Origin of the sequence: Paenibacillus cookii, assembly GCF_018333375.1 — a bacterium.
Taxonomy (GTDB): Bacteria; Bacillota; Bacilli; order Paenibacillales; family Paenibacillaceae; genus Paenibacillus_AQ; species Paenibacillus_AQ cookii.
Genome location: NZ_BORW01000038.1, coordinates 1 through 46971 on the forward strand (window position 1 = coordinate 1; position 46971 = coordinate 46971).

The window sequence follows — 46971 nt, forward strand, 5'->3', positions numbered from 1 at the left end:
AGCTGTTCTAAAATTCTGCAAGTCTGCCCTTTTCTTCATCCATATAATACCATTTTCGAAAATTACCCCTTAACGACAGTGAATATGCTATCGCTTCTTCTCTGAAACGGAATTATGCAAAACACTCGTAATTTAATAATCAATCAATATACAGATTTCGCATAAAATTCAATTTGGCGGTGAGTCTGAGGTAAACTAGGCGGGGGGAGTGGAGTTACACATTTTCCAATTCCCTACTTTATAAATACTCGTGTGGGAGCAAATGAAGAATATAATAGAAGAATTATATTACGGTAACTTGAATCCTGGAGAGCAGATTATCCCCGCAGATCCTGAATATCGGCCGGTTAACAGAAAACTAACGGAATTGATCGAGGTTAATCGTTTTTGATTACAAAAGCAGGGAAATAATAATAAATTGAACCAAAATAAAAAAATATGGTAAATAATAGATTAAGATGAAATAAAAAGAAGGAGGGTTACTATGAAAAAAATAAGTTCCATTCTAGCTTCATTTGTTGTTTTTGGTTTTCTTGTGAATAGTGTCTCAGCTGAACCACTTACGGAAACGTTTCAAAATGATACCGTTGCTTCTTTAATCTCCAAAGAGAAAGCAGTTATTCAATACATTGAGCCCTTTATGAAGGATTTAAAAGAACATGGCACTCTTTATTTCGAAAGTAGCCAAAATAGTCAATCTTTAGATAATAGTAAAAAGCTAGTTATCTCTCTACCAAAAGATTCGGTGGCATCAATGACGCTTGCTAATGCCTTAACAAATCTTAGCTCCACCACCTATTCAGATATGTTAGAGGTGAGGGAAGTAGAAGGAAATATATACAGTTCAAATGAATTGCAACAAGCGAATATTGGGCTTTATAATCGATGGAATGAGTTTGTCAAGCTGGGTGCAGAAATTACATCAACTTATACTGATGAAGAAATTGATAAGGTCATTGTTGAGGCTACGAATATTTCTGAGCAAGCGAAAAGTGCTCTTGATGAAGCATATGGAGATATTATCGAATTAAGAGTAAGTCCAGAATATAAAGGTGGAGTTCATACCATATCTAGAACTGGTAATAACTCGATTATCGGTGGTGGTGTAGCCATTAATAATAGTAGTTGCACAGTGGCCGCTACAGCTAAAAAAGGTACAGAAAGATATATTATTACAGCTGAACATTGTTTATCATCAGGCGGCGATGGAAAAACAGCCGTTAACCAAAACACCTCTAAAGTTGGAGTTGAGTGGTCTACTGCCGGAAATGGACAAGATATCGGGCTTATCAAAATTACTGAATCTGGTCGACAAATTAGTAATGGAGTAATCAAATCATCAACAACCAGTTATGATGGGTACTTTAATGGTGATGCTGGTGTCATTCAAGGCCAAAGCGTATGTAAATCTGGTATTGCTACTGGATACACATGTAGCACAGTAACAAGTACAAGCTTTACTCCTACAATCAGTGGAGTAATCAGACCCGACCAGATTAAAATTTCCAACCCTAATTACTCTTTTCAGAATAATGGAGATAGCGGAGCTCCATTATTTAGTCTCAATACGCTTAAATGGGGTTATGTCAGGAAAGTCTAGCGTAACTGGAACAGATGCATGGGCTTCAGCTACAAAAATCTCCACATTTCATACCTATTGGTCAGATTTGACGTTGTTCACGTATGGCACCCCATATTAAAATAATAGTTGTAGCCGGTTATATTTATAACCGGCTGCAGCTAATTTAGGAGGTTTGAATGAGAATAAAGTATTTTATTATGTTTCAGTTATTACTTATTTTTATTTCCGGATGTTCTAATAGTGAATCTGACACAGAAAAAGGTGATTTTATAAATACTACTTTTTCCGGTTATATTGTAAAAAAAGAAATCGGGAGAGTACTAGTCACAAATTATATTGCTGATTCAGAAAATAAAAGTGAAGCTATATGGGTCATAACATCTATGGAATTAGACATTGGGGATAGAATATCAGTCGAATTTGACGGTGGGCTTGAAACTTCAAATCCGGCCCAGGGAAAAGCAAAGAAAATTGGAATTACCCATGACGAACAACAAAATGAAAAATTTAAGAAAGAAGCAATAGTAAAAGCAATCAATGAATGCAAAGACATGGATGTGCCTGTCATAAAAACGATCGATTATAACATAACAGAAAATAAATGGGTCGTTGTACTTTTTGATAGCAAAAAAAACTTCGAAGAAAAGGAAATCACTATTGATTTAAATCATAATTGAGCAATGAATAAAGCGATAACGGAGACCATCCGCATGTACGTAGAGGAACAATGGTGGCATATTCGAGCAAGGGTTTAGGATGGGGGCTATGGTGATGGTGGAGGTGTTTTGGGGGAGGTGAAGGATGTTGGGGAGTAGGTGGTGGTATAGAGCCACTCCGTTCTGAAGTGACTCTCTCCTCTTATAATATGAAAGCTATCGCTTCAATTATCCTAGAAAATACCGCTGTATTTCCAGCCAATTGTTAACTCTAACGTATCCTGTTTCGTTTATATTGTGCGGTGCAGTATACAAAATTCCTTGACCCTTAAATCTTTTAAAGTGTCTTACATTATCATCAATTAGGTAATCCGCATTGATAATACTCTTATCTCCACAAAAAACAAAATTCATCTCATCTAAAAAAGGGAAATGTTCCTTTAACCATTCATATTTCGCAGTGAAGGAAGATGGAAACTCCATCGCCGCTGTGGTGATGAAGATTTCAAACCGTTGGCTTAATTTTTTGATTACTTCCTGGCAATCTTTCATGACATCTAAATCACGGAAAAACGTAGGGTCATTCAAGTAGGCAATAATCTCTTTCTGAAACTGAGGACGCAACTCCCTAAGACGTGTTCCCATCAAGTCATTCAAAGTGAGATTCTCATTGTAATCACGATTGAACACTCGCAAGTGTTTAGGGTTAAAATCAGCTATAACTTCGTCCATATCAATTGCAATTCTTTGCATACAGCCCCTCTCCTCCCATTCGCTTAATCTCTTGCCTGGCTCTATATAAAAACATAATAGCTCTGTTTTATTGACGGACGCAAAGTTAATTAGCAGAAAATATTCCGGCCCAGTAGGCGTTACAGAAAAATAAGAACCCACCCCAAGTTTAGCACCAAAGGTGGGTTCTTTTCCGCACTTTAGAAGGGATCGTCCCATCCAAGCTGCGCTATCGGCCGATCTTTTTCAAGAATTTACGAATTTCCCGTTGCCGCTTTCCGATATTTCTCAACCTCCGGCGTCAACATATCGTGATTTTTCTCGAGTACTTCCAGGAATCCTTTGATCTTTTTCAGGTAAGCGCTCTTGGAAGGGTCCCCTTTTTGAACGGCTGCCTGCAGGGCTGCTTTTCCCTCCGGATCAACCTTTTTGGTGTCATAGTCGAACATCGGCGTGTTGTTGAGGCCGTACATGGAAACGCCCAGGTACAGGTTATACAACGATTTGACTTGCGTCGCCCGGTTGGATGTCGGGTAGGACTTCAGGAACGCCTCATCCGACAAAGCGCGTTTCGTTGCTTCCGTCCAGCCGACCGACAAAGCGGCATCGCGCGCGAACGGGGATTTCGTTTCGGCCGTCATGATGTCGATATAGCTTTTGATGTCGTTGATGACGTAGGCGCGTACTTTTTGAAGGCGTGGGTAATCGAGCACGAGATAGAACATGCCCTCGGCCGTATCGATGCGGTAACCGCTGTCGCGTGCCCCTGCGAACAGGGTCTTCAAGCTTTTATCGTTTGTTTTGCTGATCAGGGAAGTGAGGTCGTCGCCCTGCTTCATCAGCTTCGTGAGCTTTTGCTGCACGTTGTCCCTGTAAAATTTGTCGTTCCAAGCGTCGAGGTTCGCCTTTTCGGCGTTTTCAAGCTTCAGCACCATGATGGTGGCCTGCCAAGGCGTTACTTGATAGATGTTTTTCTCCATGTAAGCGACGGCCTCGGCTTGTTTGGAAGGAGATTTGAGCAATCTCATCATTTGGTTGAACACCGCATTGGCATGCGCCGTTTTGGCGGAAGCGGCAGCAGGTGCCGTTGTCGGCCCGCCTCCAGGGGCGGCTTGTGGCACGGCTTCGGCCGCATGAACGGCTGGGGCGCCGGTTTGCAAACTGATGGCGGCGATTAAAGCAGCGGCCGCGGCTGCGGATTTGGTCCATTTTTTCATGTAAAGCACCTCCAAGGTTTCGTTACACCCATATTACCCGCGTCTTGTTTCATCATCGCGTCCGCTTGTTTCGGACTTGTAAACTTTTTTGGCGGAAAATAAAAAACATCTTTGCCCGAACGCTTCTTACGTTGTTCAGTCCAAAGATGTTTTGGGAATTATTTGGTTTTGCGCAAAAAGATAAACCGCAACCCGAGAAAGCCGATGATGCATAGAACCAGGCTCACCCACGGCGGTACCGTCCACACCGGCAGCACGCCGCGCAGCGAAAATCCGACGACCATCACGACGACCATGATCACCAAATAAATGCCGATCGCCTTCAGGTTGATTCCGGGTTTTTGCGGACCGGTATCCGCCGTTTTGCCGAGGGATTTCATAAAGATCTCCGTCAGGACGATCGCGCCCGCCGCGACCAGAATGATCGCCAGCACGCTGATGCGGTTCAGGCTTTCTCCGCTTTGCCCCGCAAGCTGCGCGCCGAAACCGATGACCACTTCCGCCAGGAACAAAATCGTCAAAGCGGTCCACGCGATCATGAGATAGTAGGCGGGACCTTCGAGCTTTCGGACCTGCGGCAGCGTGTCGACCACCGATTGGGCAAAGGCCTCCGCATCGCCGCCAAACAGCGTGGATGCCGGAATTCCTTTTTGCTGGGCTTCCAGCACTTCCCGGGCCAGTTCCAGCAGCCGCTGCTCGCCCCGTTGACGGTCCGCCCGGCTGTCTCTTACATAAACGACGATATCTTCGTAAAAATCCCTGTTCGCCGGCGTCATTTGCTCCCGCAGCCGGTTGTTTTCTTGTACCATTTCTCTCGTTGTCATGTCCGTTCCTCCGTATACATCAAGTATAGGAACTGGCATTGCCGGATTCAAGTCCGCTCGGAGCATGGGGGCTTCATTCGAGATGAAAAAGCTGCTCGCGATGGACAAACACGTATATGACGGCCGCGATGACGCATACGACCAGCACCCAGGACAGCGGATGCTCGCGAATATGAGCTAGACATTGCTGCCACATAACGACACGTCCCTTTCTGCATTCGGTTTTGACCCTAGTTTCTGTCATGCTGCCCGGTTCCATACCACGCCGGCTTCCATAAAAACGATCTATTTGACACAGCCGAACGAGCGGTGCTAATATGGTTGTATCTAAAACTCATTAAACTTATCGGAATTATAAGTTAAGGAATAGAAAGACCACATATCTTCGGTTTTCAGTCTTGGGTCGATCGGAATTAAAGGGGGAGTGACGCGATGGAAAGACAAATCGGCATACGTTACGGGCAGGAAGAGCTGACCGCAAGCTTGCATTATCCGGCGGCGCAGCCGGAAGGGAAAAACGGACCTAAAGGGGAGCGGGTTCCGCTCGTCGTCATATGCCACGGCTTCGTCGGCAGCCGGATCGGGGTAGACCGTTTGTTCGTGAAAACCGCGCGCGAGTTGGCGGGTGCCGGGTATATGGTGCTGCGCTTCGATTTTGCGGGATGCGGGGAAAGCACCGGCTCGTACGGCAAAGAGGGGCTCGAATCGATGATCGCCCAGACGCGGACGGTGCTCGATTACGCGCTGGAATGCGGGAACGTCGATCCGTCGCAAGTCACTTTGATCGGGCACAGCCTCGGCGGGGCGGTGGCGATCCTGACGGCGGTGCGCGACCGCAGGGTCAAAAATTTGGTGCTGTGGTCGGCGGTCGGTTACCCGCTGAGCGACATCGTGAAAATCACCGGCCGGGACGTATATGACCAAGCGGTAAAGGAAGGCAGCGCGGATTATCTCGGCTTCGGGCTGACGCCGGCCTTTTTCGACTCGCTGGGCATGTTCCAGCCTTTCCAGGAAGCGGTCAAATTCAGCGGCAACGTGCTGGTCGTGCACGGAACGTCGGATGATACGATCCCGGTGGATTACGCGTTTTTGTATCAAAAAGTGTTTTGGATGCGGTCCGAGGGGCGCTGCGACAAGGAAATCATTTTTCAGGGCAACCATACGTATTCGTCGGGGCCGCACTGCAACCAGCTGATTCACCGGACCAAAGAATGGCTGAACGAGCAAATCTCCCAGCAGCAGGACTGGCAGCATTGGTCGATCTAAAGCTTCGGAAAAAAAGCGCTTGGGCGCACCCGCGGCATGTTCGGATCGGCGCGGCGGCAGAGGGTGGAAAAGACACGGTGTACAGAAGTTGGAATTATCCTGATCTACGCGGTAAAATATAAGTAGCAACTTATACTGGCGTGTGGAGGTTGACATCGATGACAATACCATCTCTATTTGTAGCGCACGGTTCACCCATGCTCGCCCTGGAGGATAACGGCTACACGCGTTTTTTGGAAAATCTCGGACGGGAGCTGCCCGTGCCGGAAGCCATCGCCGTCTTTTCCGCGCATTGGGATGAAGCCGACCAGTCGGTAAGCGTGGACGAGACCAACGGGACGATGCATGACTTTTACGGTTTCCCCGACGCGATGTACGAGCTGCGTTATCCGGCTCCGGGTTCCCCGGCGCTTGCCGGACGGATCCGGGAGCTGTTCGAGGCAGGCAACCTGCCGCATCAGACCGTTTCCGGCCGGGGGCTCGACCATGGCGCATGGGTCATTTTGCAGAAAATGTATCCGGATGCCGGCATTCCCGTTGTCGAGCTGTCAGTCGACTCCAAACGTTCTCCATCGGAACAATACGCGATCGGCGCGATGCTGAAGGAGCTTCGCCAGGAAAACGTGCTGATCATCGGCAGCGGCGGCCTCGTGCACAATTTGCGGATGCTGGGGCAGACGGAGACGCCGGACGAGTGGGCGGTGGAGTTCGATGATTGGGTTGCGGAAAAGCTTGAAGGCTGGAAGCTTGGCGAGCTTTTCGAATACGACAAAAAAGCCCCCCATGTCCGCCAGGCGGTGCCGTCTTACGGCGTGGAGCATTTTATCCCGCTGTTTTACGCCATGGGCGCGGCGGACGACGACCGCCGGGCCAAGCGGCTGTTCCAGGACTATCAGTACGGCAATTTGAGCCTGAACTGCTGGATGTTCGGTTCCTAATGACACGTGACAAAAATAAAATCAAGAGCCGGGCTGAAGATTCAGTCCGGCTCTTTTGGGTTCTCCCGCGGGGGAGGGATCGCTTGTTTGCCGTTTTAGGCGGCGCCTTTCGTTTTCGTCATCCCGCCTTGCGGGAATGGCGTGTTGCCTTCGCCGTTCCGGCGGAAGAGGTTCCGCAGGTAAGGGATCACCCAGCGGTCCAGCCCGATGCGTCCGGCATTGGCGGCGGCCACGACGACGAACATTTCAAGCAGCAGCATTTGGGCGTTGGTGCTTACGGTGCCCGAGAAGAGGAAGGCGAAGTTCATCACCATGCCCATCAGGGCGGCGAAGGTGGTGAAGGTGCCCAGGATCAGGCCCAGTCCGACCAGCGTTTCCCCGACGGGGATCAGGAAGTTGAACAGCTTCACGCCGGGCAATGCGCCATGTTCCAGGAAGGCGGCCCACCAGCCCTGCACGGCGGGATGATCGCCGCCCGCTTTGGCGATGGCTCCTTTGAGGAACCCTCCGGCATCGAATCCGCCGGTTAATTTTCCGATCCCGCCCATGAACCACGTATATCCCAGGTAAATCCGGACGACCGTCAGCAGCCACATCGCCGCTTTGTTGTTTCTCAGCCAATTGTTGAACATATTGAACCACTCCTTTTTCGGGTTTCGTATTTTTTGGAAGAAGCGTTTGGTCTGCTTGAGCCTTGGTGTTTCGCTTCTTTGTTTTGTTGGAGGATGATCATCTCTTTCATGTCTTTATTATATGTGATAATTTTCACAATATATGTGATAAAAATCACAATATAAATAAAATTTAAAATTATTTTTTCGGGAATCCCTCTCTCCGGCAGGCAGCCATGCGAAAACGGAGCCGAACGGAAATCCGGCCCGGCTCCGTACGAGAAATTCATGCAGGTTTGAATAGGCTTAGCTGTTGCAGACGTTATATGCTTTCGTGCGGCGTTGAGGCGGAGGGCGTTGGCTTTTTGGAGAACAAAGTGCGCAGATAAGGCATGATCCAATAATCCAGCCCGATGCGTCCGGCATTGGCGGCAGCGGCTACGAGGATCATCTCGAGCAGGATCATTTGAGGGTTGACGCTAACGCTGTCCGAGAAGAGGAAAGCAAAGTTCATGACCATGCCCATCAAGGCGGCCAGAGTGGCGAAGGTGCCCAGCAGAAGTCCCAAGCCGACGAGCGTTTCGCCGAGCGGGATCAGAACGTTGAACAGTTTGACGCCAGGGAGCGCCCCGTGTTTCAGAAAAGCCGCCCACCAGTGCTGCACCGCAGGATGTTCGCCCGACGCTTTGGCGATTGCGCCTTTCAGGAACCCTCCGGCATCGAAACCTCCGGTCAACTTTTTGATCCCGCCCTTTAACCAGGTGTACCCCAAATAAATCCGGACGACCGTCAGCAAACACATGGCGATTTGATTTTTTCTCAGCCAATTGTTGAACAATTTTCCCACTCCTTCATTTTTATATGGCAGGGTGCTTTCTTTGTCATTCCTTTACCGCTTCAAATTTTAGTATTTAATGGAATAACATCCTTAAATTATAAGTTACAGTCCTTCACCGGCAAGTAGCGTAATCAACGATTTATAATACAATCGCCATATTTCCCCCAAGCAGTCGAAAGCGAAGGCCAAAAAATTTCGGTTTTTCAAAGACAAAGCCTGCCGTTTGTGATTAAATGGTGAAAAAAGGAAGCACGGAGAGAGGAAAAGGAGGATCCATTCATCGATGAAGAAGCAGGGCCATGGGGAAACGCGCAGATGGTACAAGCTGGGGAGCGGACTGCTCTGCCTGATGATGCTCGGGACGGCGCTTGGCGCATGCGGGCAGCCGAAGGCGGAAGCGCCCCAGGCGCCGGTTGTGGAAGAAGCGACGCCGCCGGAGGAGCCGGCACCGGCCCAGAACGAACCAGTCGTTCCGGAGGAACCGGCGAAGATCGCCTACACCGCGCCGCTGACGGGGCTGCCCGTGGACAAGCCCGCTTCGGCACGCCCGCTTGCGGTCATGATCAACAACGCGCCGGCCGCGCGTCCGCAGTCGGGGCTGTCCCAGGCCGATATCGTATACGAGGTGCTGGCCGAAGGCGGCATCACGCGGCTCATCGGCATTTTCCAAAGCCGGGGCACGAACGAAAAAATCGGCCCGATCCGCAGCATCCGCCCGTATTTGATCGATATCGGGGAAAGCTACGGCGGCGTGCTGGTGCATGCCGGAGGCAGCAACGACGCGTACGCCATTTTGCAGAAGCAGCATAAGGAAGACCTCGATGAAATCGGCAACGCAGGGGCATACTTTTGGAGAGACAAGTCGCGCAAAGCTCCGCATAACCTGTATTCGGACGCAGACACGCTCCGGAAGGGCGCAGACAAGCGCGGTTACAAAAAGGAAGCGGATATCCCGGCGTACGCGTTCCGGGCCGAGGAGGACCTTCCAGAGGGCGAGGACGCATCAGGGGCGGAGGTAACCTTCCTGCTGAAAAGCTACAAGGTCGAATACCGGTACGAAGAAGCGAGCAAGCTGTACAAGCGATCCATCAACGGCAAACCGCATATCGACCTGAACACGGGAGAGCAGCTGACCGCGGCCAACGTCATCATTCTCGGCGCCAGCCACAAGACCCTCGACGACGTCGGCCGTTTGGCCGTGGATACCGTCTCCGGCGGGGAAGCCGTGCTGCTGCAGCGGGGCAAAGTGCTCCAAGGGCGCTGGGCGCGCGCCAAGGGGGATGCGATCCGGTTCGTCAAGGACGGCAAGGAAGTGCCGCTGTACCCGGGAACGACGTATTTCAACATCGTGCCGAACGCGCCGTCCTTCGCGAGCCATGTCGAAATTTTACGTTCAAAGTGAGCTCCGGTTTAAAGCATAAAGGGACGAACTTCGACGTCATTATGTAAATACTGGCAGGGGTAATATCCAGCGCTTGGATAATTTTACGGGAGATTGGGTATTTTGAAGGTAAGACAACCGGCAAACCCTTGCGATTACGCGAAAATTGAAAGCCGTTATCTTTACAAAATACGCCGTGGATTGATAAGATAACTAGGGTTGTCTTTTTTCCGTTTTCGCGCGTTCTTTATAAATTGGACGAAAGCAAAGGAGCATCGTTTCATTAAATCGGCAGGACCGGGATATGGAAGATTAAACTTTTGTTCAATTTATACAAGCAATTTTAAGTAAAGGGGTTATCGTATGAAATTGAAGAAAAAGGACATATTCTTCCAGACGTTGGAAAATATGGCCGATACGATTGTGCAGGCTGCCGATTATTTCGCACAGCATGTGGCCAATCTTCAAGATGTGGTTCTTTTTGCCAACGAAATGAAAAAGTTTGAGTCGCAGTGTGACGAATTTACACACACCATTATTACCGAGCTCAACAAAACGTTTATAACGCCAATCGAACGCGACGACATCATGGATCTGACAACCAGCATGGATGATGTAATGGACGGACTGGAGGCCTGCGCTTCCCGCTTCGATATGTATCATCTGCCAGACCCTGACGAGTATATCATTCAGTTTGCGGAAATTTTGCGGCAGTCGGCCTATGAGATTCAAAAGGCGGTTCATTTGCTGTCCCAGAAAAAGCTCCTTGCCATCCGCGAATATACGATTCGTCTGAACGATCTGGAAAACCAAGCGGACGAGCTGCTTCGCATTTCCATCAAAGCCCTGTTCGCCAAAGTATCCGATCCGATCGAGCTGATCAAACGCAAGGAAATTTACGAACGTCTCGAAACGACCACGGATACGTGCGAAGATGTGGCCAATATGTTGGAATCGATTATTATGAGCAACTCGTAAGGGGTTTACAAACACATGGAGACACCAATCATTGTATTAGGCATTGTCATCTTCCTGGCGCTGGCGTTTGATTTCATCAACGGTTTCCATGATACGGCGAATGCCATCGCAACCTCGGTATCGACCCGGGCGCTCAAGCCGCGTACGGCGATCATTCTGGCGGCCATCATGAACTTCGTCGGGGCCATCATGTTTACGGGCGTCGCGAAAAAAATCGGCGGAAGCGTCGCGGATCCATCCACGCTCGATAACGGGATCGAAGTGGTCATTGCCACGCTGCTGGCCGCGATTATCTGGAACCTTCTCACCTGGTGGCTGGGGATTCCGTCCTCCTCCTCGCACGCGCTGATCGGCGCTTTGGCCGGAGCGGTATTTGTCGGAGCCGGCTCGAACCATGTCAAATGGAGCGGATTCATCGAAATCGTCGAGGGACTTTTGCTTTCCCCGTTGATCGCGTTTGTGGTCGGTTACATCATCATGACGATCCTGAAATGGATTTTTGCGAAAAAAAGCCCGCATACCGTGAACAAAGGCTTCCGGATGATGCAGATCGTCACGGCAGCCGCACAGTCTTTCACGCACGGCACGAACGACGCGCAGAAGGCGATGGGGATCATCACGTTCGCGCTGGTGGCGTCCGGCCGTCTGGATCATCTCGAAGTTCCGCTTTGGGTAAAAATCGCTGCCGCCACATCGATGGCGCTCGGTACTTCCGTCGGCGGTTGGAAGATCATCAAGACGATGGGGACGAAAATATTCAAAATCGAGCCGATCAACGGCTTTGCCGCGGACTTTACTTCGGCTTCGGTTATCTTCGGCGCAACGCTGCTGCATTTGCCGGTCAGTACGACCCATGCGGTTACCTCCGCGATTCTCGGGGTAGGCAGCGCCAAGCGTTTTTCCGAAGTGAAATGGTCGCTGGCCGGACGGATCGTGGTCACGTGGTTCATTACCATCCCGATCTCCGCGATTCTGGCAGGCATTATTTATAAGATTTTATTCTAGACAAATCACATATGGATATGAAGTGGGGGCCAATCGATGAGGTTGGCTTTTTTGTATGCCCGAAATCGGCCGGCCCGGCGTTTGGGTGAGGAGTACGGCGCGTCGTTCAAAAGGCTGACGTTGGCGCTTGTCCCCGTGCCCGGGAAACGGTCCCCCTCCCGAATTTCGCGTACGGCTGTCTTTGCTGTACAATAAAAGGAATAACACAAGGGACGGATTTGGGCTTGTGCATCCCGCTCTCGAAAGGAGTCTGTCGATAACCGATGATACGCACGCTGGCTGTGACGCATACGCATGAGGTGGTGACGAATTTTCCGCTGGAGGACACCCGTCCGGGGGATTACGCCTGGATGTGGGTGGACTTTAACGCGCCGACCGAAGAGGAATCGGCCTTGCTGACGACTTATTTCCATTTTCACCCGCTTGCGGTGGAGGACTGCCTCCATGTGCTGCAGCGCCCGAAGCTGGACAATTACGACGAACTGCAATTTTACGTGCTTCATGCCATCGATCCCGATACGCTCCATGTGGAAGAGGTGGATCTGTTTCTCGGGCAGGATTTGCTCGTATCGTTCCACGAAAAAGAGCTGGAGGAAGTGGACGAAGCGTGGAAGGAAATCATCCAGCATGCCCATGACCGGAAAATCTGGTCCCGCGGGCCGGTGTCCTGCGCCTACAACGTGATGGACAAGCTGGTGGACAAATATTTTCCGTGCGTGTTCACGATCGAAGACGAGCTGGCGGAGCTTGAAACGCGGGGCAGCAGGGAATCGGTCGAGGAGCTGATGAAGCAGGTGTTCGAGCTGCGGGGGCGGCTGCTGAAGCTGCGGCGCACGATCGTGCCGATGCGCGACTTGCTGTACCGGGTCGTGAACTCCCAGCATGTCCAAAGCAGCAGCGAGCATAAGGTGTATTTCGGCGACATTTACGACCATTTGCTGAAGCTGACCGACATGATCGAAGCGGACCGGGAAATGACGGCCGATCTGCGGGACAGCTACATCTCGCTCAACTCCAACCGGATGAACTCGATCATGAAGACGCTGACGGTCATCACGACCGTGTTCATGCCTTTGACGCTGATTGCCGGTATTTATGGGATGAACTTTACGAACATGCCGGAGCTCGGCTGGAAATACGGTTACCCTGCGGTGATGGTGCTTATGTTCGCTCTGGCGGCGGGCATGGTGCTGTGGTTTCAGCGGCGGGGCTGGTTTAAGTAAATATGCTGCGGGAAGCCGCGTGAGGGCGGCTTTTTTGGGAGCGCGAACCACGGGGAAGAGGGGACCTTCCGGTCCCCTGGATGTAAATTTAAGCATCTTTGTATCGTCCTGCGGGCTGGCGGGCGCGATGGCGGCATGAAACGGCCCGGGATCGGATGGGTTCGGGGGACCGATGTCCGGGCTGGGAAGGATGGGAGATTGTATGCTCCTATGTGTCTGGTCAGCGCCGCTTTTTGCGGGAGGATTTCGAGGATTTGCCGGGGCGATAGGCGTTGTTCGAACGTTTGCGGGAAGAGGATTTTTTGCGCGTGTTTCTTCTGCGGCGGGGCCGGTATTCGGCCGGCTCCTCGGCGGCGTTCGTTTTGCCTTTTCCGAACAGCAGTTTGAACATCGGCGCCACCTGCTGCACGCCGGTCATCACCTTTTGCACCTTCCCGATGGAATTGACGATGCCGTCAATCCCGCCCATCCGGTCGATCAATCCTTTCAGCTCCCCGATATTGGCCAGGGAAAATCCCGATTTGGCGGCAGCAGCCGCAGGCGCGGCTGCAGCTGCCACGGAGGTCGCTTCGGCGGCTCCCGTCAGCACTTCGGCGCTTGGCAGCACTTCGCCCCCCGGCATCGGAACAAGGCCCGTGCCCGGACCGGCGCCAAAATCGTTATAAGGGATACCCGGATAGGGTGAATAGGATGGGTAAGGAGAGAAAGGACCGCCGTTCAGCGAGCGATGATCGTTGCGGGGCTTGCGGTGATAGTAATGCTCAGGCATGGATATCACTTTCCTTTTTGGAATGTTTTATTATACTGTATGTCATGGGCGAACATAAGGTATGGACGAATGCCCGGTAGACAGGGATAGGTGCGGAATCGGGCGAATACCCAGAAGCGGCGTCCGGCAAGCGGGTTTGGGGTGTCCTTCCAGAGTGTGGGGCTGCGGCAGCGTAGAAATTGCAGGTCTGGGAGGATTATCATCAGGAAAAAAATTCACGGGCCAAGGAAGGACTTTCGAGTCCGGAGTGAACGGGCACGACACCAACAGCGACGGGCCATGCCGCCATATAGGGCGGTTTTTCTTTTGCCCAAAATCCGCGTTCAAGGAACGCAGAGCCCTCATCCTAAAAGATTCAGCAGCGCCCCGGTTGGTGCAGGTACGGAGATGGATAAAGAGCCGAATAACCGGAATTGGAAATGATCCACCAAAACATCATGTACAAGCCCGCATGGATGATGTATAATTTAAGCGCTTTCAAGTGGAAGGTGGTGTTTGATGCATTTTAACCATGGAAAGGCATCGGGGGACCGGGCGGCTGATCCATGTCGCTTTATTCAGCCTGCTGCCATGCAACTCTTCAGTGCGTGAATTCGTTAACGCTTGAAAATTTTATACCGGCTCGGTACAATGAGAGTACATAGAGGACTATCATTTGAATATGGATTGACCGATATTATAATGTGGAAAGACCCTGTGACGGGAGCACAATCCTGAATAGGCAATAGTAATAGTAGGGGATGATGATTCAGTGCAACTGAAGAAACTTAATGATAAAAGTATTGACCAATTATTTGAAGCCATTTTAACGCTGGAAAATATTGAAGAATGTTACGTGTTCTTCGATGACCTGTGCACTGTGAACGAAATCCAGTCCCTGTCCCAGCGTCTGGAAGTGGCGCGCATGCTCGGCAAAGGCTGCACGTACAACCAGATCGAGGCTGAAACGGGAGCGAGCACCGCGACCATTTCCCGCGTGAAACGGTGTTTGAATTACGGCAACGAAGGGTATAAAATGACGTTAGACCGTCTTGGACGATAAGATGCGCAAACGGGGCGTACTAATCATCAGCCACGGCTCAAGGGAACAGGCTTGGGTCGATCTGGTCGATGAAGCCATTCATCAGCTGCCGCTGCGGGGAGACCTCCCTGTGGCGGCTTCGTTCTTGGAACTCGTGGAAGGACGGCTCATTCAGGATGGCATCGACCGGCTTGAAGGCCAGGGAGTCACGGACATTCTGGTCATTCCGCTGTTCGTTTCTTCCGGGAGCACGCATGTGAACGAAATTGCATACGCGCTCGGCGTGCTGGATGCTCCTTCTTTCGACAGCGACCTGGAGCCGTTTCGTGTCGGCGCGACCATTCACTACGGCTCGCCGATCGAGCATGGGCCTTACGTGGCGGAAATGTTGTGGGATAAAATACGGCCGGTATCCCGGGAACCGGAGCGGGAAGTCCTTGTCCTGATCGGACATGGAAGCAGTTATGAAAGTTTTCGCAAACGCTGGGAGGAAGGCCTCCGGCGGCTGGCGGACCAGGTGCGGGAGATCGGCGGCTTCGCATGCAGCGATGTTGCGCTGCTGCGGCCGGACAACGTTCGCGAGAAAGTGGCATATTGGCAAAAGGACCGGGGAATGCAGGTCATTGCGGCTCCGCTTTTTTTGAGTGAGGGTTATTTTATCCGCGAAGTGATTCCGAAACGTCTGGAAGGCTTGAGCTACCTGTATCCGGGCAAGGCGCTGCTGCCGCATCCGCTGCTGACCGCGTGGATTGACCAGCAGGTTCAAGACTGGTTAAAAGTGGAATAATGGGCTATATTCTTCTAAGGGGCGTATGGCCTTAAGGTTGCGTGCTTTTGGCGACACCGACATGCGACATCCCTTAGAGCAATCATAACGGTGTGAATTCCTAAAATGGGTGGCGTTTGGTAATGAAAAGAGCAAGATTGATTTATAATCCCACTTCCGGCCGGGAGGAAATGAGGCGGCGTCTGCCTGACGTGCTGCAGCGGCTTGATCTGGGCGGCATCGAAACCTCCTGCCATGCGACGACCGGCGAAGGCGACGCGACGGCCGCGGCTGCGGATGCCGTGGAACGCGGATATGACATGATCATCGCCGCGGGCGGCGACGGCACGCTGAACGAGGTCATCAACGGCATGGCCGGCAAGGACAATGTGCCTCCGCTCGGCATTTTTCCGGTGGGAACGACGAATGATTTTGCGCGCGGGCTGGGCATCCCGAGAAGCTGGGAGGACTACTGCGATCTCGTGATCCGGCAGCAGACCCGTCCGATCGACGTCGGGAAAGCCAATGACCGGTATTTTATCAACATCGCGGGCGGAGGGACATTGACGGAACTGACTTATGACGTGCCCAGCCGCCTCAAGACGATGATCGGGCAGCTCGCGTATTACATTAAAGGGGTCGAAAAAATGGTCAGCCTGTCGCCGCAGGAGCTGATCATCGAAGCCGAAGGGCAGGAGACGATCCACGACGAATTCATGATTTTCCTCATCACCAACACGAACTCGGTCGGCGGCTTCGAGAAGCTCGCGCCCGGCGCGCGGATCGACGACGGCCTGCTCGACGTGATCGCCCTCAAAAAATGCAACCTGGCCGAATTCGTCCGGGTCGTCACGTTGGCGCTGCGCGGCGAGCATTTTAACGACAAAAAGGTCGTGTATTTCCGCACCCGCTCGATGGAGGTCACTTCCCCGGGCAAGGTGCTGCTCAACCTCGACGGCGAGCTGGGCGGAACGCTTCCGGGCCAGTTTTCGGTGCTGCATCAGCATTTGAGGATTTTTGCGTAAGGAATGGTTTTTTTAGCAAGACCAGCGTTGCGGTTTGCAAGACGGCCCAAGCGGCCGTAAACCGATACATACCGGCAGTTCACGCAGGTTAAGATGTCCAGTCGCTGCCCATCGCACCGGGAAGGGGAGCGGGACATCTTGATCTTTTTTGCGTTGGGGAGATGTTTGGTATAATAGGATGGATGTCATGCAGGGAAGTTCATTGCCTTTTTAAAAATAAAGACGTTAGGCGAATGCATACGGAAAATGGTGTCTGCAATAGGCCTCCATTTTACGATTGAATATATAAGGAAAGAAGTGACGTAAGCAGCATGAACAAGCGACAAAGCCGCCGGAACGCCGGCCGCCGCAGCACGCCTGCACCCACCACCGGACTGCCGGTGGCCAAAAACGACGAGGTCGTCATCGACATCATCGGAATGAACCATGACGGTGAAGGCGTGGGCCGGGCCGAAGGATATACGTTATTCGTCGCGGGCGCTTTGCCCGGCGAAAAAGTGCGCGTGAAAGTGCTGAAGACCAAAAAGCAGTACGGCTACGCCAAACTGCTCGAGCTGGTCGAAGCCAGCCCGGACCGCATCGCCGCGCCCTGCCCGATCTTCGACAAATGCGGCGGCTGCCAGCTGCAGCATATGGATTATTCCGCGCAGCTGGCCTGGAAACGTCAGCTTGTCGTGGACAACCTGACGCGGATCGGGAAGCTGCAGGTGCTCGGGGAGCCGGAGCTGCGGCGCGGGGGCCCGGGAGAGCCTGTTGAGGCGGCACCTTCGGAAGCAGGGAACTCCCGGGGGATCCAGGTTCATGCCACGCTTGGCATGGACGAACCATGGCGCTACCGCAACAAGGCCCAGGTGCCGATCGGCGTCACCGAAGGCGGCCTGGTGGGCGGCTTTTACGCCCGCGGCAGCCACCGCATCATCGACATGGAAGCCTGCCTCATCCAGCACGAAAGCAACGACGAGGTCGTTGCCCGCGTGAAGGCAATCGGCCGCAAGCTCGGCATCTCCGCGTACGATGAAGAAACCGGCCAAGGTCTGCTTCGTCACGTTGTGGTGAAGGTCGCCTTCCGTACCGGCGAGATGATGATCGTTCTGGTCACCAACGGGGACAAGATCCCGCACGCGGACGAATGGATCGGTGCGATTCGCGAACAGCTGCCATCGGTGGTCAGCATCTGTCAGAACGTGAACACGAAGCAGACGAACGTGATTTTCGGGGACGTCACCCGCGTCCTGTGGGGCCGCGAAGTGATTCATGACTATATCGGCGACGTGAAGTTCGCCATCTCGGCGCGGTCGTTCTATCAGGTAAACCCGGCGCAGACCGAAGTGCTGTACGGCAAAACGGTGGAATACGCCCGGTTGACCGGAAAAGAGACGGTCATTGACGCGTACTGCGGCATCGGAACGATTTCGCTGTTCTTGGCGCAGCATGCCGGCAAGGTGTACGGCGTCGAGATCGTGCCGGAAGCCATCGAAGATGCGCGCCGCAATGCGGAGCTAAACGGAATGAGCAACGTTACGTTTGAGGTTGGCGCGTCCGAGGATGTCATTCCTGCCTGGAAAGAGCAGGGGATCGAAGCGGACGTTATCGTCGTCGACCCGCCGCGCAAGGGCTGCGATCCGAAGCTGCTGGAGACGATTTTGGAGATGAAACCGGAGCGGGTGGTCTATGTAAGCTGTAATCCTTCTACGCTGGCGCGGGATTTGCGCGTATTGGAGGATGGCGGGTATCGCACGGTGGAAGTGACGCCGGTGGATATGTTCCCGCATACAACACATATTGAAAATGTGGCTCTGATAATAAGGGATTGATACAGAGATCTAATTCCTTATGAATCAATGCTTTTTAGATTGTTACAGTTATTTGATTAAGACTATAACAGAGATGGAATATCGAATTTGATGTGAATTTGATGTGAAAAATTCAGATGAACACCAGTAAATGGTGATAATTCGACATAAAAAAAGACACTTTTAGCATTTGGTCAAGACCCCATTTAGTGGACATTGAAAAAACACCTAAGCTTGAAACTGGCGCCGGTACTCTACCGGCGTCAGTTTGTTTAATTTACGCTGTGGTCGTCTTCGGTTGTAAAAACTTATGTATTTCTCGATTCGTCTTTGTGCCTCTGCCAGATTTCGTATATCATAGGGATAGAGTCCTTCCGTTTTGAGATGCGAGAAGAAACTCTCCATGGAGGCGTTGTCTAGGCAATTGCCCCGGCGAGACATGCTGATTTGGGCGCCAACCTTTGGCAGCATGTCGTGGTAAGCATGAGACGTGTACTGGAACCCTTGGTCGCTGTGAACGACCAATCCGGTCACGTCTTTTTGCTTGGCAAATGCCTTGGCGAAGGTCTGGAGGACCAGCTCATTGTTGTTGCGTTCGCTAAGTTGGTAGGCCACAATCTCGTTATTGAATAGGTCTTTCACTGCCGAGAGATACAACCAGCGCTCGCCTATCCGGTATTGAGTCACATCCCTCACCCATTTCTGGCTTGGTTTTTCGGCTGTGAAATTTCGCTTAAGCAGATTATCAGCTACACGCTCGGCAGCCTGGTATGTCATATTAAATCGACGTTTCCGGCGAATGCTGGCTTGAAGACCGAGCTTTTGCATAAGGCGAAGCACCTTCTTGTGGTTCATCCACACACCTTCATCCTGCCACAAGAACAACTGGATCTGCCGGTAGCCATACCTTCCTTCGTAGCGTTTATACACCGTGTGGATGAGTCGTTTAGCCTCGGCGTCTCGATCGTTGTTCTTCCGCTTCAAATATGCGTAGTAACCACTTCTAGAGACGCCAAGGAGTTGGCAATATTCAGCTATTTGCCCGAAGTTCGCTGCTTGTTCAATGAGCTTGAAACGCTGTTCTTTCCCTCCCGCATCCAGATTTCTAAACACTTTTTTAGCATCGCATTCTCCCTTTTCAACTGCTGAACATATCGCTCCTGATCTAAATATTCCTTCCGCCTTCCTCGTTGATCCAGTAGACCAAATTCACCCTGCTCACGGTATTTACGCATCCATCGCTTCATTCGATCCTTATCTTGTATTCCTAAGTGTTCGTTGATTTGCCGATATGTCCATTTTTCCTCTACGTGCAGGCGGACGGCCTCTATTTTGATTTCCTCAGAATATGTCTTAAACTTTTGACCTTTAGTCGCCATAAAAAAATACACCCCCTAGAAATTCATCGGTTAAACCAAGGGGTTTTTCCAATGTCTGTTCTAAGGGGTGCACTTCATATAGCCAGTAGGGCCTTTTTATCTTATTTTAAATTATCTATGGCGTTTTGCATCTTCCTTAGTAAATTTTTCTCCGTATTCTGAAATCAATTGATCGTAAATAGCCGAATTCGACATATTCATAGACTCTGCATATTGCTCGGCCTTTTCTATGGATTTTCTTTCCAACCCCATTTAATCTGGATCCCTAAGTTCCGATATGATCTTCACGTGGACTCCCGGTTAATCAAAATTGTAGCCGAGGTATGCCGCATTGAACTTGATACAGCAACTTTCCGGATGGATTTTTTTGTTTTGGGTTACTACTTTACGATTCTACCTCCTTTTAAGGCGTGTATCACACTTTATGAGACTTCAATAACTCAGTTGTCCCAATCAAAGAGATTCTAATCAGGAGCTTCTCTTGTGTTATAATCAGATTAAAAGCCAATACTGGTGTAACAGGATGGTGAGCCGAATGAATCAATTCAAAGATCTCCAGAAGTTGATTAAACTAACGGGTGATCGAGCGAAGTTGGATGCCAAGGCCAATGAAACGTACATTGTATACAAGACGGCTGAAGGCCAAATAGTAAAAGAATACAGTGACGGAAATATTATTCCAATAACCGAACGTGATAGCAGTCATGCATGAATCAATGCCAATCATGTATGTTTTCGCCGGGAACAATGGCAGTGGAAAAAGCACGATCCGTAATCTAATTGTTGACCGGCTTGGGATCAGTATAAACATTGACCCCGATGCTTTGGCTCGAGGACTGGATTCTGATCATCCAGAGAGACGAAGGGTATCTGCTGGGAAAGAGGCCATAAAATTAGCAAGAGATTGCATTCATAATAGCCGCGACTTTTCAATCGAAACAACATTGGCCGGAAGTAACGCCATACGTCTTATGCAGGGTGCCAAAGCAAGCGGATTCGAAGTAACCATGTTTTACGTTGGCCTAGGAGATTATTGCTTGAATATTGAGAGGGTAGCAGTGCGTGTTAAAAATGGTGGACATCACATTCCAGCTGAGGATATTGTTAGACGACATGATACCTCAATGCAAAATTTAATTTCACATCTTCATTTGCTTGACCACCTTATTGTTGTTGATAATAGCCGATCTGAAGGTGAAACTGCTCTTGTCATACGAAATGGTTTGATTACACATCGTGCGGAGTCGCTTCCACACTGGGTTGAAATTATTGAACAGCAATATTTAACGTAAAAAGAACAGCCAAGGATCTGGGTTGTTCTTCTTTTCATTTATGATGGAATGCGATCTGAGTAATTTCCTTTTTTTTACAATATTACCGCGGTATCGCGTTGCATAATTTGGAGATAAAAATAGTTGTTGAGGACTTTCTTGACATCCTGAAGATGAACTGTGCATATCTTGCTGGCAGCTTTAATCAATGCTTGTGGTAGATGGATAATCACTGCTCCACTCCTGTTTTTCCATCATGACATTTCAGATTCAAATCAAGTCGTGATACAATATGTGGGGTCGAACATTGAGTAAATGACTGTTTTGCAAGTTTATATATTGAGGCAACGGTGGAATGCAGGGTTCAGCGTTGTTTCAAAACGATTTTATTAAGGAGTGAACACCATGCAAACAATCCAAGGCAAAGTGGCGTTAATTACAGGAGCAGGGCGCGGAATTGGACGTGCAACAGCAATAGCTTTTGCCAAAGAAGGTATTCACGTAGGTCTTGTCGGACGCACGCTTGAAAATTTGCAACGCGTAGCAGAGGAACTTAAACAGTATGATGTGAAGGTGGCCATCGCCGCGGCAAACGTAGCGGATCTAGACTCGATCACTGCAGCGGTTGAATCCATTCGCGGTGAGCTTGGCGCGATCGACATTTTGGTCAACAATGCCGGCATCTCCAAATTCGGCAACTTCATGGACTTAACGCCTGAGGAATGGACCAATATTATCGATGTCAACGTAAAAGGCGTGTACTACACAACTCGTGCGGTACTCCCGGAAATGATTGAGCGCAAAACAGGCGACATCATTAATATCTCCTCGACGGCCGGCCAAAAAGGCGCACCGGTTACAAGCGCATACTCGGCTTCAAAAGCTGCGGTGATCGGATTAAGCGAGTCATTAATGCTTGAAGTGCGTAAGCACAATATCCGTGTGACCACGTTAACGCCAAGTACGGTGGCAACAGATATGGCTGTTGAACTCAACTTAACAGACGGCAATCCGGATAAAGTGATGCAGGCGGAGGATTTAGCAGACTTGATGGTTGCACAGCTAAAACTTCATCCGCGTGTTTTACTAAAACATGCCGGACTCTGGTCAACCAACCCTTAATGATAGTTGAAATATCAAGACGCTGCCCTATGTATGTGGGGTGGCGTCTTCCTTTTTATATCATAAAAAGCTCCAATATGGGTGTAAGCCATTAGGGGCACGGCATCAATCTGTCCAAACGATCTACTCAACATAATTAGCATCTGCGTTCACCCAAAGTCTAAGAAGTCTGACTAAAGGACAAAAAGTTTGCATGAGAGCCGTCCGAGAGGGTATCTACTCCCGTTTCTCCTCGGTTTTTGTGTCTTCTAAAAAAGGATTGTATGATTTCCGGCCGCACCGAAAATTTCTGTTGGGGAATTGGTTCTTTTTTCTTAAAGGCTGACAAGATAAAAAATTCTTTTAATTTGATATATAATATTGTCAGTAAGCACTAAGCAGTTGCTTGGTTGGATCTCCAAGAGTACTATTGTTTAATCATTAAGTGATTAAGCATGATATAAGCGGATAAGAAGAACATTAGGCGTAATATGTTGGGACAACGTTTGAAACTGCATCATAACGAAAGGATTTGAGTTTGAAGTGAACAACAATTTTTGGCTTGATTTACCCCGGCCTTTTTTTGTGCTTGCACCGATGGAAGATGTGACGCACGTTGTTTTTCGTCATGTCGTGAGTAAAGCGGGAAGACCGGATGTGTTTTTTACGGAGTTTACGAATACGGAGAGCTATTGTCACCCGGAAGGCAATCATAGCGTGCGCGGCCGGCTGCTCTTTACCGAGGATGAACAACCCATGGTCGCGCATATATGGGGCGATAAGCCGGAGTATTTTGAAAAAATGAGTATCGATATGGCGAAGATGGGATTTAAAGGGATCGATATCAATATGGGTTGTCCTGTCCATAATGTGGCATGCAACGGGAAGGGAAGCGGCCTCATTCTCCGGCCAGAGGTTGCGGCTGACATCATTCAAGCGGCCAAGGCAGGAGGATTGCCTGTAAGCGTGAAGACCAGACTTGGTTTCACAAGAGTGGATGAATGGCAGGACTGGTTGACCCATATTTTGAAGCAAGATATCGCTAATCTTTCGATCCACTTGAGGACGAGAGAGGAAATGAGCCAAGTCGATGCGCATTGGGAGCTGATTCCTGAGATCAAGGAGCTTCGGGATCGTGTGGCGCCGCATACGCTGCTGACGATTAACGGAGACATTCCTGATCGTCAAACGGGCTTGAAGCTGGCTGAACAATATGGCGTGGATGGGATCATGATCGGGCGCGGTATTTTTAAAAATCCATTTGCTTTTGAAAAAGAGCCGAGGGAGCATAGTAGCAGCGAATACCTTGATCTTTTAAGATTGCAGCTGGATCTCCATGATCAGTACTCCCAAAAATTAGAGGCCCGTCCATTCAAAGCTCTTCACCGTTTTTTCAAGATTTATGTCAAAGGGTTCCGGGGGGCAAGCGAACTAAGAAATCAATTGATGAGCACGACGTCTACCGATGAAGTGCGCGCGCTTCTGGACGAATTTACGCAACATATGGATGAGGGCGCAGAAAGTTAAATAAGGTATGCGGAGCAACTCCGTCCCTTAGGGGATGGAGTTTTTTTGCGTTGACCTCTTGTATGGAAGGGCAGATTATGAGCATTCAGCAGTCCGTTTCAACCAGCGTTTTAGAATTCCAACCAGTGATTAAGTTCTAAAATTACGCCTCGATATCATCAAGATACAGATCGGATATAATCAATTTATAAATTTAGGGAGGTGTGGTAAACCATGGTACAGGATGCGAATCGTTTTGGTGAAAGAATCAGTCAGCTGCGTCATAGCAAAAGCATGACCCAAGAAAAATTAGGGCTGCTTCTTAATGTTTCGGCACAAGCCGTTTCCAAATGGGAAAAAGGGGACTCCTTGCCCGATATTTCTCTTTTAACGGAGTTGGCAAACGTTTTTGACTGCACTACAGACTACCTGCTCGGAAGAGGCAGCCATTTGCAAGCCATGTTACCTCAAATCAGAATGGAACTCCGGAAGACGACGCAAGAGGAACAGATTAATTTTTTGGGCGAGGTGATTGCTGCTACATCTCATCATGTGCAGACACCGGCATCACACCCATCACTAACTCAAATCCATCTAGGTCCAACTGGATTAGGTTTGTGGGCTAAAGACAGATTGGTTTGTATCGCAACATCGCTTTTCTTAAACGAAGCTACAGATGCAATGCATGAATCCGTAGAATTTCCAATGAACGTTTTACCTGCCGATATGATTACGGTTCTGTATGAGTTATTGGTTAACAATGAGAACCTGCAGCCAGACTTCACTCCAGTAGAAGAATCGATCCTTCGCTCCCGGCTGCCCTCGGACATGAATTTTGACAAGGTAATCGTGGATTGCATTGAACTGGGCTTCGTGGATAGGGTCCGAGGTGGGTATAGACTTAATGTTAAAGGTGATCTTGCAACCCGTTTATTTTCAATCGTTCATAGGGTTGTAAGTAAACCAAGCTCGTTTTCCTTTGATTATTCGTTAAAATAATGGTTCCTGCCCCGTGGTTTAGATACGCAACCTGTTGCTACGCTGACAGGATGACAGCAGTCAAGTAATTGGCTGCTGTTTTTTGTTATACGAAAGGGCAGATCATTATAATTGTACTTTACCTATATTTTAACGGTAACTCCATGCTATGCTTTTCATACACGTTGTATATGCAGGAAAAAGACGAAGATAAAAAGGATGAAATAGATGGCGGCGTATAATAAACCAACAGTGGAAATTTCCGAAGTGCGAGCTGTATTGCGCAAGCATTTTCGATCAGATGTAACCGCAATAACGCCATTGGAAGGCGGGAATATAAGCGCGGTATTCTCCTTCGCATGTTTGGATCAGGAATACATCATTAAATTTTGCGATTTAACCGGGAGTTTTGAAACGGAAAAATTGATTTCAAACCTTTTATCCTCGCAGGGAGTTCCGTTTGCCCGCTGCATGGAGCTAGGAAAATTTAAATCAATGAACTACCTGATTTCGGAAAAGATCGCGGGACGGATTCTGAACGACTTCTCTTATGAGCAGCAACAGCGAATGCTTCCGGAGGTCGTTCAAATTTTAACGCAAATGAACCAGGTAAAGCCAGAAACAACCAAAGGATATGGGACGATAAATGCTAGTGGTGATGGTACTTATAGTTCCTGGAGGGAGCATATTATTGCGACCTTCGCTGAGGAACAAGCGGATAGCTTATGGGAAGGCTGGCACAGCTTGTTCGAAACATCCTGTCTGGAGAAAGACGTGTTTGATGAATGTTACAGCAGATTGTTAGCCTATGCTACGTACAATGAACCGCATCGATTTTTTATTCACGGCGATTTTCACCAGTACAACATTTTATCTGACGGGCAACGAATAACCGGGATCATTGATAGCAACGGCAAATATGGAGATTTTCTGATCGACCTTGCCACATTGGACTGGCACATCAAAACACACTTGAAGCTCGATGTGGTCCAAATATACCAAGATTATCAGCAAGAAATAGGCATGGACATACCGAATTTTAAAGAGAGGTTCATGGGTGCAACCTATTATAATGGATTGATCGGATTACGCTTTTATGCAAAGATGGGATGGAATGATGCTTATTACGAACTCCGTGATGAGCTATTGAGTTTAAGATGATCCTTACATCGTAACTCATGATTAAAAAATAGTATTTCTGAGGACATCGGCATCGTGCTGTTGACCGAAATGGGAGATGAGCTGTTGAAGCGGCTGGATCTAACCCGATTTACCGTTGTACGCGGCACGAACTATTCCCCTATGGCGGGTGCTAAACCTGCAGCCACGACCACCAACACTTCTCGCGCCATGTCTTCCGCCGATTTAGATTCCGGATGTCTGCTCCACTCGACGGCTGATCCAAATATCCCCCAGCTTGCAATCCGGGCTGCAGCCTCCACCGTCTCTTGCGAAACGGATGGTTCCGATTGTTCGCTTAACCAGGTAAATAACAGGGCATATAGCTCCTTTTGCATTGCGACCTCAAATAACGATTCATACTGACGATCAGCTAAAGTCATATACGGACGAGTACAGTACAGGAAATCGAAAACGATTAAAATAAGCGTTCGCAGGCTCCCTATATCGGATAAAGCAGCATTAGGCAGCTCATTCTTCAGCTTCTCCAAAAATTTTTCCCTCATCCAGCTCTCAAGAAATGCGAATTTGTCTTCAAAATGCGCATAGAACGTGGAGCGATTTACGGTCGCGTAAGACGTAATATCTTGTACGGTAATAGAAGAGACATTCTTCTTCTGCTCAAGCAATTCCATAAAAGCGTGCATCAATAGTTGACGCGTCCGTTTCACGCGAGGATCGTTTGTGTTAGTGAGCATCTGCTTCTCCCTCTTTCTCAGGATCTATTGGTTATCATGCGTTTTGGAAAGCCAAAGGACAACAAATAAGCACCTCTGTTGTTTAAGCCACAAATACGGTTTTTTACTGGTTGTACAGCCCAAACCTCTTGGATAAGATTAGCACAAACAGTTTAGTTTTTACTACATTGTTGGGTCAATCGTTGGTACAACTGAGACCGTTTGTTTAGCAAGATGATACCGGATAAACCAAGGGAGGAAGATGAAGATGGGGAACAATGCAGGAAGTAAATACGCAGGCAAGAAAGTGGTGATTACGGGAGGCAGCAGCGGGATCGGCCTCGCAACAGCAAAGCTGCTGGCGGATGAAGGAGCACGCGTCCTTATTACCGGTCGTACCCAGGCCAAGCTTGACTCAGCCCGTGAAAAAATTGGCAACGACGCAGTCGCAGTGCTGAGCGACGCAGCAATGTTAACAGATATCGACGAGTTGGCCGAACGGATAAAGGCCGAGTTCGGAACGATCGATGCCCTGTTCGTAAACGCCGGCATCACGCGCTTTATCCCCTTCGAGTCGATGACCGAGGAAGTGTACGACGAGCTGCTTACCATCAATACCAAAGGTCCGTACTTTACCGTGCAGAGACTGACACCGTTGCTAAACACAGGAAGCAGCGTGGTATTCACCACGTCGATCGCGAACGCAGTGGGTATCCCGATGCTCAATGCGTATGCGGCCAGTAAAGGAGCGCTGCGCTCCATGACTCGCAGTCTGGCCCGTGAGCTGTTGCCGCGGAAGATTCGCGTCAACGCGGTCAGCCCCGGCCCCATCGACACCGGCATCATGGACAAGTCGATGCCGAAGGAAGCTGCAGAACAGACCAAAGCGGAGATGAGTCAGCAGATCCCCATGCTGCGTTTCGGTGACCCCCTCGAGGTTGCCAAAGCAGCCGCGTTCCTTGCGTTCGACGCGACTTACACAACCGGAGCCGAGTTCCCCGTGGATGGAGGAGGCTCTCAGATCTAAGTTCGTGCCCGGGCTCGTAGTTGGCTATAAGCCGTTTGCGAGGAGTTTTTTTACCCGGCATTTGAATAGGAACACTGACTCTAGTTTTCGGATTGAACGGAGGAAGGACGGAACCACATGACAACACCATGGACAGAAGACCACATGCCGGATCAGACCGGACGGGTGGCGATTGTGACTGGATCAAACAGCGGGATTGGTTGGGAGGCGGCGCGGGCGTTAGCCAACAAGGGAGCGACGGTCATTATGGCCTGCCGCAGTATCGCCAAAGCCAACCCTGCCGCTAACCGGATTAGAGCACTTAAGCCGTCGGGCAAGGTCGTAGTCATGGCGCTCGATCTGGGTGATCTGGAGAGCGTCCGCGCTTTTGCGACGGCCTTCCGTCAGAACTACCATCGGCTTGATCTCCTGATCAACAACGCCGGCGTGGCGAAGCCGCCTTACAGGAAAACAGCGCAGGGTTTCGAGCAGCAATTCGGGGTCATTCACCTGGGGCACTTCGCGCTGACCGGTTTGCTGCTGGATAGGCTCGGCGCAACGCCGGGCGCTCGGATTGTGACCGTAAGCAGTTTGTCGCATCGGTCGGGAATCATTCACTTTGATGACCTGAACCTGGAGCGGAATTACAAGCCAGCGCGCGGCTATGCTCAGAGCAAGCTGGCGAATCTGCTGTTCACCTATGAGTTGCAGCGCCGGCTTGTTGCGGCAGGCCAATCCACGCTGGCAGCAGCTGCGCATCCGGGCTGGTCAGCGACCAATGCGCTGCGGCATTCCAGCATGATGCGACGCCTGAATCCCCTTTTCGCGCAGCCCTCGAAAATGGGTGTATTGCCGACCCTTTATGCAGCCACTGCGCCAAACGTCCAAGGCGGAGATTACTTTGGGCCAACACGTCTCGAATTGCGCGGATATCCTAAAAAGGTAGATTCAAATACGCGCTCGCATGACGAAGCAGCCGCGCGGCGGTTGTGGACGGTTTCCGAGGAGCTGACACAAGTGAAGTATGCGTTTCGCTGATCTCGGGCATAGGAGAGGGGATGTTTGCTAAAACAAACCTCAAATTGGAGAATTTAGATACGTCTAACAAAGAGGTGAACAATCAGACATATCCAGTCCTGCTACTATGCGGACGATCCGCTTCCACCGATACGGCGAACCAGCAAGTTGTCCTGCGCATGGAATAGGTCAAGATCCCTTCCCCATGCCCAGAACGCATTTGATTAATGGTGCGAGCTTAGCTTGACGATAGTTGAATAAACGAAAAGGAAGAGCTGCCGGTGCTGACCGGCAGTTCTATTACGCTAACGGGCAATTTATTTGATTTGTTATACTTGGTCTATATAGTTAGGAGGCGAAAAGGAATGGGAATAAGATTAGCAACTAAAAATGAACTCCAATGGGTAAATGAACAGTATCAGAAAATAGGCTTTTTGCCGAGTAATTTAGAAAGTGAAAAAATTGCAATAGTTACACATCAGGATGAATTTGCAGGGGTTGGAAGGATTGTTTATCTGAATGCAGAAGAGGCTGAAATTGGCGGTATATATATATTGGATGAGTTCAGAGGACTATCGCTTGCAAATGAGTTGGTTGATTACTTGGTAAAGGAAGCTAAAAAAAATAATTTAAAAGAAGTGTATTGTCTGCCATTTGAAGAGTTAAAACATTTTTATGAAAAATTTGGTTTTAAAGAATTTGACTATGAGGGCAAACCAATTAATAATCAGATACTAAAGAAGTTTCAATGGTGTTTAGACAACTATGAAAAAAAGGTTTTATTGCTTAAGTTATAAGACTTCTTCAAGAATTGACCGCAAATTCCGGTTGCGTGGTGGATGGGCAATCGATGTTTTAGCCGGGAAGATTACCCGTCCACATGACGATATAGACTTGATAACATGGATACGGAACAGAGAGCAGTTAGAATTCGCTCTTGCTGAAGCTGGTTATGAGCAAAGTCAGAACCAGTGAGCCGTTCTGAAGATACTGACACGATTCCACAGCGCAAAGCGATCTTGAACCCGTACAAGGAAGATTTATCTCACCGCCAGAACGAATTGGCCAAAGCGCTCGACGCCGTCAATAACAAACTAACCAGAAGAAGCAATGGTCCACGGGCTCCGTGAACTTGATACACAAGCTATTTTGCTTCATCGGCGGCTCTGGTTTATTCATGAAATGGCTTCTTATTATTGCGGTATTCATTAATAAACCTGAAATGTACAATGCTGGAATGCCATTTTCCCTATTGACGGGTGGTTTTCTTCCCTATATCCATAGTCTTTCCCCAGTACATCGTGATTCGACCACATACGTTTAAAATCAGGGCTAACCGCTTGCAGCTTCTCAGCCAATTCCTCGAATAACGAATCCCCTGCATACCTATCATATGTCCTTTGAAATTGAGCCAAGGATTTGTGAGCAATTTCCTCCCAATTCTCAATTCGTTTCTGCATTTCCGGAAGTTTAAAAAATCTCCATAGGCAATTGCGTTCTTCCGGCGGCATAGAATCAAATTCTCCGGGAAGGGCGGAAGCCGCTTCATTCCAAACTAAAATCATTCATTTATCATCATGTCCGCACAATACAAAATGTTGTCTCATTAGTTCAAAGAATAATATGGTTTGGGCGTTTATCATATCAGATAACACGATCTAACTTCATGTTCTCGTCGGTAGATATTCACGACATATGATGACTAAGAAAGGCGTGATGATAGAGATGAAAAAAATCTATGTGGTAAACAAAACTCATTTGGACATTGGTTTTACCGATTTGGCAGAAAATGTCTTGCACAAGTATTGCCATGAATACATTCAAAACGCAATCACTTTAGCGGAAGACTTAAGAAAAGAGGGCAAAGAATTTGTTTGGACAACAGGCAGCTTTATCATTGAATATTACTTCAAAAACATGGATGAAGAAGCCTGTAAAAAGCTAGATGATGCCATAAAGAAAGGTTACATACGCTGGCACGCGATCCCATGTACGTTTCACTCTGAAGCGATGACATCTCAAACGTTACATTACATCATTTCCAACTCCAAGAAGTTAGATGCTCGGTATGGATACACAACAACAAGCGCAAAGATGACGGACGTCCCAGGACATACGATTGGGATTGTCGATGAGTTATATCGTCAAGGAATTAAATTCCTGCACATCGGTGTAAATGGCTCAAGCTCCATTCCGGAAGTTCCAGATACATTTCTATGGAAGCATGGCGAAAGCGAGATCATTGTCTCTTATTCAGACGACTATGGCGGCGTCATCGGAGTGGATTGCATGGATAACAAGCTGGCGTTTATGCATACGCATGATAATAGTGGTCCAGGAACAAAGGAGAAAATTAACGCGTATTTGTCAAAAATGGCCAATGAGTATCCAGACTATGAGCTTGAAATGACTTCCATGGATCAGTTTGCCAATGAACTTTGGGAAGTACGCGACCAACTGCCAGTGATTACAGAGGAGATTGGGGACACATGGATTCACGGAACGATGTCTGATCCGAAAATCATTCGGGATTACCGGATTTTAACGAATTACATGTTGGATCACCAAATCAAAAATGATGATGCTAATTTCTATGCGATGTTAGTTCCAGAGCACACTTGGGGAATGGATATCAAACGCTATTTCAGTGACTATACGAATTATGAAAAGAAAGATTTCCAGCGGGCGCGCAGTTTAGACCAAATTACGGATGCTGATTTAACCTACGCTTATGGCATTGTTAAAGATGCAACGGTTGGCGAAATGAAATTCACTTATAATGAGTGGACGGACCGTTCGTACAAATTTTATGAGTCTTCCTGGAAAGAACAACGCAAGAACGTTGATCGTGCAATCGCTTGTTTGGAGCCTGAAGATCAACATAACATTAAAAAAATGATCGAAGTCCCCTATCATATCTTTGATAACCAAGGGACTGAATGTGGTTTGGAAGAATTGATTTCGATCAACGGGTATCAAGTGATGTTTGCTAGCGATGGTTCTATTAACCACTTAGAGAAGGATGGGGTCCTTTACTTTGATCAGGACAACAAACTCGGGGTGCTGAGCTATACCATTGCCGGGCAAAATGACTATGATAACCTGCGTTACAACTATTTGCGTGAGCTGCAGCATAATTGGTGGGCCATTGACTTCTTAAAGCCAGGAATGGAGATTCAAAAACGCATTCAATGGAATGAAAATTTCACACCACATGTTATTAAACTAGTTAAGGAAAATGATTCGATGATTGCAACGTTAAAATATAGCCAAAGAGCTGTGGAGGAGTATGGTGCTCCAAGAGTGGTCAAGGTTAAATATCAATTTGGAGATAAAGTTGAAATTGCACTTTTATTACAGGATAAAGATGCCATTCGTTATCCGGAAATTTATTCTTTTGACATGACACCACGTCTGAATTCGCCATACTTAACGAAGATTCGAAAAATGGATACCGTGATTTCACCTTTTGCAGTGGTAGGTCACGGAAATAAGCTGCAGCACATGATTGAAGAGTTGATTTACGATGGCAGCGATAAAAAAATCAATATTAAACCTATTGATGCCCCCCTGTTGGGAATCGGAACTAATAACAATCTAAGCTATAATAACAAATACCATCCAGACAACCATAAATTTACGTTTACACTATTGAACACCACATGGGGAACGAACTTCACGATGTGGTATGAAGAAGATATTTTCGCTCGGTTTGAGTTAGTACTGGGATAAAAAGTCCAAAAGAAAAGAAGACAACAGGGTCCTCCTGTGTGTCTTCTTTTTGGTTCAGAAGCAGAAATCAGGCACCCAGGAACATGTTCATGTCATCTTCCACATTGGTAATGCCGCCGATCCCGAAGTTATCCACGAGGACTTTGGTCACGTTAGGCGACAGGAATGCAGGAAGCGTAGGGCCCAGGTGGATATTTTTGACGCCAAGATACAGCAGGGCAAGCAGCACGATCACCGCTTTTTGCTCGTACCAGGCAATGTTGTAGGAAATCGGCAGATCGTTGATATCCTCAAGGCCGAATACTTCCTTCAGCTTCATTGCAATGACGACCAGGGAGTAGGAATCATTGCATTGCCCGGCATCCAGAACCCGCGGGATTCCGCCGATTTCGCCTAAGTCCAGTTTATTGTATTTGTATTTGGCGCAGCCTGCGGTCAGGATGACCGTGTCCTGGGGAAGTGCAGCCGCAAAATCGGTGTAATAATTCCGGGATTTCATCCGTCCATCGCAGCCGGCCATGACGAAGAAACGGCGGATCGCGCCGGATTTCACGGCATCGACGATTTGATCGGCCACGTTCATCACAGCGGCATGGGCGAAGCCGCCGATGATTTCGCCGGTTTCAAGCTCCGTTGGGGCCGGGCAGCTTTTCGCTTGCTCGATCAGGGCGGAGAAGTCTTTGGCAGCACCGTCCGTTGCTTCAGGGATATGGCGGACGCCCGGAAAGCCGGTGTTGCCCGTCGTATAAATACGGTCCTTATAGCTGTCCTTCGGCGGAATGATGCAGTTGGTGGTCATCAGAATCGGCCCGTTAAAGGCTGCAAATTCGCTGTTCTGCTTCCACCAGGCATTGCCGTAATTGCCTACAAAATGCTCATATTTCTTGAAAGCCGGATAATAGTGGGCCGGCAGCATTTCACTGTGCGTGTATACGTCCACGCCGGTTCCTTCCGTCTGCTTCAGCAGTTCCTCCAAATCCTTCAGGTCGTGGCCGCTGATGAGAATGCCGGGCCGGTTTCGAACCCCGATACTGACCTTCGTCATTTCCGGATTTCCGTAAACGGATGTGTTCGCTTCGTCAAGCATCGCCATAGCGTTTACGCCGTATTTGCCGGCTTCCATCGCCAAAGCGACCAGATCCTGCACTTCAAGGCTGTCGTCCAGCGTAGCCGCAAGCGCACGGCGCATGAACCGGTTCAATTCGCCGTCACTTCTCTCCAGATGAAGTGCGTGGTACGTATAAGCAGCCATCCCCTTCAAGCCGTACGTAATCAGTTCGCGCAGCGAGCGGATGTCTTCGCTCTGGGTCGAGAGGACACCAACCGTACGGGCTTTTTCATCCATTGCGGGTTCATGATCCGCTTCCCAGACGGCAGCATCCGGGAGATGAGCCGTTCTTTCCGGATGTTGTTCGTTATAATAGGCACGCACTTCGCCGCGGAGCACAATCGCTTTCCGGATTCTCCCCACAAAAACCTCGCGGTCAAAGTTGGCGTTCGTAATGGTTGCAAACAAGGAGTCCATGATAAACATCGATACGCGCTGTTCAAGACCTTCCGGCAGCCGGACATCCAGACTGAGAAAAGAGATGCCTTTCAGCAGATAAATCAGCAAATCCTGCAGGTTCGCCACGTCATGCGGTTTGCCGCATACGCCGACAAGGGTGCAGCCTGTTCCTTTGGACGCTTCCTGGCATTGAAAGTAGAACATGGACGGCCGTTGACTCAAGGACGGCTCTGCCGCGTTGTTGTTCATGATATCTCCTCCCCGGTTTCGTAGTTATTTGTTGCCTAAGGTCAATCTACCTCCGCGTTGTCGTTGGACTGTCAGCAACAGTATACTCCGCTGCGACAGCTGGAAAAGTGATAAAAATCACCAAGGGACAACCGCGCAAGACGTACGATCCGGGGGCGAACGGACCCTGATGGAGTCCCTGAACTATCCTCCAGGGGATCATCCAAAGCATGAAAAGGTGAAGGTTAATCCGGATACAGAAAAGTGGATTTACGTCGGAACCGGGACCGCACCGGTCCGGGACAACCAGTAGTCTTCCGGAACAATCGCGGATCCCAAGACCATACCCAAAACATGTTTTTGATACAGAAAATCCGGTTATTCCTTGACGTAGGAAAAACCGGATCTGTGGTAAAAAATGTACTTTGGTTTGCTCGACAGCCTGAGAAGAACAGCCCGAATGGATGGGCTGTTCTTTTTTTGTGAGTGCATGCATCTTGTCAAATGTGCAGAACGTAGGAGCCGCCCCCGGTTACTCGATAGGCGTCCTGGATTACATGCTGCTTCATAGTTATCTTTCCTCTGCTCTTCCTGGAGGCGGTGCTGTGGATTCCCGGACCAGCAGCTGCGTCGGCAGCAAAATTTCCGTATAAGGCTGATCCGGATTCTCCAAGCGGGAGAAAAGCTGCTTAATGGCATATGTCGCAAATAACCTGCGATTCACATCCAGCGTTGTGGTCGGGGGCGTACAAACCTGCGACAGATACCCGTTGTCGAAGCTGACCACAGAAGCCTCTTGGGGCACCTTCACGCCCAGATGCTGCAAAGCGGACGTAATCATAAAGCCGAAGCCGTCGTTGACGCAGAACCAGGCGGTCGGGCGTTCCTGCATTTGTGCAATGGCACCGTGTACATAGCTGCTGTCTTCGACGGCGTCTTGAATAAGCCAGTCTTCGCGAAGCCGGATGCCGGCTTCGAAGGCGGCGAGACGCATGCCTTCAAGCCGCTCGTAATGGCTGGGAGAATAGTCGATATCGCCCATGAAACCGATGTCCTTATGGCCTAATTCGATCAGATGTCGCACCCCCTCGTACGCGCTGAAACGGTTGTTCGTAAGGATGCTGTCGGCTTGCAGCGAGGGATGGTGGTGGTCAATCAGGACGGCAGGAATGCCTGTATCCAGCACGGCTTGTACATAGGGCGTCGTAATGTGGCTCAGGATCAAAATGCCGTCTACCGACCGGTTTTCAACAAAAGCGGGCAGGCGAAGCGCTTCTGCGTCCTCCGGGCTGATGGACTGAATGACAAGTTCATAGCCGTACTTTTTCAATTCTTTATCTACACTTAAATAAATGTCTCCAAAAAACGATTTTCTGGAGAAAGCATAATCCGAAGCAATGAGGGCGATGGTGCCGCCGTCTTGAAGGACCGCAGAAGGATCGATGGAAGCAGGGGGAGCGGCAGCTTCGCTTTGCCGGCCGCGGCGGCTTTTCCTATAGACGTAGCCCAGCCGTTCAGCGGTTTCCTTCACCAGGGCGCGCGTCGCTTCGCTGACCCCGTCCTTCCCCGTCAGAGCCTGGGAGACGGAATTTTTGGATATCTGAAGATGGTCTGCGATGTCCTGCATGGTAACTTTATTTTTCAAAATGAATTCAACCTCCGTCGAGCAACAACCGGAAGGGCATTAAACCGGTCTTGCATTCGATTTCATTTTTTCAGTTCCGGAGACGACTGTCAAGCATTCGAGGGTCTGAATCCGTACCTTATCCAAGCTTAGTTATATGATAAGATTGTAACGTTACAAAATAGAAAAGTAAACTGATTTTTCGTTGTGTACAATAGAGTGTAATCATTATTATGAGTTGACAAGCATCCGAATCAAGGTAATAATAAGGTGCATAAGCGCTTACATGGGATAAAAAATAATGTTTTGTAATGTTATTTTGCGGATTTTGGTTTGACTTTGAAATTACATTCTATTGGAGGTCATGTTCGAATGATGAGAAAATCACTTGGTGCACTACTGCTGGCCGCCGTAGCTTCCACGATGTTGTCCGCATGCTCCACCGGTCAAGGCTCGACGGAAAGCAGTGGGAATGGAGGGGCTTCGGGCGGAGTGACAACCATCGAATTCTGGGCAGCTCCTAACCCGACGCAGCAGGCCTACTGGCAGGAAATGGCCAAAGCCTATGAATCGGAACACTCCAACGTCAAAATTAATGTCAGTGCCATCAAAGAATCGCCGACATCCGAAGCGAGCATTCAATCCGCGATTGCGGCGAAGAGCGCTCCGACCATGTCCGAGAACATTAACCGGGGCTTCGGCGCACAGCTGGCGGACAGCAAAGCGCTGGTTCCGCTCGATACGCTGGACGGATTCCAAGATATCGTCAAGGAACGCAACATGAACAGCACCATCGAACCTTGGAAATTCGCGGATGGACACCAATACGTGCTGCCGATCTATTCCAACGCCATGCTGTTCGGCTGGAGACTGGATGTCCTGAAAGAGCTTGGCTATAACGAACCGCCGCAAACCTACAGCGAAATCGTGGAGCTGACCAAGAAGCTGAAAGACAAATACGGCGACCAAAAATATCTGTGGGCGAAAGCCGACTTGGCCGATCCTACGGCCTGGAAACGCTGGTTTGACTTCTACATGCTGTATAATGCGGCGTCCGGCGGCAACAAGTTCATTGAAGGCAGCCGGTTTACCGGCGATCGGAAAGCCGGCGAAGAAGTCCTTGCTTTCATGGATGATTTGCGGAAGGCCAACGGACTCCTGGCCCGCCAGGTGACGGATCCGTTTGAAAATGGCGTCGGCGTCTTTACGGACGTAGGTCCGTGGACGTTCACAACTTGGAAAGAGAAATATCCGAATCTGAAATACGGCGACAACTTTGCGCTGACCATGCCTCCGGTGCCGGACGGGATGGATCCTAAAGACAGCAAAACCTTTGCGGATACCAAAGGGCTGGTCATTTATGCCTCCGCTACGAAAGAGCAGCAGGCAGCCGCGATTGACTTCATAAAATGGGTATATTCCGATGCGGCTAACGACGCGAAGTGGTTTGAGCAGACCAATCTGCCGCCAGCGAGAGACGATTTGAAAACCAACGATTCCTTCAAAGCTATTTTGGATAAACAGCCGGAACTGAAGCCTTATGCGGAGAATGTTCCCAATGCCATTCCGCCGATGGATAACGCAAAATACAACGATTTGCAAACCATCATCGGAACCGAAGCTTTTAATAAAGTTGTCAAAGGGCAAATTTCTCCGGCCGAAGGTTGGGCTAACATGCAGAAAGCGATTGAAGGCGCCCTTCAATAAGGGAGGATGACCGATGATGGACCATAGAAACAATAAAATGGGCTGGTTATTTACCAGCCCCTACCTTCTCTATTCGCTTATTTTCTTTTTCGGACCGCTGATCTGGTCGTTTTTCCTGTCCGTCACGGATTGGAATCTGATCGCTCCGACTTTCAATCTGGTCGGGATCGAGAACTTTGCGAATGCCCTAAAATCGCCAAGCGTACATTCGGCCTTCTGGGTGACTTATAAGTTCATGATTATTTTCGTACCGATTGTAACGGTGCTGGCGACGGCCGTCGCCGTGCTGGTGCACGGGCTGCCGCGCTTTAAAAGCCTGTTCCTGATCGGTTTTTTTCTGCCCTACCTGTCCTCGGGCGTTGTTTCATCGCTTATCGCCAAGGGCCTTCTTTCTTACACCAGCCCGATGAACGTATTTTTGCGAAAAATGGGGCTCGATATCGACTGGCTGGGCACGCCGTTATCTGCGCTAGGTATTGTCGGCCTGATTCTGGCCTGGAAATTCACCGGCTATTATGCGCTGATCCTGACCTCGGGTCTGGAAAGCATCGACAAGGAAGTGTACGAGGCAGCCGCCATCGACGGCGTTACCGACCGTCAGCGTTTCTGGCGCATTACGCTGCCGCTGCTGTATCCGTCGCTCTATACAACGCTGATTCTGGCATTCGGCGTCACGTTCGGCATTTTCACCGAGGTGTATCAGTTGACGGGCGGCGGCCCCAACAATGCGACCAACACCTGGCAGATGGAAATCTTCAAACAGGCATTTACGAACCTGCAGGCCGGTTATGCGTCGGCCGTAGCCTTGCTCGCTTCGGTCGCCACCTTTATTTCGATCTTTATCATTCGCAAATTTTTGGAGATATGGGGGAAGAGAAATGGTTGGGTCTAATCGAAATCGCGGCATCAGACGCACGGTCCGGTATGCGCTCGCCATGATCCTGCTCCTCGTGATGGTTTATCCGTACCTGTATATGGTGCTGAACTCTTTTGCCGACTGGGCGCACATCGATAAGCAGCTGCTCCCGACGAAATACAGCCTGAAATCGTACGAATGGCTGTTTACCGGCGGGGAAACGGGGATCCCCCGTCCTTGGCTGCATGCTTTTCTGAACAGCGTCATGGTTTCGCTTGCTTCCACGGTACTGATGATGATCTTCGGCGTGATGGTTGCTTACGCGCTGTCCAAGCTGAATTTCTTCGGACGGAACGCCATCAACAATTTCGTTTTGTTCCATATGTTTTTCCCGGCGATTATTCTATTGATTCCGACGTTCCTGATCATTCAGAGAGTAGGTCTATATGACAGTTATTTGGGATTGATTCTGCCTAAAGCCGTCAGTTTATGGGCGATTTTTATGTATACCAATTTCTTTAAAGCCGTACCGACCGTCTTTATCGAAGCCGCCCGCCTGGACGGGGCCTCGGACCTTAAGATCATGTATAAGATCATGCTGCCGATGTCCAAGTCGATCACCACCGTCATTTTCCTGTTCCTCCTGATGGAGCGGTGGACGGAGCTGCTGTGGGATATGATCATCGTCAAAAGCGATCGGATGCTCACGCTGAACGTGCTCATTTCGCAAATGTTCGGCCCTTACGGATCCTATCCGGGTCCGCTTTATGCGGCATCCGCGCTGCTGACGCTGCCGATTATCATCATGTTTATTATTTTCGGCAAGAAGTTTCAGGAGGGCATGCAGTTCAGTTTGAAGTAAGTAGATAGAAGAAGTTATTGGAAACCGGATTTGGAGGAAGAAACCATGAGTATACCAAGAGAAGCATTGACCTGCTCGGCCCTGTTGGCCTCTTATAACAGCAAGCAGGCGAGAGCTGAACAGGCCGAAAGGCTAGTGTTTGACGGGATAGGAAACAAGGATGTCTACAATATTGCGGCCCCTTTTGAGGATGATGGGGAACTGGTGCTTCCCGGACGCGTGGAACCGCGGGACAGCGAGCATTCCCAGGTGATGTTTTTTGTGGAGCGGGACGGAAAATGGCTGCCGCGCGCCGGCGCGCCGGTATTCGATCTGCAGGATCCGTTTCATACCCGGATCGGCGGAAAGCTGATCGTCGGCGGCGTGCAGATTTATCCGCATCCCGAGAAAGAAAATGCGCTGATGTGGCGCACCGTATTTTACCAAGGGAGCTCCGTTAACGGGCTGAAGGAATTTTTCAAAGGACCGGACGGCATGAAGGATCTCCGCCTGGTGGAGCTGAAGGACGGCAGCATCGGCATTTTTACAAGACCGCAGGGCAAGAAGGGCGGACGCGGTAAAATCGGGTTTGCCAAGGTTCCATCCCTGGAAAAGCTGACCCTTCAGGTCATTAACGATGCTCCGCTGCTGGAAGGGCAATTTACCGACGAAGAATGGGGAGGAGCGAATGAGGCCCATCTTCTCAAAGACGGACGGATAGGCGTGCTTGGGCATGCGGCTTGCTACGATCCAAGCGGTGACCGTCATTATTACCCGATGGCATTTGTGTTCAGCCCGAGCGACTTGACCTTTACGGACATGGAGCTCATCGCGGTACGCGACCGTTTTCTGCCTGGACCGTCCAAACGCCCGGATCTGCAGGACGTTGTGTTTAGCGGCGGGCTTATCCGCAAGGAGGACGGAACTGCCGTGCTTTACGCGGGGATCGGCGACGCCGACGCGCAGCGTATCGTGATTGACGATCCTTTTGCCAAATTCGAATAAGGCCGGAATGAACCCCCGGACTTTATTTCATGAACTAAAGTGACTATAAGGAGCTAAATGCCATGAATATATACCGTTATGAACAGAATCCGCTGATTACGCCGGCTGACGTCCATCCCCATCGTGAAGGTTTTGAAGTGATCGGTACGTTTAACGCCGGGGTGGCCGAATATAATGGCGAAACGATCCTGCTGCTCCGCGTTGCGGAGCGCCCGGTCAGCCCTGACCCGAGCATTGTGCTGGCACCGGTTTACAACCCGGAGACACAGGATCTGGATCTCATGGAAATCCGTCTGGATGATGAAAGCTATGATTTTTCCGACCCCCGGGTCATCGTGAAGAAAGCCAACGCTCCGGCGTTTGAATACCTCACGTCCTTGTCTTATTTGCGGATCGCTCGCAGCAAGGACGGACATCATTTCACTATTGAGGATAAGCCATTCATCTACCCTTCCAACCCGCTGGAGGTGTTCGGTATCGAAGACCCGCGGATTACGCAAATCGGGGACACTTATTACATTTATTTCTCGGCCGTATCGCCGGTAGGCATCGGGGAAGCGATGGTATCAACGAAGGATTTTCGGACCTGGACCCATCATGGCCTTATCTTTGGACCGGACAATAAGGACGTGATCATTTTTCCCGAGCAAATCAACGGCAAGTATTACGCACTGCACCGTCCGACAACCAAAAGCGTAGGCCGCCCCGAAATCTGGATCGCCGAATCGGACAATTTATTGTATTGGGGCAACCACAAACATCTGATCGGCCTGCGTCAAGGCATGTGGGACAGCGGCCGTATCGGCGGCGGAGCCGTTCCGATCAAAACCGAACAGGGCTGGCTGGAACTGTACCACGGAGCGACGCGGGATCACCGGTACTGCATGGGGGCCGTCCTGCTGGACCTGAATGATCCGTCCAAAGTCATCGCCCGTTCCGGCAAGCCGGTGATGGAGCCCGAAGCGGATTATGAAACCAATGGATTCTTTGGCGAGGTGGTGTTCTCCTGCGGCGCGACTGTTCACGGGGACGTCGTCCGGATGTATTACGGAGTGGCCGACACGTCCATGGCGTGCGCCGAGCTGAGCCTTAGCGAAATATTGGGGAGTCTTGAACCCGTAGGGGAATGACCGGCATAAGTGCAAGGAAGGAGGACTTCGGATAGGATCCGGAGGCCTCCTTTTTAACGTCTCCTAGAAAAACCACTACCATTTAGCTTCACAGGAAGCTTGTAGATGTAATTAAAAATCAGACCGCAAGCTAAGCCAGTCCCGCGATTTGGCTGCCGCTATCCGTTGACTGCACTCGGACCGGCTCCTAAAAAACATGAAACGTAAAGCGTCCAGGTTAGGGTTCTGATTTCACATTTTTAGCCTGATGTTTCGTTATGCCCAAGTCGTAATGGTTTCAACTGGCAGGCGGTAAGACGGATAGCCTTCTTTGGCTGCTTTTCCGATCGAGATCAACATGACCGGTTGGAACCTGTCTTTATGAAGACCAAAAACTTCAGCAATTCGTTCCTTATCATATCCGGCCATCGGGTTCGTGTCATATCCATGGGCGCGTGCAACAAGCATGAGTTGCATGGATACGATGCCCGAGTCGATCAAGTTCATGTCTCGCAGGTCAGACGAGGATATATTCGCATAGTAGGATTTCGCTTGCTGCAAATTCAATTCCATGATGTCCTGCGGCATGTATCCAAGTTCTACAGCTTTACCATAAATCTCGTCCATATATTCCATGTTGTTGGCATCGTAAAATACCGCGATGACAGCCGATGAAGTCAGAACTTGCGACTGGTTGAAGGATGCCAGAGGTGCAAGTTTTTCTTTGCCTTCAGCGCTATCTATCACAAGGAAACGCCATGGCTGCATGTTAATCGCAGAAGGGGCGCGGGTAGCTTCCGTTAAAATCTCAGTCATTTCCTCCCGGCTAATTTTCACTTCGGGATCGTACACTTTTACCGAACGGCGTCCCAAGACAATTTCATTGAAATTGTTAGTGGCATGGAATTTTCCGGTCATCGTGCTCATGTATTATTCTCTCCTTCATCTATATTTGTTGTGAGATTCGGGCCGCCTCACCTCACTATGAGGATTCTAAACTATGAAGTATACTTTATAGCAAGAGAAGGAATCGGGGTGATTCATATGAAGATTAGTGAAGTCGCCAAAATGGCAGACCTTCCCATATCAACGATCCGATACTATGAGAAAATAGGTATTATCACGAGTGATTACGTTCGGAGAGAACAGAATAATTACCGGGATTATGCTTCAGATATCATTCCTTATCTAGAGGTTGTTAAAAAATGTTTAGCTGTGGGATTTTCAATTAACGATATAAAAGCGATGATCTCGAAAAATGGAATGTCCCATGAGGATCAATCCCAACTTATTTTGGAGAAAATATCCGAAATCGAACATGCTCAAAAAAAGTTGGAGGAATCCAAAAAAGAGCTTTACGACATTCTTGAAACGGATATTATATGCGAGAAAGGGTTCGGAAAATATTGACGCATTCGGAACTGGCCTCGTGAATCCGAGCGTATGGATTACCGTATGGCATAACCAGAAAAAAGGGCTCCTATTTCACATAAGAGCCTTAATAAAATCTACTCAATTTTTAGTTGTTATGGATGCTATTTTCTCAACGTTATTCCATTCAACAGTAGCACCAATGGATTCAGCAACAACACGCGTATTAACATAAAACTTGTTTTCTGTTTCATCTAAAAAAGGAGCTTGGGTTAGTTGGACCTCCCTTTTGTTAATAATCGCCTTTAATATCCCATTTGTCAGTTTTATTTCAAGATCATCCTTAGAAGCTGTTACTGTTTTGGTTTTTTGATCCCAATTAACAGACATACCCAAAGCTTCAAAAAAATTACGGAATGGTATCATTGTATTCCCGTTAATGACAGTAGCTTTGTCATCTAAAGCTTTACCGTTTAATACCACTGTACCCGTAACGCGTTTTTGCTCAGCATGAGCCAATGAGAGCGGAACTAAACTTGTTGCAAACAATGTAAATATCACAGCCATACGCAGAACCCAAAAGCTTTTTTTCATTTACTCCGCCTCCATTCGGTGTTTTGTGTTTTACATATTATTAGACGTGTTTAACCGAAGAATTGTTGCTTTTCCCTGCCGGCCGGAGCCTGGTATGATCTTGGCGAATGGTTAGACATCCTTGAACTAACGGAAAGCAACTAGTCAATTCTCTATACAGAATATGACGAGTTGTTGTAAAACGAAAAGATAGAAGCCGCATAGCACCGTTAAGGGTTGAAAAACTCTACGTATTTTATAAATTAGAGTACGGTGATTTTTATATTCTTAAGAATTTCTCTCCCATTTAAATGATAAGGGATATGGGACCAGACGATCTTGAATTATATGACAAGTTTGAAGAGATTCATAAAGTGGCTAAGGTAAGAGCAATCTCGATATGTAAAGGACGTTAATCCGATATTTCCGGCCCAAAAGGATATTGCGGATTTCAAACGCTATCTGACAACAACGGAGGAGGCGCGGTGGCCAACCGACCAAACCAGGTACGCTGCAGCTAACATTTGTCCAATGCAACATTCCGTTTTTATGCCGTTCTCCCTCGTACTGAAAGATGTGTGCCACAAAAACGACAATAGTAACGACAGTGCAAACTTTGTGGGTTGTTTTTTGGCAGAGGGTTATTCATACTGAACAAGACGGCGCAGAATAATACCGTGCCTTCTTAAGAGCATCATTTTTTAAAAAAAAGAAAGCCTGACAACCGCACATACGGATCGGCAGGGTTTGAGCATATAGGAGGCACCATGTCCTGGAGTAAATTGAAGCAGCAGCTGGAGAGTTTTCTCTGTCCTGCGTTAAACGGAAGGGTTGAATACCGAGCAACGGGTTATCGTTATTTGCCTGACAAAGCAGGGCTTTGTTATATTTCGGTAGATAAAAAGGACGTCCTCCGAATGAATGACAAAACGAGTTCAATCAGATGGTACCAGACAGAGCTGGAAATTAAAAATGACCCGGATATCCAAATACCGATCAGCGATGAAGAAATGGAAGCGGTCAGAAAGGATACCAAAGGAAACGTTCCGGAGGATCGTCTGAAAGTCATTGCCAGAAACCGAAAAATATCAGGATATGCCAAGGAGCTTTTGGCGGCGCAGGCTTCATTAAGCAAATCCAATTTTGTCGCTGTCGCTACTCAATTTTTATCGACTTCTATCGAAGAAAGCATCGAGAGCAAGGATATTTTATTGAATGTTCTGGCTTTGGTGGACAGACGGGTCGGGAAAAAGCGGATTTTGAACATGTCCGAGAAGATGAAGTTAAAGCATCCCGTTGTGCAGTATTTTTATGAATTGCGGCGCAGTACATGTTGAGGAAAATAGTTTTCGTTGCGGCAGTGCAGATCGCTATAAAATAGAGAAAAGAAGCAAGACGCGTAACCCTTCTAGCGGAGGGTTTTTGTATCGTTTATACTATATAGATTGAATGAAAGTAAGTCACATCTTTGAAACGGATATTCCCTGTGGATCAAGGAATGACAAGAAAAAACATAAATTCATTCTATATGGTAAAGCCAATTTACTTTCTAGGAGTTGTCTGACGAACCATGAACAAGAAAGAAGTCGCGCACATACGCAAGCAGTTTAAGCTGGACAATCATTTGATGCAAATTTACGATATTCTGAACGTGTACATTATGAAGGAAACGAACGAAATTTATCACTGGGAGCGGAGTCCTTTTGGGTTAGTGGACCGGGAGAAGCAGGAGCTGTACATGGGCAATTTCAAAAAGCTGCTGACCGGCGAATTGGATCATAAGCTGTTCGAGCTTAAGTTTACGGAGGAGACGGAAGACCAGAAAGACCCTTCGCGGGTGCTGCTTCACCAAGCGATCCAGACGGGCGATCCGGAGGAGTGGCAGGATCTGATGCTGCTGCTCGTAGAGAAAATGATGGCGGACACGACCTATGAACGGGATACGGTCATTACGTTCGTGCGCGGTCAATACTACCGGCCGACCAAGGCGCGGAATGATGAAGCCGAAGAGACAGGAAATGATGAGGTGTTCGGGCATCCGTTCATTCTATGCAGCGTGAACTCTACGGAGAAGCAGCGGAAGGCGCTCTTGTTCGACTATGTGGAGAAAGAATTTAAGTACAATGTCATTGTAGATCCGATCATCAAGCTCAGCACGCCGGAGGAAGGGTTCTTCTATCCCAGCGTGACGGACAATTATTCCGACGTGAACCGGATTCTCTATTGTACGGGGAAATCGAATGATCCGAACGAACGTTTCATCTCCGAGGTACTGAATGCGGAACGGTCCGTGACGGCGCTGGAAGAGCGGGCGATCTTCGAAGACATCGTGAAGGAAGTGGCGGGCGAACAGCTGGACTCGGCCACGATCGCACATGTGTACGAGGAAATTCATCATGTGATCGAATCCCACCAGGACGAGGAAGAACCTCCGAAGCTGGATTATACCGATGTCGAACGCGTGCTGACCGCAAGCGGCGTAGAAAACGTGACCAAGGAAGCCGTGGAACGGGCGTTTGAAACCATCGTGGACGATAAAAACTATGAACTGAAGGCGAAAAGCGTCATCCCGAAATTCACGTCCAAATCGATCAAGATCGATACCAAGGTAGCCACGATTACGATCAGCCCACAGGATTTAAGGTACATTAAACAGGTGAGCTTTCAAGGCAAACGCTGCATTATGATTGAGGTTGATGAGGATGCTGTTATTGAGGGCTTCACGCTAACCACGGAGACGTTGTTGGAGAAGGCGGAGTGAAGGGATAGCAGATTTTGGATTGCATTTTGAATACGTAACGCCAGAAGATTAATGAATGCTTCCCTTACGTGGACAGGTTTTATGATTTTGCCTGTACTGTAAGGGGAGTATTTTTTATGTTTGCTATATTTCGGGTGAATGTGGCCATCGGTTGGTGACGAAGGGGGCACTGTTGGGTCGGGAAGTAGACCATCAGCGACGCGCTGAGTGGATACGATGGAAGGAGTGGCTCCAAGACACTAATTGATAAGTTGCTGACGTACCACTTACCGTGATTTTATAGGGGGAGGGATATATGAATTATGACTGGGAAGGTGTGATGCTAGACTAAATAGTGGACACCGAGAATCGAGAATGCGACAATAAACCTAGCAAAATCGAGGTGTCCGAAGATGAGTCAGAAATATGACAAAGAGTTTAAAATCCAAACCGTAAAAATGATTCAGGAACAGGGGAAGCCGGTGGCGCAGGTCGCCCGAGAATTGGGCGTATCCGACAATACTCTGTACCGCTGGATCAACGAATTCAAACAGGATCCGGTCAATGCGTTTCGCGGCAGCGGCAACCTGAAAATCGAGGAAAAAACCCTTCTCGAAATGCAGAAACGAATCCGCCAACTCGAGATGGAGAACGAAATTTTAAAAAAGGCGATGCACATCTTCGCAAAAGACCGGAACTGATCTTTGCGTTTATCCACAAACACCGCTCCAAGTATCCGGTATCGGAGATGTGCAAGGTTTTGAACGTATCCCGGAGTGGTTATTATCAATGGACCAGGCGCCAGGAAAGCAAGCAAAAGAAACGTCGCCGAGAACTGGAACAACAGATTAGCCGTATCTTTGTGGACTCGCGTCGCCTGTACGGCAGCCCGAAGATCGCTCAAGTCTTGCGCCAGCAAGGTGTTCGGGTATCCGAAAA

General features: G+C 49.0%; 50 protein-coding genes. 34 read left to right on the plus strand and 16 right to left on the minus strand.

Annotated features, from left to right (window positions below):
- Positions 1-262 precede the first annotated feature (262 nt).
- The 3 genes from KI367_RS27675 (at position 263) to KI367_RS23070 (ending at position 2259) form a co-directional block, all read left to right on the plus strand.
- Positions 263-391: a DUF6809 family protein gene (locus tag KI367_RS27675; protein ID WP_341000119.1), complete on the plus strand. Its 129-nt coding sequence runs from the start codon at positions 263-265 to the stop codon at positions 389-391.
- Between the two features lie 93 nt (positions 392-484).
- Positions 485-1600, plus strand: coding sequence for a S1 family peptidase (locus tag KI367_RS23065; protein WP_212952314.1), 1116 nt, complete (start codon positions 485-487; stop codon positions 1598-1600).
- Between the two features lie 158 nt (positions 1601-1758).
- Positions 1759-2259 carry a DUF3221 domain-containing protein gene (locus tag KI367_RS23070; RefSeq protein ID WP_212952315.1) on the plus strand — a complete coding sequence of 167 codons (501 nt, stop codon included), beginning with the start codon at positions 1759-1761 and terminating at the stop codon, positions 2257-2259.
- A gap of 207 nt (positions 2260-2466) precedes the next feature.
- Here the strand turns inward: KI367_RS23070 and KI367_RS23075 are convergent, their stop codons facing one another.
- From KI367_RS23075 to KI367_RS23090, 4 genes are all read right to left on the minus strand, one after another.
- The gene (locus tag KI367_RS23075) at positions 2467-2991 is read right to left on the minus strand and encodes a 5' nucleotidase, NT5C type (RefSeq protein WP_212952316.1); all 525 of its coding nucleotides are present in this window, start codon (positions 2989-2991) and stop codon (positions 2467-2469) included.
- 233 nt (positions 2992-3224) lie between these two features.
- On the minus strand, positions 3225-4187 hold the full coding sequence (locus tag KI367_RS23080) for a hypothetical protein (protein WP_212952317.1): 963 nt from the start codon (positions 4185-4187) through the stop codon (positions 3225-3227).
- A gap of 158 nt (positions 4188-4345) precedes the next feature.
- Positions 4346-5011 carry a DUF1129 family protein gene (locus KI367_RS23085; protein WP_212952318.1) on the minus strand — a complete coding sequence of 222 codons (666 nt, stop codon included), beginning with the start codon at positions 5009-5011 and terminating at the stop codon, positions 4346-4348.
- 73 nt (positions 5012-5084) lie between these two features.
- Complete coding sequence (locus tag KI367_RS23090; protein ID WP_212952319.1) at positions 5085-5255, minus strand: hypothetical protein; 171 nt, start codon at positions 5253-5255, stop codon at positions 5085-5087.
- 188 nt (positions 5256-5443) lie between these two features.
- Between KI367_RS23090 and KI367_RS23095 the strand changes: the two genes are divergently transcribed.
- Positions 5444-6277: an alpha/beta hydrolase family protein gene (locus KI367_RS23095; RefSeq protein ID WP_212952320.1), complete on the plus strand. Its 834-nt coding sequence runs from the start codon at positions 5444-5446 to the stop codon at positions 6275-6277.
- A 158-nt stretch (positions 6278-6435) separates the two neighbouring features.
- On the plus strand, positions 6436-7215 hold the full coding sequence (locus tag KI367_RS23100; RefSeq protein WP_212952321.1) for a DODA-type extradiol aromatic ring-opening family dioxygenase: 780 nt from the start codon (positions 6436-6438) through the stop codon (positions 7213-7215).
- Positions 7216-7310: 95 nt separating this feature from the next.
- Here KI367_RS23100 and KI367_RS23105 read toward each other — a convergent pair whose 3' ends face one another.
- Both KI367_RS23105 and KI367_RS23110 read right to left on the minus strand, forming a co-directional pair.
- On the minus strand, positions 7311-7847 hold the full coding sequence (locus KI367_RS23105; RefSeq protein WP_212952322.1) for a DoxX family protein: 537 nt from the start codon (positions 7845-7847) through the stop codon (positions 7311-7313).
- 301 nt (positions 7848-8148) lie between these two features.
- The gene (locus KI367_RS23110) at positions 8149-8664 is read right to left on the minus strand and encodes a DoxX family membrane protein (RefSeq protein WP_212952323.1); all 516 of its coding nucleotides are present in this window, start codon (positions 8662-8664) and stop codon (positions 8149-8151) included.
- Between the two features lie 283 nt (positions 8665-8947).
- Here KI367_RS23110 and KI367_RS23115 point away from each other — a divergent pair, with 283 nt between their 5' ends.
- The 4 genes from KI367_RS23115 to corA all read left to right on the plus strand — a co-directional run bounded on the left by KI367_RS23115 (position 8948) and on the right by corA (position 13251).
- Positions 8948-10066: a DUF3048 domain-containing protein gene (locus KI367_RS23115; protein ID WP_212952324.1), complete on the plus strand. Its 1119-nt coding sequence runs from the start codon at positions 8948-8950 to the stop codon at positions 10064-10066.
- A 342-nt stretch (positions 10067-10408) separates the two neighbouring features.
- Positions 10409-11023, plus strand: coding sequence for a DUF47 domain-containing protein (locus tag KI367_RS23120; RefSeq protein ID WP_036714980.1), 615 nt, complete (start codon positions 10409-10411; stop codon positions 11021-11023).
- A 15-nt stretch (positions 11024-11038) separates the two neighbouring features.
- Entirely contained in the window at positions 11039-12028 is a 990-nt protein-coding gene (locus KI367_RS23125; RefSeq protein WP_212952325.1) for an inorganic phosphate transporter, read from the plus strand.
- 263 nt (positions 12029-12291) lie between these two features.
- The gene (gene corA, locus KI367_RS23130) at positions 12292-13251 is read left to right on the plus strand and encodes a magnesium/cobalt transporter CorA (protein ID WP_212952326.1); all 960 of its coding nucleotides are present in this window, start codon (positions 12292-12294) and stop codon (positions 13249-13251) included.
- 220 nt (positions 13252-13471) lie between these two features.
- Here corA and KI367_RS23135 read toward each other — a convergent pair whose 3' ends face one another.
- Complete coding sequence (locus KI367_RS23135; RefSeq protein ID WP_212952327.1) at positions 13472-14020, minus strand: hypothetical protein; 549 nt, start codon at positions 14018-14020, stop codon at positions 13472-13474.
- Between the two features lie 751 nt (positions 14021-14771).
- Between KI367_RS23135 and KI367_RS23140 the strand changes: the two genes are divergently transcribed.
- The 4 genes from KI367_RS23140 (at position 14772) to rlmD (ending at position 18646) form a co-directional block, all read left to right on the plus strand.
- Complete coding sequence (locus KI367_RS23140) at positions 14772-15062, plus strand: YerC/YecD family TrpR-related protein (RefSeq protein WP_036714986.1); 291 nt, start codon at positions 14772-14774, stop codon at positions 15060-15062.
- Between the two features lies 1 nt (position 15063).
- Complete coding sequence (locus tag KI367_RS23145; protein ID WP_212952352.1) at positions 15064-15828, plus strand: sirohydrochlorin chelatase; 765 nt, start codon at positions 15064-15066, stop codon at positions 15826-15828.
- A gap of 122 nt (positions 15829-15950) precedes the next feature.
- Positions 15951-16832, plus strand: coding sequence for a diacylglycerol kinase (locus KI367_RS23150; protein ID WP_036714990.1), 882 nt, complete (start codon positions 15951-15953; stop codon positions 16830-16832).
- Between the two features lie 311 nt (positions 16833-17143).
- The gene (gene rlmD / locus KI367_RS23155) at positions 17144-18646 is read left to right on the plus strand and encodes a 23S rRNA (uracil(1939)-C(5))-methyltransferase RlmD (RefSeq protein ID WP_212952328.1); all 1503 of its coding nucleotides are present in this window, start codon (positions 17144-17146) and stop codon (positions 18644-18646) included.
- Between the two features lie 207 nt (positions 18647-18853).
- Here the strand turns inward: rlmD and KI367_RS23160 are convergent, their stop codons facing one another.
- The 3 genes from KI367_RS23160 to KI367_RS27680 all read right to left on the minus strand — a co-directional run bounded on the left by KI367_RS23160 (position 18854) and on the right by KI367_RS27680 (position 20256).
- Complete coding sequence (locus tag KI367_RS23160) at positions 18854-19738, minus strand: IS3 family transposase (RefSeq protein ID WP_212952329.1); 885 nt, start codon at positions 19736-19738, stop codon at positions 18854-18856.
- Positions 19660-20004, minus strand: a complete 345-nt coding sequence (locus KI367_RS23165; RefSeq protein ID WP_246537219.1) for a helix-turn-helix domain-containing protein — start codon at positions 20002-20004, stop codon at positions 19660-19662. The genes KI367_RS23160 and KI367_RS23165 overlap by 79 nt, the downstream gene beginning before the upstream one ends.
- A 111-nt stretch (positions 20005-20115) precedes the next feature.
- Positions 20116-20256 (minus strand): Ltp family lipoprotein, encoded by a 141-nt coding sequence (locus KI367_RS27680; protein WP_212952330.1) that lies wholly within the window; start codon positions 20254-20256, stop codon positions 20116-20118.
- A 283-nt stretch (positions 20257-20539) separates the two neighbouring features.
- Here KI367_RS27680 and KI367_RS23175 point away from each other — a divergent pair, with 283 nt between their 5' ends.
- The 6 genes from KI367_RS23175 to KI367_RS23200 all read left to right on the plus strand — a co-directional run bounded on the left by KI367_RS23175 (position 20540) and on the right by KI367_RS23200 (position 26021).
- Positions 20540-20716: a hypothetical protein gene (locus KI367_RS23175; RefSeq protein ID WP_212952331.1), complete on the plus strand. Its 177-nt coding sequence runs from the start codon at positions 20540-20542 to the stop codon at positions 20714-20716.
- Positions 20709-21296: an ATPase gene (locus tag KI367_RS23180; protein ID WP_212952332.1), complete on the plus strand. Its 588-nt coding sequence runs from the start codon at positions 20709-20711 to the stop codon at positions 21294-21296. The genes KI367_RS23175 and KI367_RS23180 overlap by 8 nt, the downstream gene beginning before the upstream one ends.
- A gap of 384 nt (positions 21297-21680) precedes the next feature.
- Positions 21681-22397: a 3-ketoacyl-ACP reductase gene (locus KI367_RS23185; protein ID WP_212952333.1), complete on the plus strand. Its 717-nt coding sequence runs from the start codon at positions 21681-21683 to the stop codon at positions 22395-22397.
- A 522-nt stretch (positions 22398-22919) separates the two neighbouring features.
- On the plus strand, positions 22920-23903 hold the full coding sequence (locus KI367_RS23190; protein ID WP_212952334.1) for a tRNA dihydrouridine synthase: 984 nt from the start codon (positions 22920-22922) through the stop codon (positions 23901-23903).
- A gap of 213 nt (positions 23904-24116) precedes the next feature.
- A complete protein-coding gene (locus tag KI367_RS23195; protein ID WP_036715744.1) occupies positions 24117-24881 on the plus strand; it encodes a helix-turn-helix domain-containing protein in 765 nt (254 codons plus the stop codon).
- A gap of 207 nt (positions 24882-25088) precedes the next feature.
- Entirely contained in the window at positions 25089-26021 is a 933-nt protein-coding gene (locus KI367_RS23200; RefSeq protein WP_212952335.1) for a phosphotransferase family protein, read from the plus strand.
- Positions 26022-26152: 131 nt separating this feature from the next.
- Here the strand turns inward: KI367_RS23200 and KI367_RS23205 are convergent, their stop codons facing one another.
- Positions 26153-26737: a TetR/AcrR family transcriptional regulator gene (locus tag KI367_RS23205; RefSeq protein ID WP_212952336.1), complete on the minus strand. Its 585-nt coding sequence runs from the start codon at positions 26735-26737 to the stop codon at positions 26153-26155.
- A 247-nt stretch (positions 26738-26984) separates the two neighbouring features.
- Between KI367_RS23205 and KI367_RS23210 the strand changes: the two genes are divergently transcribed.
- The 4 genes from KI367_RS23210 (at position 26985) to KI367_RS23225 (ending at position 29714) form a co-directional block, all read left to right on the plus strand.
- Positions 26985-27743 (plus strand): SDR family oxidoreductase, encoded by a 759-nt coding sequence (locus tag KI367_RS23210; RefSeq protein ID WP_212952337.1) that lies wholly within the window; start codon positions 26985-26987, stop codon positions 27741-27743.
- A gap of 117 nt (positions 27744-27860) precedes the next feature.
- Complete coding sequence (locus KI367_RS23215) at positions 27861-28760, plus strand: oxidoreductase (RefSeq protein WP_212952338.1); 900 nt, start codon at positions 27861-27863, stop codon at positions 28758-28760.
- A 344-nt stretch (positions 28761-29104) separates the two neighbouring features.
- Complete coding sequence (locus tag KI367_RS23220) at positions 29105-29536, plus strand: GNAT family N-acetyltransferase (RefSeq protein WP_212952339.1); 432 nt, start codon at positions 29105-29107, stop codon at positions 29534-29536.
- Entirely contained in the window at positions 29505-29714 is a 210-nt protein-coding gene (locus KI367_RS23225; RefSeq protein WP_212952340.1) for a nucleotidyltransferase domain-containing protein, read from the plus strand. The genes KI367_RS23220 and KI367_RS23225 overlap by 32 nt, the downstream gene beginning before the upstream one ends.
- Before the next feature lie 233 nt (positions 29715-29947).
- On the opposite strand, the gene KI367_RS23230 is transcribed toward KI367_RS23225, so the two are convergent.
- A complete protein-coding gene (locus tag KI367_RS23230) occupies positions 29948-30304 on the minus strand; it encodes an MmyB family transcriptional regulator (protein ID WP_212952341.1) in 357 nt (118 codons plus the stop codon).
- A 160-nt stretch (positions 30305-30464) separates the two neighbouring features.
- Here KI367_RS23230 and KI367_RS23235 point away from each other — a divergent pair, with 160 nt between their 5' ends.
- Positions 30465-32471, plus strand: a complete 2007-nt coding sequence (locus tag KI367_RS23235; protein WP_212952342.1) for a DUF5054 domain-containing protein — start codon at positions 30465-30467, stop codon at positions 32469-32471.
- 67 nt (positions 32472-32538) lie between these two features.
- Here the strand turns inward: KI367_RS23235 and hcp are convergent, their stop codons facing one another.
- Complete coding sequence (gene hcp / locus KI367_RS23240) at positions 32539-34227, minus strand: hydroxylamine reductase (RefSeq protein WP_212952343.1); 1689 nt, start codon at positions 34225-34227, stop codon at positions 32539-32541.
- A 550-nt stretch (positions 34228-34777) separates the two neighbouring features.
- A complete protein-coding gene (locus KI367_RS23245) occupies positions 34778-35851 on the minus strand; it encodes a LacI family DNA-binding transcriptional regulator (protein ID WP_036715323.1) in 1074 nt (357 codons plus the stop codon).
- Between the two features lie 354 nt (positions 35852-36205).
- Between KI367_RS23245 and KI367_RS23250 the strand changes: the two genes are divergently transcribed.
- The 5 genes from KI367_RS23250 (at position 36206) to KI367_RS23270 (ending at position 41369) form a co-directional block, all read left to right on the plus strand.
- Positions 36206-37537, plus strand: coding sequence for an extracellular solute-binding protein (locus KI367_RS23250; RefSeq protein WP_212952353.1), 1332 nt, complete (start codon positions 36206-36208; stop codon positions 37535-37537).
- A gap of 16 nt (positions 37538-37553) precedes the next feature.
- Positions 37554-38429 carry a carbohydrate ABC transporter permease gene (locus KI367_RS23255; RefSeq protein WP_246537221.1) on the plus strand — a complete coding sequence of 292 codons (876 nt, stop codon included), beginning with the start codon at positions 37554-37556 and terminating at the stop codon, positions 38427-38429.
- The gene (locus KI367_RS23260; protein WP_212952345.1) at positions 38416-39255 is read left to right on the plus strand and encodes a carbohydrate ABC transporter permease; all 840 of its coding nucleotides are present in this window, start codon (positions 38416-38418) and stop codon (positions 39253-39255) included. Before KI367_RS23255 ends, KI367_RS23260 begins: the two co-directional genes overlap by 14 nt.
- A 45-nt stretch (positions 39256-39300) precedes the next feature.
- Positions 39301-40239 (plus strand): MTP-1 family protein, encoded by a 939-nt coding sequence (locus tag KI367_RS23265; protein ID WP_212952346.1) that lies wholly within the window; start codon positions 39301-39303, stop codon positions 40237-40239.
- A gap of 62 nt (positions 40240-40301) precedes the next feature.
- Positions 40302-41369, plus strand: a complete 1068-nt coding sequence (locus KI367_RS23270; protein WP_212952347.1) for a BtaManbiosPhlase — start codon at positions 40302-40304, stop codon at positions 41367-41369.
- Positions 41370-41624: 255 nt separating this feature from the next.
- Here KI367_RS23270 and KI367_RS23275 read toward each other — a convergent pair whose 3' ends face one another.
- Entirely contained in the window at positions 41625-42275 is a 651-nt protein-coding gene (locus KI367_RS23275) for a nitroreductase family protein (protein WP_212952348.1), read from the minus strand.
- Positions 42276-42392: 117 nt separating this feature from the next.
- Here KI367_RS23275 and KI367_RS23280 point away from each other — a divergent pair, with 117 nt between their 5' ends.
- Positions 42393-42758 carry a MerR family transcriptional regulator gene (locus KI367_RS23280; RefSeq protein ID WP_212952354.1) on the plus strand — a complete coding sequence of 122 codons (366 nt, stop codon included), beginning with the start codon at positions 42393-42395 and terminating at the stop codon, positions 42756-42758.
- A gap of 102 nt (positions 42759-42860) precedes the next feature.
- Here KI367_RS23280 and KI367_RS23285 read toward each other — a convergent pair whose 3' ends face one another.
- Positions 42861-43313: a copper amine oxidase N-terminal domain-containing protein gene (locus tag KI367_RS23285; RefSeq protein WP_212952349.1), complete on the minus strand. Its 453-nt coding sequence runs from the start codon at positions 43311-43313 to the stop codon at positions 42861-42863.
- A 746-nt stretch (positions 43314-44059) separates the two neighbouring features.
- On the opposite strand from KI367_RS23285, the gene KI367_RS23290 reads away from it, so the two are divergent.
- From KI367_RS23290 to KI367_RS27685, 4 genes are all read left to right on the plus strand, one after another.
- Positions 44060-44629, plus strand: a complete 570-nt coding sequence (locus KI367_RS23290) for an SF0329 family protein (protein WP_212952350.1) — start codon at positions 44060-44062, stop codon at positions 44627-44629.
- 233 nt (positions 44630-44862) lie between these two features.
- Positions 44863-46053 carry a DUF4317 domain-containing protein gene (locus KI367_RS23295; protein ID WP_212952351.1) on the plus strand — a complete coding sequence of 397 codons (1191 nt, stop codon included), beginning with the start codon at positions 44863-44865 and terminating at the stop codon, positions 46051-46053.
- 392 nt (positions 46054-46445) lie between these two features.
- Positions 46446-46733, plus strand: coding sequence for a transposase (locus tag KI367_RS23300; RefSeq protein WP_010278079.1), 288 nt, complete (start codon positions 46446-46448; stop codon positions 46731-46733).
- Between the two features lie 47 nt (positions 46734-46780).
- A partial coding sequence (locus KI367_RS27685; RefSeq protein WP_212952355.1) for an IS3 family transposase occupies positions 46781-46971 on the plus strand: 191 nt, incomplete at its 3' end.

Excerpts from the sequence above, each read along its gene's own strand:
- KI367_RS23135 (WP_212952327.1), bottom strand. The coding sequence starts at position 14,020 with ATGCCTGAGCATTACTATCACCGCAAGCCCCGCAACGATCATCGCTCG.
- hcp (WP_212952343.1), bottom strand. The coding sequence starts at position 34,227 with ATGAACAACAACGCGGCAGAGCCGTCCTTGAGTCAACGGCCGTCCATG.
- KI367_RS23100 (WP_212952321.1), top strand. The coding sequence starts at position 6,436 with ATGACAATACCATCTCTATTTGTAGCGCACGGTTCACCCATGCTCGCC.
- KI367_RS23195 (WP_036715744.1), top strand. The coding sequence starts at position 24,117 with ATGGTACAGGATGCGAATCGTTTTGGTGAAAGAATCAGTCAGCTGCGT.
- KI367_RS23255 (WP_246537221.1), top strand. The coding sequence starts at position 37,554 with ATGGACCATAGAAACAATAAAATGGGCTGGTTATTTACCAGCCCCTAC.
- KI367_RS23065 (WP_212952314.1), top strand. The coding sequence starts at position 485 with ATGAAAAAAATAAGTTCCATTCTAGCTTCATTTGTTGTTTTTGGTTTT.
- KI367_RS23185 (WP_212952333.1), top strand. The coding sequence starts at position 21,681 with ATGCAAACAATCCAAGGCAAAGTGGCGTTAATTACAGGAGCAGGGCGC.
- rlmD (WP_212952328.1), top strand. The coding sequence starts at position 17,144 with ATGAACAAGCGACAAAGCCGCCGGAACGCCGGCCGCCGCAGCACGCCT.
- KI367_RS23275 (WP_212952348.1), bottom strand. The coding sequence starts at position 42,275 with ATGAGCACGATGACCGGAAAATTCCATGCCACTAACAATTTCAATGAA.
- KI367_RS23200 (WP_212952335.1), top strand. The coding sequence starts at position 25,089 with ATGGCGGCGTATAATAAACCAACAGTGGAAATTTCCGAAGTGCGAGCT.
- KI367_RS23225 (WP_212952340.1), top strand. The coding sequence starts at position 29,505 with ATGAAAAAAAGGTTTTATTGCTTAAGTTATAAGACTTCTTCAAGAATT.
- KI367_RS23120 (WP_036714980.1), top strand. The coding sequence starts at position 10,409 with ATGAAATTGAAGAAAAAGGACATATTCTTCCAGACGTTGGAAAATATG.
- KI367_RS23180 (WP_212952332.1), top strand. The coding sequence starts at position 20,709 with ATGCATGAATCAATGCCAATCATGTATGTTTTCGCCGGGAACAATGGC.
- KI367_RS23205 (WP_212952336.1), bottom strand. The coding sequence starts at position 26,737 with ATGCTCACTAACACAAACGATCCTCGCGTGAAACGGACGCGTCAACTA.
- KI367_RS23215 (WP_212952338.1), top strand. The coding sequence starts at position 27,861 with ATGACAACACCATGGACAGAAGACCACATGCCGGATCAGACCGGACGG.
- KI367_RS23250 (WP_212952353.1), top strand. The coding sequence starts at position 36,206 with ATGAGAAAATCACTTGGTGCACTACTGCTGGCCGCCGTAGCTTCCACG.
- KI367_RS23210 (WP_212952337.1), top strand. The coding sequence starts at position 26,985 with ATGGGGAACAATGCAGGAAGTAAATACGCAGGCAAGAAAGTGGTGATT.
- KI367_RS23235 (WP_212952342.1), top strand. The coding sequence starts at position 30,465 with ATGAAAAAAATCTATGTGGTAAACAAAACTCATTTGGACATTGGTTTT.
- KI367_RS27680 (WP_212952330.1), bottom strand. The coding sequence starts at position 20,256 with ATGGGGTTGGAAAGAAAATCCATAGAAAAGGCCGAGCAATATGCAGAG.
- KI367_RS23165 (WP_246537219.1), bottom strand. The coding sequence starts at position 20,004 with ATGGCGACTAAAGGTCAAAAGTTTAAGACATATTCTGAGGAAATCAAA.
- KI367_RS23075 (WP_212952316.1), bottom strand. The coding sequence starts at position 2,991 with ATGCAAAGAATTGCAATTGATATGGACGAAGTTATAGCTGATTTTAAC.
- KI367_RS23105 (WP_212952322.1), bottom strand. The coding sequence starts at position 7,847 with ATGTTCAACAATTGGCTGAGAAACAACAAAGCGGCGATGTGGCTGCTG.
- KI367_RS23280 (WP_212952354.1), top strand. The coding sequence starts at position 42,393 with ATGAAGATTAGTGAAGTCGCCAAAATGGCAGACCTTCCCATATCAACG.
- KI367_RS23220 (WP_212952339.1), top strand. The coding sequence starts at position 29,105 with ATGGGAATAAGATTAGCAACTAAAAATGAACTCCAATGGGTAAATGAA.
- KI367_RS23175 (WP_212952331.1), top strand. The coding sequence starts at position 20,540 with ATGAATCAATTCAAAGATCTCCAGAAGTTGATTAAACTAACGGGTGAT.
- KI367_RS23285 (WP_212952349.1), bottom strand. The coding sequence starts at position 43,313 with ATGAAAAAAAGCTTTTGGGTTCTGCGTATGGCTGTGATATTTACATTG.
- KI367_RS23270 (WP_212952347.1), top strand. The coding sequence starts at position 40,302 with ATGAATATATACCGTTATGAACAGAATCCGCTGATTACGCCGGCTGAC.
- KI367_RS23125 (WP_212952325.1), top strand. The coding sequence starts at position 11,039 with ATGGAGACACCAATCATTGTATTAGGCATTGTCATCTTCCTGGCGCTG.
- KI367_RS23260 (WP_212952345.1), top strand. The coding sequence starts at position 38,416 with ATGGTTGGGTCTAATCGAAATCGCGGCATCAGACGCACGGTCCGGTAT.
- KI367_RS23230 (WP_212952341.1), bottom strand. The coding sequence starts at position 30,304 with ATGATTTTAGTTTGGAATGAAGCGGCTTCCGCCCTTCCCGGAGAATTT.
- KI367_RS23300 (WP_010278079.1), top strand. The coding sequence starts at position 46,446 with ATGAGTCAGAAATATGACAAAGAGTTTAAAATCCAAACCGTAAAAATG.
- KI367_RS23115 (WP_212952324.1), top strand. The coding sequence starts at position 8,948 with ATGAAGAAGCAGGGCCATGGGGAAACGCGCAGATGGTACAAGCTGGGG.
- KI367_RS23090 (WP_212952319.1), bottom strand. The coding sequence starts at position 5,255 with ATGACAGAAACTAGGGTCAAAACCGAATGCAGAAAGGGACGTGTCGTT.
- KI367_RS23295 (WP_212952351.1), top strand. The coding sequence starts at position 44,863 with ATGAACAAGAAAGAAGTCGCGCACATACGCAAGCAGTTTAAGCTGGAC.
- corA (WP_212952326.1), top strand. The coding sequence starts at position 12,292 with ATGATACGCACGCTGGCTGTGACGCATACGCATGAGGTGGTGACGAAT.
- KI367_RS27675 (WP_341000119.1), top strand. The coding sequence starts at position 263 with ATGAAGAATATAATAGAAGAATTATATTACGGTAACTTGAATCCTGGA.
- KI367_RS23150 (WP_036714990.1), top strand. The coding sequence starts at position 15,951 with ATGAAAAGAGCAAGATTGATTTATAATCCCACTTCCGGCCGGGAGGAA.
- KI367_RS23095 (WP_212952320.1), top strand. The coding sequence starts at position 5,444 with ATGGAAAGACAAATCGGCATACGTTACGGGCAGGAAGAGCTGACCGCA.
- KI367_RS23085 (WP_212952318.1), bottom strand. The coding sequence starts at position 5,011 with ATGACAACGAGAGAAATGGTACAAGAAAACAACCGGCTGCGGGAGCAA.
- KI367_RS23145 (WP_212952352.1), top strand. The coding sequence starts at position 15,064 with ATGCGCAAACGGGGCGTACTAATCATCAGCCACGGCTCAAGGGAACAG.
- KI367_RS23080 (WP_212952317.1), bottom strand. The coding sequence starts at position 4,187 with ATGAAAAAATGGACCAAATCCGCAGCCGCGGCCGCTGCTTTAATCGCC.
- KI367_RS23265 (WP_212952346.1), top strand. The coding sequence starts at position 39,301 with ATGAGTATACCAAGAGAAGCATTGACCTGCTCGGCCCTGTTGGCCTCT.
- KI367_RS23290 (WP_212952350.1), top strand. The coding sequence starts at position 44,060 with ATGTCCTGGAGTAAATTGAAGCAGCAGCTGGAGAGTTTTCTCTGTCCT.
- KI367_RS23070 (WP_212952315.1), top strand. The coding sequence starts at position 1,759 with ATGAGAATAAAGTATTTTATTATGTTTCAGTTATTACTTATTTTTATT.